This is a genomic window from Microcoleus sp. T2B6, from assembly GCF_036700475.1.
In the GTDB taxonomy this organism is placed as follows: Bacteria; Cyanobacteriota; Cyanobacteriia; order Cyanobacteriales; family Microcoleaceae; genus Microcoleus.
On sequence record NZ_JAUBOZ010000009.1, the window covers coordinates 1 to 57,671 of the forward strand.

Annotated in this window: 55 protein-coding genes (1 of these 55 running past the window's edge); 33 read left to right on the plus strand and 22 right to left on the minus strand. The window is 44.4% G+C overall.

Annotated elements, in window-relative coordinates; all coding sequences use genetic code 11:
* Nucleotides 1-205: 205 nt before the first annotated feature.
* The gene (locus QUA00_RS05980) at nucleotides 206-997 is read right to left on the minus strand and encodes a 2-phosphosulfolactate phosphatase family protein (RefSeq protein WP_333143719.1); all 792 of its coding nucleotides are present in this window, start codon (nucleotides 995-997) and stop codon (nucleotides 206-208) included.
* Nucleotides 994-1,131 carry a hypothetical protein gene (locus tag QUA00_RS05985; RefSeq protein WP_333409050.1) on the minus strand — a complete coding sequence of 46 codons (138 nt, stop codon included), beginning with the start codon at nucleotides 1,129-1,131 and terminating at the stop codon, nucleotides 994-996. Before QUA00_RS05985 ends, QUA00_RS05980 begins: the two co-directional genes overlap by 4 nt.
* A 4-nt stretch (nucleotides 1,132-1,135) precedes the next feature.
* On the opposite strand from QUA00_RS05985, the gene QUA00_RS05990 reads away from it, so the two are divergent.
* Nucleotides 1,136-2,029 carry an EI24 domain-containing protein gene (locus tag QUA00_RS05990; RefSeq protein WP_333143717.1) on the plus strand — a complete coding sequence of 298 codons (894 nt, stop codon included), beginning with the start codon at nucleotides 1,136-1,138 and terminating at the stop codon, nucleotides 2,027-2,029.
* Between the two features lie 3 nt (nucleotides 2,030-2,032).
* Here the strand turns inward: QUA00_RS05990 and QUA00_RS05995 are convergent, their stop codons facing one another.
* Nucleotides 2,033-2,287 carry a hypothetical protein gene (locus tag QUA00_RS05995; RefSeq protein ID WP_333143716.1) on the minus strand — a complete coding sequence of 85 codons (255 nt, stop codon included), beginning with the start codon at nucleotides 2,285-2,287 and terminating at the stop codon, nucleotides 2,033-2,035.
* Nucleotides 2,288-2,762: 475 nt separating this feature from the next.
* Between QUA00_RS05995 and QUA00_RS06000 the strand changes: the two genes are divergently transcribed.
* The 10 genes from QUA00_RS06000 (at nucleotide 2,763) to QUA00_RS06045 (ending at nucleotide 13,601) form a co-directional block, all read left to right on the plus strand.
* Entirely contained in the window at nucleotides 2,763-3,497 is a 735-nt protein-coding gene (locus tag QUA00_RS06000; protein ID WP_333409051.1) for a DUF7873 family protein, read from the plus strand.
* A gap of 818 nt (nucleotides 3,498-4,315) precedes the next feature.
* On the plus strand, nucleotides 4,316-5,326 hold the full coding sequence (locus QUA00_RS06005; protein ID WP_333409052.1) for a tyrosine-type recombinase/integrase: 1,011 nt from the start codon (nucleotides 4,316-4,318) through the stop codon (nucleotides 5,324-5,326).
* 401 nt (nucleotides 5,327-5,727) lie between these two features.
* Nucleotides 5,728-6,894, plus strand: coding sequence for a DUF3854 domain-containing protein (locus QUA00_RS06010; RefSeq protein ID WP_333409053.1), 1,167 nt, complete (start codon nucleotides 5,728-5,730; stop codon nucleotides 6,892-6,894).
* A gap of 75 nt (nucleotides 6,895-6,969) precedes the next feature.
* On the plus strand, nucleotides 6,970-8,253 hold the full coding sequence (locus QUA00_RS06015) for a DUF5906 domain-containing protein (RefSeq protein ID WP_333409136.1): 1,284 nt from the start codon (nucleotides 6,970-6,972) through the stop codon (nucleotides 8,251-8,253).
* Between the two features lie 17 nt (nucleotides 8,254-8,270).
* On the plus strand, nucleotides 8,271-9,053 hold the full coding sequence (locus QUA00_RS06020; RefSeq protein ID WP_333409055.1) for a hypothetical protein: 783 nt from the start codon (nucleotides 8,271-8,273) through the stop codon (nucleotides 9,051-9,053).
* Between the two features lie 102 nt (nucleotides 9,054-9,155).
* Nucleotides 9,156-9,692: a helix-turn-helix domain-containing protein gene (locus tag QUA00_RS06025; protein WP_333409056.1), complete on the plus strand. Its 537-nt coding sequence runs from the start codon at nucleotides 9,156-9,158 to the stop codon at nucleotides 9,690-9,692.
* Entirely contained in the window at nucleotides 9,641-10,243 is a 603-nt protein-coding gene (locus QUA00_RS06030) for a transposase (protein WP_333307875.1), read from the plus strand. Before QUA00_RS06025 ends, QUA00_RS06030 begins: the two co-directional genes overlap by 52 nt.
* A gap of 267 nt (nucleotides 10,244-10,510) precedes the next feature.
* Nucleotides 10,511-10,783 carry a hypothetical protein gene (locus QUA00_RS06035; protein ID WP_333146652.1) on the plus strand — a complete coding sequence of 91 codons (273 nt, stop codon included), beginning with the start codon at nucleotides 10,511-10,513 and terminating at the stop codon, nucleotides 10,781-10,783.
* Between the two features lie 375 nt (nucleotides 10,784-11,158).
* The gene (locus QUA00_RS06040; protein ID WP_333146654.1) at nucleotides 11,159-11,755 is read left to right on the plus strand and encodes a DUF3177 family protein; all 597 of its coding nucleotides are present in this window, start codon (nucleotides 11,159-11,161) and stop codon (nucleotides 11,753-11,755) included.
* A 391-nt stretch (nucleotides 11,756-12,146) separates the two neighbouring features.
* Entirely contained in the window at nucleotides 12,147-13,601 is a 1,455-nt protein-coding gene (locus QUA00_RS06045) for a hypothetical protein (RefSeq protein ID WP_333409058.1), read from the plus strand.
* 217 nt (nucleotides 13,602-13,818) lie between these two features.
* Here QUA00_RS06045 and QUA00_RS06050 read toward each other — a convergent pair whose 3' ends face one another.
* Nucleotides 13,819-13,998: a hypothetical protein gene (locus QUA00_RS06050; RefSeq protein ID WP_333409059.1), complete on the minus strand. Its 180-nt coding sequence runs from the start codon at nucleotides 13,996-13,998 to the stop codon at nucleotides 13,819-13,821.
* 149 nt (nucleotides 13,999-14,147) lie between these two features.
* On the opposite strand from QUA00_RS06050, the gene QUA00_RS06055 reads away from it, so the two are divergent.
* Together QUA00_RS06055 and QUA00_RS06060 are read left to right on the plus strand one after the other, a co-directional pair.
* Complete coding sequence (locus QUA00_RS06055) at nucleotides 14,148-14,429, plus strand: peptidoglycan-binding domain-containing protein (protein WP_333146660.1); 282 nt, start codon at nucleotides 14,148-14,150, stop codon at nucleotides 14,427-14,429.
* 217 nt (nucleotides 14,430-14,646) lie between these two features.
* The gene (locus tag QUA00_RS06060; RefSeq protein ID WP_333106594.1) at nucleotides 14,647-14,919 is read left to right on the plus strand and encodes a peptidoglycan-binding domain-containing protein; all 273 of its coding nucleotides are present in this window, start codon (nucleotides 14,647-14,649) and stop codon (nucleotides 14,917-14,919) included.
* A 48-nt stretch (nucleotides 14,920-14,967) separates the two neighbouring features.
* Here QUA00_RS06060 and QUA00_RS06065 read toward each other — a convergent pair whose 3' ends face one another.
* The 6 genes from QUA00_RS06065 to QUA00_RS06090 all read right to left on the minus strand — a co-directional run bounded on the left by QUA00_RS06065 (nucleotide 14,968) and on the right by QUA00_RS06090 (nucleotide 23,753).
* Entirely contained in the window at nucleotides 14,968-18,363 is a 3,396-nt protein-coding gene (locus QUA00_RS06065) for an ATP-binding protein (RefSeq protein ID WP_333146662.1), read from the minus strand.
* Nucleotides 18,364-18,648: 285 nt separating this feature from the next.
* Nucleotides 18,649-19,317, minus strand: coding sequence for an adenylate/guanylate cyclase domain-containing protein (locus tag QUA00_RS06070; RefSeq protein WP_333146665.1), 669 nt, complete (start codon nucleotides 19,315-19,317; stop codon nucleotides 18,649-18,651).
* Nucleotides 19,318-19,436: 119 nt separating this feature from the next.
* Entirely contained in the window at nucleotides 19,437-19,856 is a 420-nt protein-coding gene (locus QUA00_RS06075) for a response regulator (RefSeq protein ID WP_333409060.1), read from the minus strand.
* Between the two features lie 20 nt (nucleotides 19,857-19,876).
* The gene (locus QUA00_RS06080; protein ID WP_333409061.1) at nucleotides 19,877-20,221 is read right to left on the minus strand and encodes a hypothetical protein; all 345 of its coding nucleotides are present in this window, start codon (nucleotides 20,219-20,221) and stop codon (nucleotides 19,877-19,879) included.
* Nucleotides 20,222-20,784: 563 nt separating this feature from the next.
* The gene (locus QUA00_RS06085; RefSeq protein ID WP_333146671.1) at nucleotides 20,785-21,606 is read right to left on the minus strand and encodes an SDR family NAD(P)-dependent oxidoreductase; all 822 of its coding nucleotides are present in this window, start codon (nucleotides 21,604-21,606) and stop codon (nucleotides 20,785-20,787) included.
* A 713-nt stretch (nucleotides 21,607-22,319) separates the two neighbouring features.
* Nucleotides 22,320-23,753, minus strand: coding sequence for a carotenoid oxygenase family protein (locus QUA00_RS06090; RefSeq protein ID WP_333409062.1), 1,434 nt, complete (start codon nucleotides 23,751-23,753; stop codon nucleotides 22,320-22,322).
* A 73-nt stretch (nucleotides 23,754-23,826) separates the two neighbouring features.
* On the opposite strand from QUA00_RS06090, the gene QUA00_RS06095 reads away from it, so the two are divergent.
* The 8 genes from QUA00_RS06095 to QUA00_RS06130 all read left to right on the plus strand — a co-directional run bounded on the left by QUA00_RS06095 (nucleotide 23,827) and on the right by QUA00_RS06130 (nucleotide 33,103).
* Nucleotides 23,827-24,843, plus strand: a complete 1,017-nt coding sequence (locus QUA00_RS06095) for an LD-carboxypeptidase (protein ID WP_333409137.1) — start codon at nucleotides 23,827-23,829, stop codon at nucleotides 24,841-24,843.
* 303 nt (nucleotides 24,844-25,146) lie between these two features.
* Nucleotides 25,147-25,905, plus strand: a complete 759-nt coding sequence (locus QUA00_RS06100) for a class I SAM-dependent methyltransferase (protein ID WP_333409138.1) — start codon at nucleotides 25,147-25,149, stop codon at nucleotides 25,903-25,905.
* Nucleotides 25,906-26,126: 221 nt separating this feature from the next.
* Nucleotides 26,127-27,128, plus strand: a complete 1,002-nt coding sequence (locus tag QUA00_RS06105) for a cytochrome c oxidase subunit II (RefSeq protein ID WP_333146676.1) — start codon at nucleotides 26,127-26,129, stop codon at nucleotides 27,126-27,128.
* Between the two features lie 78 nt (nucleotides 27,129-27,206).
* Nucleotides 27,207-29,012 (plus strand): cytochrome c oxidase subunit I, encoded by a 1,806-nt coding sequence (ctaD, locus tag QUA00_RS06110; RefSeq protein ID WP_333146678.1) that lies wholly within the window; start codon nucleotides 27,207-27,209, stop codon nucleotides 29,010-29,012.
* Between the two features lie 143 nt (nucleotides 29,013-29,155).
* Nucleotides 29,156-29,779, plus strand: coding sequence for a heme-copper oxidase subunit III (locus QUA00_RS06115; protein WP_333146680.1), 624 nt, complete (start codon nucleotides 29,156-29,158; stop codon nucleotides 29,777-29,779).
* A 158-nt stretch (nucleotides 29,780-29,937) separates the two neighbouring features.
* On the plus strand, nucleotides 29,938-30,297 hold the full coding sequence (locus QUA00_RS06120; RefSeq protein WP_333409063.1) for an HNH endonuclease: 360 nt from the start codon (nucleotides 29,938-29,940) through the stop codon (nucleotides 30,295-30,297).
* 233 nt (nucleotides 30,298-30,530) lie between these two features.
* Nucleotides 30,531-31,808 carry a transposase gene (locus QUA00_RS06125; protein ID WP_333280916.1) on the plus strand — a complete coding sequence of 426 codons (1,278 nt, stop codon included), beginning with the start codon at nucleotides 30,531-30,533 and terminating at the stop codon, nucleotides 31,806-31,808.
* Nucleotides 31,809-31,870: 62 nt separating this feature from the next.
* Nucleotides 31,871-33,103: a hypothetical protein gene (locus QUA00_RS06130; RefSeq protein WP_333409065.1), complete on the plus strand. Its 1,233-nt coding sequence runs from the start codon at nucleotides 31,871-31,873 to the stop codon at nucleotides 33,101-33,103.
* A 14-nt stretch (nucleotides 33,104-33,117) separates the two neighbouring features.
* Here QUA00_RS06130 and QUA00_RS06135 read toward each other — a convergent pair whose 3' ends face one another.
* From QUA00_RS06135 to QUA00_RS06150, 4 genes are all read right to left on the minus strand, one after another.
* Nucleotides 33,118-33,417, minus strand: coding sequence for a (2Fe-2S) ferredoxin domain-containing protein (locus QUA00_RS06135; RefSeq protein ID WP_333280909.1), 300 nt, complete (start codon nucleotides 33,415-33,417; stop codon nucleotides 33,118-33,120).
* 260 nt (nucleotides 33,418-33,677) lie between these two features.
* A complete protein-coding gene (locus QUA00_RS06140; protein ID WP_333409067.1) occupies nucleotides 33,678-34,652 on the minus strand; it encodes a cysteine synthase A in 975 nt (324 codons plus the stop codon).
* 65 nt (nucleotides 34,653-34,717) lie between these two features.
* Nucleotides 34,718-35,302: a Uma2 family endonuclease gene (locus tag QUA00_RS06145; RefSeq protein ID WP_333409069.1), complete on the minus strand. Its 585-nt coding sequence runs from the start codon at nucleotides 35,300-35,302 to the stop codon at nucleotides 34,718-34,720.
* Nucleotides 35,303-35,602: 300 nt separating this feature from the next.
* Nucleotides 35,603-36,241, minus strand: coding sequence for a peroxiredoxin (locus QUA00_RS06150; protein ID WP_333033773.1), 639 nt, complete (start codon nucleotides 36,239-36,241; stop codon nucleotides 35,603-35,605).
* 160 nt (nucleotides 36,242-36,401) lie between these two features.
* Between QUA00_RS06150 and QUA00_RS06155 the strand changes: the two genes are divergently transcribed.
* From QUA00_RS06155 to QUA00_RS06180, 6 genes are all read left to right on the plus strand, one after another.
* Complete coding sequence (locus QUA00_RS06155) at nucleotides 36,402-36,677, plus strand: hypothetical protein (RefSeq protein WP_333409139.1); 276 nt, start codon at nucleotides 36,402-36,404, stop codon at nucleotides 36,675-36,677.
* Nucleotides 36,678-36,772: 95 nt separating this feature from the next.
* Nucleotides 36,773-37,135, plus strand: a complete 363-nt coding sequence (locus QUA00_RS06160) for a cupin domain-containing protein (protein WP_333409070.1) — start codon at nucleotides 36,773-36,775, stop codon at nucleotides 37,133-37,135.
* A 560-nt stretch (nucleotides 37,136-37,695) separates the two neighbouring features.
* Nucleotides 37,696-38,571 carry a ChaN family lipoprotein gene (locus QUA00_RS06165; RefSeq protein ID WP_333409072.1) on the plus strand — a complete coding sequence of 292 codons (876 nt, stop codon included), beginning with the start codon at nucleotides 37,696-37,698 and terminating at the stop codon, nucleotides 38,569-38,571.
* 52 nt (nucleotides 38,572-38,623) lie between these two features.
* Complete coding sequence (locus QUA00_RS06170; RefSeq protein ID WP_333409074.1) at nucleotides 38,624-39,877, plus strand: AAA family ATPase; 1,254 nt, start codon at nucleotides 38,624-38,626, stop codon at nucleotides 39,875-39,877.
* A complete protein-coding gene (locus tag QUA00_RS06175; RefSeq protein ID WP_333409076.1) occupies nucleotides 39,874-40,506 on the plus strand; it encodes a retron system putative HNH endonuclease in 633 nt (210 codons plus the stop codon). The genes QUA00_RS06170 and QUA00_RS06175 overlap by 4 nt, the downstream gene beginning before the upstream one ends.
* Before the next feature lie 473 nt (nucleotides 40,507-40,979).
* Nucleotides 40,980-41,561, plus strand: coding sequence for an NAD(P)H-dependent oxidoreductase (locus tag QUA00_RS06180; RefSeq protein WP_333409078.1), 582 nt, complete (start codon nucleotides 40,980-40,982; stop codon nucleotides 41,559-41,561).
* A gap of 77 nt (nucleotides 41,562-41,638) precedes the next feature.
* Here the strand turns inward: QUA00_RS06180 and QUA00_RS06185 are convergent, their stop codons facing one another.
* Nucleotides 41,639-42,262 (minus strand): hypothetical protein, encoded by a 624-nt coding sequence (locus QUA00_RS06185; RefSeq protein ID WP_333312704.1) that lies wholly within the window; start codon nucleotides 42,260-42,262, stop codon nucleotides 41,639-41,641.
* A gap of 90 nt (nucleotides 42,263-42,352) precedes the next feature.
* Between QUA00_RS06185 and QUA00_RS06190 the strand changes: the two genes are divergently transcribed.
* The gene (locus tag QUA00_RS06190) at nucleotides 42,353-42,823 is read left to right on the plus strand and encodes an excisionase family DNA-binding protein (protein ID WP_333102315.1); all 471 of its coding nucleotides are present in this window, start codon (nucleotides 42,353-42,355) and stop codon (nucleotides 42,821-42,823) included.
* A gap of 3 nt (nucleotides 42,824-42,826) precedes the next feature.
* Nucleotides 42,827-43,396, plus strand: coding sequence for a PIN domain-containing protein (locus tag QUA00_RS06195; RefSeq protein WP_333102314.1), 570 nt, complete (start codon nucleotides 42,827-42,829; stop codon nucleotides 43,394-43,396).
* 426 nt (nucleotides 43,397-43,822) lie between these two features.
* On the opposite strand, the gene QUA00_RS06200 is transcribed toward QUA00_RS06195, so the two are convergent.
* Together QUA00_RS06200 and QUA00_RS06205 are read right to left on the minus strand one after the other, a co-directional pair.
* A complete protein-coding gene (locus tag QUA00_RS06200) occupies nucleotides 43,823-44,656 on the minus strand; it encodes an inositol monophosphatase family protein (RefSeq protein WP_333409080.1) in 834 nt (277 codons plus the stop codon).
* A gap of 214 nt (nucleotides 44,657-44,870) precedes the next feature.
* Entirely contained in the window at nucleotides 44,871-46,304 is a 1,434-nt protein-coding gene (locus tag QUA00_RS06205) for a BCD family MFS transporter (RefSeq protein WP_333102312.1), read from the minus strand.
* 150 nt (nucleotides 46,305-46,454) lie between these two features.
* Between QUA00_RS06205 and QUA00_RS06210 the strand changes: the two genes are divergently transcribed.
* Together QUA00_RS06210 and QUA00_RS06215 are read left to right on the plus strand one after the other, a co-directional pair.
* A complete protein-coding gene (locus QUA00_RS06210) occupies nucleotides 46,455-47,399 on the plus strand; it encodes an aldo/keto reductase (RefSeq protein ID WP_333409140.1) in 945 nt (314 codons plus the stop codon).
* A gap of 322 nt (nucleotides 47,400-47,721) precedes the next feature.
* Complete coding sequence (locus QUA00_RS06215) at nucleotides 47,722-48,138, plus strand: isoprenylcysteine carboxylmethyltransferase family protein (protein WP_333409081.1); 417 nt, start codon at nucleotides 47,722-47,724, stop codon at nucleotides 48,136-48,138.
* A gap of 187 nt (nucleotides 48,139-48,325) precedes the next feature.
* On the opposite strand, the gene QUA00_RS06220 is transcribed toward QUA00_RS06215, so the two are convergent.
* The 5 genes from QUA00_RS06220 to QUA00_RS06240 form a co-directional block, all read right to left on the minus strand.
* Nucleotides 48,326-51,220 (minus strand): tetratricopeptide repeat protein, encoded by a 2,895-nt coding sequence (locus QUA00_RS06220; protein ID WP_333409083.1) that lies wholly within the window; start codon nucleotides 51,218-51,220, stop codon nucleotides 48,326-48,328.
* 76 nt (nucleotides 51,221-51,296) lie between these two features.
* A complete protein-coding gene (locus QUA00_RS06225) occupies nucleotides 51,297-51,488 on the minus strand; it encodes a hypothetical protein (RefSeq protein ID WP_333145738.1) in 192 nt (63 codons plus the stop codon).
* A gap of 87 nt (nucleotides 51,489-51,575) precedes the next feature.
* Nucleotides 51,576-52,565: a tetratricopeptide repeat protein gene (locus tag QUA00_RS06230; RefSeq protein ID WP_333409085.1), complete on the minus strand. Its 990-nt coding sequence runs from the start codon at nucleotides 52,563-52,565 to the stop codon at nucleotides 51,576-51,578.
* 133 nt (nucleotides 52,566-52,698) lie between these two features.
* A complete protein-coding gene (locus tag QUA00_RS06235; protein WP_333409087.1) occupies nucleotides 52,699-54,303 on the minus strand; it encodes a protein kinase domain-containing protein in 1,605 nt (534 codons plus the stop codon).
* 84 nt (nucleotides 54,304-54,387) lie between these two features.
* Complete coding sequence (locus QUA00_RS06240) at nucleotides 54,388-56,055, minus strand: NB-ARC domain-containing protein (protein ID WP_333145743.1); 1,668 nt, start codon at nucleotides 56,053-56,055, stop codon at nucleotides 54,388-54,390.
* Between the two features lie 225 nt (nucleotides 56,056-56,280).
* Here QUA00_RS06240 and QUA00_RS06245 point away from each other — a divergent pair, with 225 nt between their 5' ends.
* Nucleotides 56,281-56,871, plus strand: a complete 591-nt coding sequence (locus QUA00_RS06245; RefSeq protein WP_333145747.1) for a C39 family peptidase — start codon at nucleotides 56,281-56,283, stop codon at nucleotides 56,869-56,871.
* A 156-nt stretch (nucleotides 56,872-57,027) separates the two neighbouring features.
* Nucleotides 57,028-57,671, plus strand: partial view of a peptidoglycan-binding protein gene (locus QUA00_RS06250; protein WP_333409089.1) — the 5' portion only. The gene runs 235 nt beyond the window's last position; 644 of the gene's 879 nt are visible here — the first part of the coding sequence; it begins with the start codon at nucleotides 57,028-57,030; its stop codon lies beyond the right edge, outside the window.

A 57,671-nucleotide genomic window follows, 5' to 3' on the forward strand; every position in this document is an offset into this window, starting at 1 on the left:
ACCCCAGCCAAGGCGGGGCAACCGGGCGTGGGTTTTGCCCCTACAAGAATTACACGAATCATTTAGGATTGCTATAGTGAGGAATGCAAGTCCTCTGATTTTTATGAGGACTTGCATTCCAATACTGCCAACCAATTTTATTGTGGTTGTTCGAGTAGGGTGTGCTGGGCCGCGCACCTTACTAATACACCACTGGAATAAAAATTTAATTCGCCGTTTGTTCCGAAGATTGATCCCAGAAATTAGCTTGAGGAATTTTAAAATCCGACTTAACCAAAACTCCCGGTTCTCGCTGCACCGGCAGCACATCTAAAGTATCCGTTTGCGCGCAATATTTTAAATCTTCAATAACACCTAAACCGAGGAGGCGCTGGCCGTGGCTAGCCCTTTCCAACAATTCGTGCAACCGATCTTGCCAGTGCAAATAAAGAGCAATAGCCCCAAATACTTCATCGTTACCAGCAAAATCGCTCGCAGGAATACCGCTTTCTGCTAGGAGACTTTGGGCGATCGCACCAGCACAAACCGTATCTTCCAACGAATAACTCCCTTCCCAACCAGAACCCACAATCCAAATAGTTTCCGGCCGTTTATTTAACAAAAACTGCACCACAGATTTGCGGTTAATCAAAGCCGCCGTTAACACCGTTGCAGCAGCTTGCACTCGCTGCAGAGCCCGAGTACCGTTAGTTGTGCTGATAAAAATTCGCTTCCCAGTCACCTTTTCTGGCGTGCAGTCGAAGGGAGAATTCCCCATGTCAAATCCATCAACTTTGCCGCCGCCGCGCTCTCCCGCGCGAATCCGCTTATCTGCAGGCCATTTTTCGCTCTCGGCCATCAGCTTATCTAAGTCGCTGAAAACTTGGACAGCTTCCGCCCCATTATTGAGGGCTGTTGCCATTGTCGTAGTCGCCCGCAGCACATCAACTGCGATCGCGCAAGCCGGCATTTTGTCGGCTGGCGTAAGTTCCGGGGTATGGTAAATAAAAAGCTTCACTTTTGGGCTACCTGCGATAAATCCTCATCAGCAATAATAATAGAATTTGTACCCTGAGCGTAGTCGAAGGGCTTTCTTCCTTCTTCCTTCTTCCTTCTTCCTTCTTCCTGCTTCCTTCTTCCTTCTTCCTTCACCTATATGTCAAAACAGCTAAATTCAAACCCCGCCCACGCCGCCATTACCGCACCAATTCGACTCCTGGCAGGCTTCACCTATCCTTTGCGAGCTTTCACGCTGATTTTGCAAACTCCCAAGCTGTGGAGTTATGTATTAGTTCCCGTGGTGCTAAATTTTATAATTGGTATTGGTCTTTATTTAAGCTTGCTATTTCCCAGTTTGGCAGGGATAGACGTTTTAGTTGCCGATTTATCCGTCCGATTTAACGCTCTAATTGCGAGTTTTCCCGCTTGGCTGAGCTTTCTCGGTGTGTTAACAGTTGCTTTCGGCTGGCTGCTGCGCTTACTCCTAGTGTCAGGACTTTTGCTGATAATTGGATTTTTGTTAGTGCAGTTTGGCGTGATTTTAGGTTCGCCGTGGTACGGCAAACTTTCCGAACAATTGGAACTGCTGCGGAACGGTCAATTGCCCGCAGAAGCACCAATGAATCTGGCGAGTAGTTTTGGGGATATTCAAAGGGCGATCGCCTTTGAACTGCGAAAACTACAAATTTTGTTGAGCGTCGGTATACCCCTGCTGCTGCTAAATTTTATCCCTGGTGTCGGCTCTATTCTTAGCAGTTTGGGTGGCGTTGCTTTGGGCGCGACTATTGTCTGTTTGGACTTTTTAGATGCACCTTTGGAGAGGCGGAGGCGACCTTTTCAGGAGAAGTTGGAGATTATTTGGGCGAGTTTGCCGGCCAGCGGGAGTTTTGGTTTGGTTTGTTTGGGTTTGGTGAGCATTCCGCTGTTGAATCTGTTGGCGATTCCGCTGTGCGTGACGGCGGGAACTTTGTTTTTTTGCGATCGCATTTGGCCGGCCCGCTTTGCCCCAGAAGAAACTCATAGCGATCGAGAAACTAACATTACAACTTAAAAACTAGGGAGATGCTTCTTCCTTCGGCTGACTCTGGGAGTTAATACCCCAAAACGGGCTTAACAACAGCCAGCTAATGAAGAAAAAGGATGCTGTAAATAGCTGGACAATATCGATCGCCGACAAATATCCGTCAGATAATAGTGCAATAGTTCTATCTGTCAGCCCGAATATCCAAGAGAGAATCCCAAACAGCCAAATGCCTTTTTGGAGCATGGGCAAAAATGCTGAAACTTCGGAGTTTTGCTGCTTCTTCATTGATTTAGCCCTTGTTTGCGAAGAATCTGATTAACGGGGGCACCCCAAGGGCTTAAGGATTTTTGGTGTCTCCTCGGATTCCCTTTGTTATCTATATGTTAAGAAATGTTTCCCGATCTGACAACGCGCCCTGGGAGGGATTTCCGCATCTATCTCAAGAGGTAGCCCCAGCGCTAAAAAAGAGTGATATTTGCTACACTTTGGTAGCCACGCTAGAGATTTTGCCGAGTTTTTGAGGGGTAAATTGCTGAGTACGGTAGTGGCAGGCTCTCTTGGCACCGCGCCTAGAAAAGAAAGCTTGTAATTTATTTTGAAGTGTGTCATACTACATAACGAGCAAGTTTGGTTCAAGAACGATCGTGAGGTTTGTACTGAGGAGGGAAAGTTATCAAAGCCCTAAAAGCCACAGGACAAACAATTCGATTATCAGTATTAACCAGGCTTGATATGAGTTCAGCGTCAATAAAATCGAACAATGCCACGCTTAAATCAGATTATTGCGATCGAAAAAGGCATCAAAAGCCGCTCCGTCCAAGAACTAGCAGAAGCTCAAAAAGCGCTCCAGAAGCCCGCTGTGCTTTCTGGAATCTCCCGCACTTACCGTCCCAAAGACGAAGAAGGCGAACAACTGCCGCCAGAGTCCAAAAAAGTTGAAGTCAAAGCAGAAGAGATTATCCGCAAAACGACTGAAGTTTTGACCAAACTCTTCGACGTAACCGCAACCAAAGATTGGACAAATTGTAGCGCTCGTGCTGACGTAACTGTAGACGGAAACGTGCTTTTGAGCCAAGTTCCTGTCAGCTATTTGCTATTCATTGAAAAGCAGTTAGCAGATTTGCAAACATTCATCAAAAAACTTCCAGTCTTAGATGCTTCCGAGACGTGGAACTTTGATGCTTCGGCAGACTGTTGGGCAACTGAACCGGTGCAAACTCTCAAGACTTTTAAAACTCCGCGCAATCACGTTAAAGCTGAAGCTACCGAACACCACCCGGCGCAAGTCGATGTTTATTACGAAGATCTTACGATCGGCTATTGGCGGACTGTCAAGTTTTCTGGAGCTTTGCCTGCTGCGCGGCGGATCAATGAGTTGCTGCAAAGGGTGGAAATCTTGCAGCAAGCTGTTATGTTCGCCCGCGAAGAAGCTAACAATTCTGAAGTTGAGGAACAGAGAGTGGGAGAGCGAATTTTTCAGTTTATTTTCCGCTAAGTGCTTGCTTTTTTGATAGTTATGCTTTAAGATATAAACAGAGTACAAGTTCAAACTCAAACTTCAACTTAAACCGTACAAATGTGATAGTGCAGGTTCGACTCCTGTCCCTTCTACCCAAAATAGGGGGGTAGCCCAATTGGCAGAGGCAGCATTGCGTACAAATTCAACAGCAAGTTATCGGGAAATTGGCTTTAAAACCCCGTCCTTCTAGGACGGCTTGAATTCCTTAAACCCATTTCAAAAATTTAGGGAATTGCTGGTTTTTGTGGTTGACTATAAAAGTCAAGGTTAAACTCGCAACGCCCTCGTGAAACAGGGACTCAGACACACTTTTAGGCGTAAACCGGGGGACAAAGAGCGGCGAAAACTCGCCATACAGCTAGGGGCTTAATACAGCCTCATAACCAGAAAAACAAACAATTCACTTTTTGTTAGGTAGGGTAGGGCATACCCGAACTCGCTTGTCAATATCCTAGTACGCTTTTGGAGATAGACCCTAGGCGGGTGACTGCGAATCAGGCTCGTTAATGGGTAGGATTTCTACGGTTAAAAGGTCTGAGTATTGCCGCAAGGACGTAGCACTTAAAGGTCAGTCGCTGAATTAAGAATCCCCACACCTTTAGGTTGGGGAGTGTCAATACTCTAAACTCAGCATTCACCGCCGATCACAAAAACGAATGTCAGGAAAAAATAACATCATCGAGGTTGCTGGCTCATATCCAGCCCCCTCTACCAAACGCAGGGGGGTAGCTCAATCGGTAGAGCGCGATGCTATTAATCTTAAATCCTTGACTTAAATGTGATAGCGTGCGTAAATGGGCGGTAAATATAAACCCAGTAGTAAGGTCAGAACTGCTGGAACCTACACAAATACTTTAAAAGGACTGTTGTGGAATAACCATTGTCAATGTTTCGATAAAGTTCAAGATGGCATTTATTTGATGCCTATATCTGCTTTGTGTACGGAAATACTACTTACCCATCCTGTAAGTAAACGTACAAAAGATAAACTTTTAACGGCTCTCTCCGAGGCTTTCGATCGTTTACAGTCTCAAGGGAAAACAAAACTTACGGTCAATCCGTTTGCCAATGGCAGTAAAGGTGCAGAGAACAAAACTGAAAAGTATAAATCAACAGTTGACGTTGATGGTACTATCCGTCCGTGGTATGAGATACAGGATTTAGAATCTAACCCTAATGAACGTGATAGACGTGCTTTCACTAAGGAAGAGCGAGACATTATTATCAAGGCTTTTTATGAATCTGCTACTCCTAGTTTTTCTCATGCAGCCCCTCTAATTGAATTTTTGTTTTTAACTGGATGCCGTAGCGGGGAAGCTTTCGCGTTGACTTGGAATAACATCAAATTTGAAAGTAATCAAATTGTGATTTACAAGTCTTACGCTACCAGTATTAAAGGGGTTAAGGCTACCAAAAATAATGACGCTCGATTGTTTGTCATGTATCCAAAATTACGTGAACTGTTGTTGAGCCTAAAAACTAAAAATACTAAGATGAGGGATTTAGTTTTTAGGCAAATGAATGGCAACCCATATAATACAGATGGCTTAGGGCGTGTTTGGATGCACAACGCATCACCAAACAGTAGTCAACATTACTACCCTGGTGTTGTTACTCAATTGGTCAATTCGGGACTCATTAGCTGCTATTTGAGTCCCTACCATACAAGGCATACATTTATAACCTTGCAAGCTCGTGCGGGCGTTGATTTGACTTTGTTGGCAAGTATATGTAGCACGGGTGTCGATAAAATCCATCAACATTACTTAGAACACGATAAGTCGGCTACACCGTTAAACATCTAACCTACCGCCCCTACTGACCGCCCCCTAAAAAGGGCGGTTTTTTATTGGCGATCGCACGGAACGGAAAAAGGAAACCCTTGCTCGAACTATCTGCATAGTGTGACTGAGAGTAGGGGAGCTTGCCTCTGTATCTGCTTACATTTCTTGGCGTAGCCGCCTACAGTTGGCGGCTACTATTCAAAATAGAGATGAATAGGCAGTGAACCTAATATCAAATATTCACTTGTGTCACGTGAGTGACGGTAAGTAGTCCCGTTCTGTTGGCAACAAAACTTAACAGTTGCAGTATTGACACTTTAGCCTGAATACTGCGATCGTCAAAAGTAAGAGAAAGCAACACAGCCACCGGGTTGGCCCCGATGACTGCTGTTTTCTCAATTGTGTCACCAATTGAGAACTTTATGTCACAACAGTCCGCTTCGCGCGCCCCACGATCGACTTGTCTTAACTATTCGTGGGATAAGCCCCTTGCACTCCGTTGGTATCGAGATGCCGTGTTTGATGGTATCCGCCACACCGAGGCTTTTGCCTGCATTGATATCGGTACTGGCGTTAAGCCGTGGTTGCACTACTACCAGGCTCCCGTGCTATTACCGGAACAGGTAGATGCCCTTTATGGCGTTGAGCCAAAAACTACCGATCGCCTAATCCGCAACTTTGAACCACAACTGGTAGGGGATGGCTTGTTCAGTTGTCCCGAAACCTTCATTGAACACTCGGAACCCGTACTCGGTATCTGCTGGATCGGTAAACCCCACCTCAACTACCTGTTGCCCCCACGGGCCGTACTTAAGCTGGCCTGTTGGATGCCAGCAACTACCGAGGTGCTGCGGGTACTAACGTGCCTCGAAGCGATCGCAAAAAAGGCATATGAGCCACTACCGGAACCGGTGAGGATGACGCAACACTACAAGGTAGTCGAACGGCGAACCGCCCCAAAGGATAAATTGGTAATGGTACAAGAAGCGCAAGAGCTAGGGCTTTACGCTTACGCCAAACACTTTGGGGACTTGAAGTCGGGCATCACCTACAGTCGGTTGCTTACCCACTACGAACGGGGTGGACAGTTCCCTAAAGGTGAATATGATGCTTTCCTTGCCAAGCATCCAGAAATCGAAACGTACTGGACTGATTTAGAAGCCCTTAAAGCCCGATGCTTCACCATTAACGGCAAACCGTACCTCCTCATTACCGAGGGGTGCATAAAGGCAATAAAAGGCTGTATGTGGGATATCCCTACGGTAGCGGTAATGGGAGTTGACATAGCCCTAACACCAGCGGCAAAGGGTACACCCGACTTGATACCAGGGCTGAAACGATTAGCTGAAGCGGGTCTTAACTTTATCATCGCTTACGATTCCGATCCACCTGAGAAGGTGGAAACCGTAAAAAATGTCCGCCGTGCCGAAAAAACCCTCACTAAACACCTGAAAGCCTATGGCTGCGAGGTACTATCGGTTACAGGCAATTGGAACCACGAGGACGGCAAGGGGATGGATGATTTCATCAATAATCAAGGGATTGAGGCCTTCAGGGCGGTGTTGATGAAAGCTAGCAATGTAGTTTAATCGCTTGACACAAGTGACACCAGCTCGACAACTCGGAGTAAAAAAACACCGACACCGCGCGAGATTGCAGCACAACTGGCCGAAGAATATCGCCCCCAGTGGAAATACCACGAAGAACAGCAAACATGGCGGGGATGGACTGGCAAGTGTTGGGAAAAGATAAAACCAGGGCCGTTTAAAAGCCTGATTGTCACTACGTTGGACGCAAAGGGCGTAAACTACAGCGGGATTGAGTACGTTAATAACGTCATTGAGATGCTCAAGTGTTACCTGCGAGAGGTTTACTGGCAAACATGGGATAAGTCCCGATACATCAATTTCGAGAATTGCGTACTCGACGGCGATACCCTTGGAACCTTGCCACACTCACCCGGCATGGGGTTTACTTCCTATTTACCCTTTCCCTACCAGCCACTAACAGGCGATCTAAGTGACCCCTTGGAAGCACTACGGGTGAACTGCCCTAGTATCCACAAATTTTTCCGGACGGCGATGCAGGGTGACGCCAAGAAAATATTCAAGCTACTGGCAATCATCAATAGTTGTCTCCGGTTTAGCTTTCACGGATATCAGCAGTTTGTTCACTTTATCGGGGTTCCTGGTTCCGGCAAGGGTACTTGCGCTCGGTTAATAGAGAAGGTAGTAGGGAAGGATAATACCCAACCTTGCAGTCTTGACAGCCTAAAAGACGGCTCAACTATTGCCAGCATTATTGACAAGCAATTAGTAGTTTTTGGCGATGAACGTAAACCCGTGGGAGTTGATAGCATTCTCCGGCTAACTGGTGGGGATAGCGTCAACTACCGGGAAGTGTACCAGCCAGTGGCAAGCGCACACTTTTATGGACTACTCCTTATCTGTAGCAATGACCCTATCTTCATGGGAAATACCACCGGGCTAGAGCGGCGCTTGTGTCTGGTTAATTTTGAAAACGCCATTCCCAAACACTTGCGGCATTCAGAGATGGAAGCCAGCTTCGATCCGGAAATAGGGGCGCTAATCGCGATCGCACTTTCACTCCCCAGTAGTGAGGTAAAGCAGGCAATTCAGGGTATCGGTGATGCTGAGATTGCAGATTTCAAGGCTGCTGAATGGGATATGAAAGTACGGATGGATAGCTTGGCCGCGTTCTTCGAGATGGAGCTAATTGTTGAGGACGGCGCACAAACCCGTGCGGGCGATCTGTTTGACAGTTATAAAGATTTTTGTGAGGAAATTAAAAAACCTGCGATGAGCCTGACAACTTTTTCGCCGGGTCTAGAGAAACTTTGCACTGAACTGCACCTGCCAGTCGTTCGCGATCGGAGCGGTCGTCACGTTACTTTTGTCGGTTTAAGGTTGAGGGGTAAAAATGATTAAGCTGTTACGCATTTAAATTGGAAAATCTGGACAGGCTAGAAGCCCGTCCCACAAGAGTTTTATTGATTTTTGACACACAGTTTAAATGTAGAACAGCTTATCACCCTACTTACTCCCAACAACTAGCACCGCTTTGCAGGACTTCTGACAGCACTAGCAGCACTTCTGCAGGACTTGTTGCAGGACTTCCGCCCATACAGGATATAGATTTGCAGGACTTGCAGGACTTACCTCCAAACATTTTGGGAAATTGTGAAAACACCGAGAAAAAGCAAGGTGAACCGGAAAGTCAAAACCAGGACAACCAGGAAAAAGTAGAAGTAAAGAAAGTTACCCCTTTAAGTCCTGCAAGTCCTGCAAACCCTATACAAGACAAGGATTTAAGTCCTGCATCAAGTCCTGCATCAAGTCCTGCAAACCCCCCCCAAAGTCCTGCAACCGCACAAAGTAAATTTCGTGGCGAAAAACTAGCAGACCAGATGCGAGAGGCAATAGCTAAAGGCAGCCGGGAAGATGCAAAAGAAGTTATGGAGCGTGTCGCTGCGTCGGGGCTGCAAGTAAGGGGCTTTTTTGCTAAAGCTTTTACTAAGGAGGAAAGTCTCAATATCCGTCTCTTAAGGGATTTTGACCTGACTAAAGGCACATCGGTTCAATATGTCGGGGCTAAGTTTGCGGAACAGTATAAAGGGGTCGTGCTAACAGTTGAGGGAGCTAACGCCCAGAACGAACTTTGTTGCTCCCTCCCGGATAGTGGCGGATACACAACTTGGTTGAAGCCGGAGGACTTACGCAAGCTCTAGTACAGCTCGGCGTAAGTACACAGACTATATTTGTGGTAGAAGAACATAGTTAGCTGAGACCCGTTTAGGTGGGTGATCGAGGAGTCAGAGATGGCCTTATTAATGCCTAAAATATTAAATTTAAGCGATGGCGAGCGTCATCAACTTCAGAAGTTGATCGACAAACACAAAACGCCCCAACAGCTAGTGCTACGAGCCAAAATAATTCTCATGGCATCAGATGGTCAAAACCATCGTGAAATAGCCCGAAGCCTAGAGATTAACCGACAGATGGCTCGCTTATGGCGAAACCGATGGTTGGAAAGCGAGGGAAAAGACTTATCGATTTTGCAAAGATTGCAAGATCAAGAGCGTGTTGGCGCACCAGTAAAATTTACCATGGAACAAGTAACTGAGTTATTTGCACTTGCCTGTTCCTCACCGTCCGATTATGGACGACCAATAAGTCACTGGACAGCTAGAGAACTGGCGGAGGAAATCATGTTTCAAGGCATTATTGAAAGTATATCATTCCGCCATGTTGGCAGATTATTAGAAGAAGCAGAAATTAAACCACACGCCTCGCGCTACTGGTTAACCCCCCCCCTGTGGATGAAGAATTTGATGCAAAAGTTAAAGATATTACAGGCTTATATCTGACTGCGATTGAACGCAGTCAAAATGGAGAACACACTATATCGGTTGATGAGATGACAGGAATTCAAGCCATTGAGCGTCTCGAAAAAGACTTACCAATGCGACCAGCAAAAGTTGCAAGAAGAGAGTTTGAATATATTCGTCATGGCACGCAGACCTTGATAGCGAATTTCAATATTGCGAATGGTAAGATTATCGAGCCAACTTGCGGAGATTCGAGAAAAGAATCCGATTTTGTACTGAATATTCGTCACATCATTGAAACTGACCCCGATGCCCAAAAATGGCATCTGATTATGGATTGTCTGAATACTCACCAATCTGAATCATTGGTGCGTTTGGTCGCCGAAAAAGAAGGCTTAGATATCGACCTCGGTATTAAGGGAAAAAGCGGCATACTTCAATCCATGAAATCTCGTGCTGTTTTTTTAAGTGACCCAACACATCAAATTGTTTTCCACTACACGCCAAAACATTCTTCGTGGCTTAATCAAATAGAGATTTGGTTCAGCATTTTAGTGCGGAAATTACTCAAGCATAGCAAGTTTCATTAGTCAGTACGATCTGAAAAATCGCATCCTCAATTTTATTAACTACTTTAATCAAACAATGGCAAAGCCTTTTAAGTGGACATATAAGGGTAAAGTCTTGGCGGTATAATAGTCTGTGTATTTACGCCGAGCTGTACTAGTAGTTTTTGGTTTTGGCTCCCTAAAGTCTAACTTTCTCCCTCTAGTCACTTGTGTCACGTGACTAAATACTTGACAGAACTAAAGCATTCGTGTCAACCTGTTAATAGTAAATCACCTGACACAAGTGAAATGACTAAAAACATTAATGACGCTAGCCTAGCCAACCTCAAGCACTATGAGGGTAAATGGGAACACGGGAAAACCCGCACTATCCGAGTACCGATCGCCCTAGCAGATCGGGTGCTGACTATAGCTCGACAGCTAGATAATGGAGAATCATTTTACACAAGTGATTTACCTGATGCTGCTGTCTTACTCAACCAATTGAAAGCTAAGCGCAAAAAGTCTAAATGCGACCTAGCGGACGTAGAAGCGATTTTGGATATGCTGGGTGACTTCTAGCATGAAGACTGCCTTAACCAAGCGAACGACTGGCACGGGGAGTGCGATCGCATCACTCACGCTATGTGTATGTTGTGATTGTAGGTTTTTGGGTTCTGACCGGGACGGGATAGCATTCTAAAGCAGTAGCCGCCAACTGTAGGCGGCTACTTTAGGAAATACACACAAAAGCACTACCTCACCCGTGTATCCTAAGCCGATCGCAAATATCGCTAAGGGGTAGGCTAGAAGATTGATAGAAGAGCTTGCTTGTAAGTGACTATCGGATAAGGGACACTGGGACAGGTGAACAGCCAAAAATGAGGCCCAAAAAGCCCCTAAAATGGCTGTTTTGCAAGAGTGTTGATAGAAATCAGGTACTTAAAGGCTGAAAGTATGGAAAAAACGTTATTAACCTTAGTCTGGATGGATTACCGGTTGTCTGTGTTATTAACAATTTCGATCCCGCTGGTAGTGCTGATTTGGGCTGTTGTGGCAAAAGCTGAGCCGATCGTCCGTTTGTCAATTATTTATTGGCGGGTGGCGAGTTTGCTGGCAATTACACTTTACCTGATGATGGCTGCGCTGCCTGTGAGCTTTGTGTCGTCGGTGATTGCCAGGGCCTTAATTCCTGCTAGTCTGTGGTTTTGGGAGGATTTAAACGAAGAAATTGCCGATCGACCGCAGTCGCCCCTGAAACTGGCTTTTACAGCTTGGCGGTGGGCGATTACTGTTTACAGCGGTTTGGGCGCTCTAGCTCAACTTTTCTTCTTAAGCTGTGCCTTTAAATCTCAAATTCAGATAATTGATGAACCTTTTTGCCGCGTTTGGTTAGATCCACCTTGGCTGTACAAACAAATGTTTCACCCTACGGCAAACCCTCAATTTTTGGGATTGTTGGGTATGATCGGTTTAGCAATTTATGTACTTTACTTGTCATATTTTGTGCTAATTAGACTAGGAAAACAGGGGAGGTCAGCTACCGGAAATTAAGTTTATTTGAAGTTAGTATTTCCCTCCTAAATTGCAGCTAAAGTATTTCACAAAAAGCTCATAAATCCCAAATAAAAACAGCCGGGGCGCATCTAGGACAATCAAACTACAGCATATTCCAGGTTTGTGAAGTACACCTCAGAAACCGGGTTTCTTTACAGTTCTAGCCTTTAAACTGATTCTGTTCAAGAAACCCGGTTTCTCTGTACTACACATATATGGAATATGCTGTAACAGCAGGTTGGCTGACGTGACCAGCCCAAAAACGGATACAAGCCGTGGACTCCAGTCGTGGATATCTAAAAATTTTAGACGAAGGTTCCAGCTTCCAGATTCATCTGTGGAGTAAATCTAAAGTCTAAAATTTAAAATCTAAAATCGACTGACAGCAATGTTATTGGGAAAGACTGTGATGGATAGCAAACAAGCCTACTTACAGTGCTTAGAAAGGCTGATTTGGGCGATCGATCGCCTGGAAGCAAAAGTCGAACCAAGTGAACTCGCTCGGATTGCCGAACTGATTGTTCAGCCGATGATGGGGCCCTGGCGGTTTTTTCACACTCCCGAACATATTTTTGATGTGGGGGGAGATGAAGACGCGATCGAGGTTTTGGCAGCTTTATTTCACGATACCGTCTACGTGCAAGTCGATCGCAGCATTAACTTTAACGTCAGCTACTACATCACTCCTGTTGCAAAAGAGGTTAACAAACAACTACAAATTCGAGATCGATCTGAACTGCCGGCGGATGCTATTTTCGAGATGGTAATGCTGGTATTCAATTTTGTACCGGGCGAAGTCCTCAATCCTTTCTCCGGACAAAACGAATTTCTCAGCGCTGTGGTAGCAGTAAAAGCTCTAGAACCCTTTCTCAAACGCGAGCAATTGCTTCAAATTGCAGGCTGCATTGAAGCAACAATTCCTTTTCGCGTCGCCGATTCTGGAGTAACGGTAAGCCAGCGCCTTTATGAGCGATTGCAAGCAATAAATAGCCTGTTTAACCTTAGTTTGACTGACGATGAAATGCGGGAAACGGTCAAAAAAGCTGTGCGAATCTCTAACCGGGATGTGATGAGTTTTGCTCACCATAGTTCAGCCCATTTTTTGGCAAATACCTGGAATTTACTGCCGGAAACCAATCACAATCTCATCTCCTGCGGTTTTTACACGGTTCGCGACTACCGAGTTGCTTTGGTGAAGATGGAAGGTTTTCTCAATTATCTCAAGCCAGAGATGATTTTCCGGCAGTTTGAAGGATATCCAGACGATCGCACCTATCAGCGCTGGGAAACTACTGCTAAGTACAATCTCGAAATTGCGAAGCTTTATTTGGGGTGCAAACTGGCTGCCCTAGCCCTGCTAGAAGCTCTTTCTTCGGATGTGGGGATTGAGGTTTCTCTGGCGATGATGACGGGAGGAATTCCGGATCGAGATCCTAACTGCGTGCGCCTGGAAAGCTTTTTTCCCGAAATAGAGAAACCTTATAAACCTAAAATTAGTTTAGAAGCGGAAGTATTGAATTTATTAGAAAATGGGCGGGCTAAAAGCACTTCTAATACGGATTTGGAGAGTTCGCCCCTGACAACGTTTGTGGTAAAAATTGTTGGCTTTGACGAAATGCGCTATCAGTGCGATCGAGCTAAGGAATTTTTTCGAGAAAATCTCAACGCAGACGACTTTATTTCCGACTTTAACCCGATAGTTACAGAAATTGTCATAGATTCAATTCTCAAGTTGTTTGACAGCCGGAAATCTACTATCTACCGATACTACGATATCACTTCTAAGTTAAAGTCGCAACCCCAGACCGATTTTCCCGATCGCCCTTTTCGCTCACATGGTTAACGAGCTTTAAATACAGTATTTTTGCCTCCTCTAGATAAAAAACTATTACTCACCTTATACAAGAGTGCAGCGATTACACCGTGACAGGATTGATTGCCTAGCCACCCTACGTCAATCTGGCTATCCATCCCGACACCAACAGCCCTACAGATATGGTGTGGGGCTTCCGGCCAAGATGCTAAAAGTTGATAAAAAATGGAAATTCGCTGGGAGCATCTCATATTTGTAAAAATACTTCTTCTGGCTCCTTCCTTCTTCTGGCTCCTTCCTTCTTCTTCTTTCCTTCTTCCTCCTGCCTCCTGCCTCCTGCCTCAAAGCTCCAATTTCTAGCGGAGGGCTGCAAAGGTGAGATGCTCCCAATTCGCTGCTGTTTGCCTTTGACAATTACTCTGTACAAAACGGATTTGATAGCTGGCTGTCACTCATCTGAGCTACCCCAGATAAGCGTCACTATAAAAAGCGACTGTTAAAGCACTTCCCCCCACAGCTACAACTGGGGAATAGCAAGTTCAAACGACTTGCCAACCACTAATCCCCAATCAAACCATGCAAACCACAAATTCAATTTACGCTCAATTGCCTCTTTGCTCTTCACTGCCCACACTGAAACGAAATAATAGCACCACTGCCAATCAAAACGTGCGCTATCTCCAACAATCCTTAGTTAAAAAGGGATATTCCGTCGCAACTGATGGATTCTTCGGCCCAAAAACCGAACAAGCAGTCATCAAATTTCAAAAGGAAAATAAGATTGCTGTTGATGGCATTGTCGGCCCTCAAACTTGGAGTCTATTAGGCGCTTGTTATACAGATGAACCCGGATGTTAAATCCAAGTTAACTAATCCTAGGCGCACGGCTAGCAAGAAACTGGGTTTTTTCACAACAATACTTCGTTTCAGCCCCCAGAAACGCTAAAAAAACTGGTGGTTGAGCGAAGCCAAAACCCCGTTTCTGCCCGTCAAAAGTGCATCCAGGACTATTAACATCATTTCCGCACTTCTCTGCTTTCAAACAACTTGCAAACAACCAATGGAGACTCAAACTATGCAAACCACAAACGCAATTCACATGGAATTACCTTCCTGCCGTTATTTTCCCCTACTCAAACGCAACGATGGCGTCACCCAAAATGAGGACGTTCGCTACCTCCAGCGGCTCTTGAACGCCAGCGGATTTTCCGTAACTACTGATGGAGGATTCGGCCCGAAAACCCAACAAGCAGTAATCAATTTTCAAAAGCAACAACAACTCGTTGCTGATGGCATTGTCGGCCCTAAAACTTGGAATAAATTAGGCGTTTGTACAACTATATTTTAAAGTTTGTACAACCATATTTTAAAAATAGTAGGGCGTGCATTGTGCGCCCTATTTCTCCGTCGAAGTTTCCACCCCACACCACCCATCCGGGGCGCCGTACATTCGATACTTGCGAGAGCGTTGGAAATACAGCATTGCTACCCGATCGTCCGGATTGATTTGTAAAATATTCTGAAATACTTTTTGGGCGGCCACAAATTTTTGCTCGTAGTAAAAATTGAGAGCTTCTTGAAAAACCTCCGCAGTTTGCTGCTTGAGTACAATGCTCTGCTCTGTTTCTGTATCGTAAATTTCAAACACTGACACAGCATTTGTCTTTCCTTTCACCGTTACTCGATCGACAAATCGGTACTTATATTTTTCAGGATCGTCTAGGCGATCGATAATTGCACCGCTAACTAGAATGCCCGCGCCGTAAACCTTAGTCAATCCTTCCAAACGAGACGCGAGATTCACCGCATCAGCAATCACCGTACTTTCCATCCGTTCTCGCTCGCCAATTGTACCCAACATCAAATTGCCCGCGTGCAAACCGACGCCGATCGCGATCTGAAACAAGCCATTTTTTTGTCGCTGCTGGTTATAGATATTTACTTCTTTCTGCATATCAATTGCTGCTCGCACACCATCTTCAGGAGATGTAGGAAACAGTGCCATGACCGCATCTCCAATGTATTTGTCAATAAACCCGTTATTTTTCCTGATTGCAGGGCTAACCCTTCCCAAATAAGTATTAATAAATGCAAAATTTTCATCCGGTGTCATCTTTTCCGAAAGCGCCGTAAACGAGCGAATATCAGCAAACAGCACTGTCATATCTCTTTCCTGATGTTCCCCTAATTTTACTTCAATAATACTCGGCTTTTCCAGCAAGTTTAGAAAATCGTGCGGCACAAACCTACCGTAGGCTGCATTCAGTTTTGCTAGGCGAATTTGCGTGTTAATTCTCGCCAACAATTCCTTTTTGATAAAAGGTTTAGTTACATAATCATTTGCTTCTAAGTTAAAAGCTTCTACCAAGTCGGTAGTTAGATTTTTTGCCGTCAGCATCAGAATCGGCATTTCTAAAGGCGAGTATTTTTTGCGAACTTCTCGACACACTTCATAACCGGTCATCTGCGGCATCATTACATCGAGTAAAATTAAGTCGGGCTTAAATCCTGATTCAATCAGATTTAAAGCTTCTAAGCCGTTGCTCGCTTGAGTAATCTCGTAGTTTTCTACAGAAAGACTGTTGATGATGACATGAATATTAATCGGCTCATCATCAACTACCAAAATTTTTAATTTTTCACTTTCTAGCAAGTCGCTATTGTCTGATAGAGGAGAATTTATTATAGAGGATTGGCGGGCTAGTTCAGGAGTGATTAAAATGCGATAACCCTCGATTAAATGCGGCTGTGTGCTGCTAAATTCCGGCTGACTCTCAGATACGGGCAAAGTAAAGGTGAATTGGGAACCGACACCTACAGTTGAAGATACCGAAATTTTACCTCCGTGCAATTCCACTAATTGCTTGGCAACCGTTAACCCTAAACCCGTGCCACCATATTCTCTACCAGTGGAACCGTCAGCTTGTTCAAAGGATTCAAAAATTCGCTCTAATTTATCTTCGGGGATGCCAATACCCGTGTCAGATACACTAATGGCTAATTGTGAGTTAGACGGTGATTGTGCGTTGCCCGTTACCAATTCTGCTGAAATTTCAACTCTGCCGCTTTCGGTAAATTTAATCGCATTGCCGATTAAGTTATAAAGTATTTGCTGCAAGCGATTCTCGTCGGCTGCTATTGGCGGCAATTCCGGAGCTACTGAGTTAATCAACTGCAAGTGTTTTTTGCCTACTAATGGCTGAGACAAAGTGAGAATTACAGAGACTATTTCTCGAATACCGACGGACTTAATTTGCAGTTCAATCGTTTTGTGTTTGAGCTGAGAAAAGTCCAGAAGATCGTTAATTAAAGAAGACAATCTTTTGCCAGAGGATGAAATCAAAGCTAAGTTAAAATTTGTTGGTTCTGGTAGTTGTCCTGTAGCACCGTCTATTAAAGATTCTGCAATCCCAATAATGCCGTTGAGGGGAGTGCGGAGTTCGTGGGAAGTATTGGCTAAAAATTCGTCTTTTAGTTTGTCGAGTCGCTGCAATTCGGTATTTTTAGTTTCTAAGGCAGTAAAAGATGCTTGCAGTTGTGCTGCCATGCTGTTAAAAGCAGCGGCAAGTACGCCCAACTCGTCGGAGCGATCGAGCTTTACAGTTTGGTCAAATTGTCCTTCTGATAAAGCTATTGCTGCATTTTTTAATTTTATAAGAGGTTTGATAATCCAGCGAGAAGTGAGAATTCCTAACACAGTTGCCATGCCCAAAGCTGCCAGACATAGTAACACTGTAGTTCGGTTGCCCGCATTAATTTGTTCCATAAAGTCGGCTTCCGGAACGACGACGACAATCAGCAAATCTAAACCCTTGTCGTCTTGGAAGGGCAGGACTTTTAAAAATTTATGCTGACCGTTTATCTCAACATTTAGTTGCTGTGCTTTTGTAATCTTGTTCAAGTTTTGAAAGTGAGTTTCTAAATATTTTGCTGTAGTTTGCGTTACTGCATCGCTGCTTTCTGTAACTTTAAACAGTTCTTTTTGACCGTTTTGGGTGCGGAAAGGTTTTTCGGGTGTGGAAGTTGCCAGCAGCGTGCCGTTTCTTTCGATAATAAAAGTTTGACCAGATTTACCTATTTTGAGGCTGTTTAAAAATTGACCGATACTGTCGAGACGCAAAGCAGCAATTAATACTCCTTCTAGCTGTTTCTGGCTGTTGTAAACTGGTTGCAGCGCGCTGAGGAGCAAGGTGGGTTCTAGGAAGGATATATAAACTGAACTCCAAGTTGGTTTGGCTTCGAGAGCCGCATAGGTGTAGGAAGGGTGCTGTCGGATGTCGAAGTTTTTGACGGTGGCTGCTAATGTCGCGCGATCGCCCCTATCATTAGTATTGTAAGAATAAAAATCAAAACCTGTAGATGGGCCCGATGCGTTAATCAATAAAGTGCCGTTAGACATCTTTTCGCCAGTGCGATATTCTCCATCTGAATTAGCGATGGATGTAAAATTGATATAAGGATATAATTGCACTTGTCGCCACAGATACTTTTCCCAAGCTGACAAGTCTTTCATGTTCACAAAACCCAGTTTCACTGCATCCAGCTTGCTTTGATTGATTTGGTGCGGAGTTTGCAGATAAGTTCTCAAATTTTGCTCAATGCGATTGCTCACCTCGCCCATCAACTGATCCGCCAGGTCATTAACTGCTCTTTGACTATTTTTAAATGATAAATACCCCACAATTCCTACCGCTGCAAATACTTGCAAGACAAAGGGAACTATGAGTACAGTTTGCAGCGTTGCTTTTCTTGAAAGTTTTGCCACTAAGCGCTTGAGAGAAAGAGTGGACATAACATTAGTTTAGGTTGAACAACCAGTTAATACTTGGAGCCAAGGCTTACCGCTGGTAAGTATTATAAACCATTTTGTACTTAAACACAACTTACGCCCGGAAGACCTGGTATTGTTTCTACAATCCTCAATCTTATACCAAATTATTAAAAGTCAAAGAGAACCCTAGGGACACGGCATTTCCGTGTCCTACTCCCGGCGGCGGACAAGGCATTGCCCTGTCCCTACCGATGTTCACATACAATATATCTGTATCACTACTTTCCATAATAGAGGTTACTTGTACTACTTTTCATCCAAAGCTTCTATCCCCGACCATCCTCCAGGCACTCCATACATTCCCTTCTTTAGAGAGCGCTGGCAGTAAATTGCTGCCAACTTATCTTGAGGATTTATGGCGCAAATCTTACTGAATAATTTTTGCGCTTCAGTAAAATTTTGCTCGAAATAAAGCTCCAGACCTTTTTGGAACTCAGCAGCACTTGCCTGTTTTAGTTGAATGCTTTGTTCTGTTTCTGCATCATAAATTTCAAACACCGATACGGCAGATTTTTTCCCTTTTACTGTGACTCGCTCGACAAATCGGCACATATATTTTTCTCGATCGCCCAAACGCTCTAAAATGGAGTCACTAACTAGAATGCCCGCCCCGTAAACCTTAGTCAATCCTTCCAAACGAGACGCGAGATTCACCGCATAAGCAATCCTTGTACTTTCCATCCGTTCCTCCTCCCCAATCGTACCCAACATTAAACTACCCACGTGCAAACCGATGCCGCTAGTAATCGGTGGGTAATTGCTCCGTTGTCGCTCCTGGTTGTAAATAATAACTTGTTTTTGCATTTCCACCGCCGCGCGAACAGCATCATCTGCCGACTCAGGAAATAGTGCCATAATCGCATCGCCAATATATTTATCGATAAAACCTTGGTGAGCGCGAATTACAGGACTCACTCGGCGGACGTAGCTGTTGATAAAACTAAAGTTTTCTTAGGGAGTCATCGCTTCTGAGATAGTCGTAAAAGAGCGAATTTCAGAAAATAAAACTGTCATTTCTTTCTGAATTTGATCGCCTAGTCGGACATCAACAATACTTTCGTGTCCCAAAAATCGCAGAAAGTCGTGGGGGACAAATTTACCGTAAGCTGCATTGATTTTTGCCAGACTGATGTGAGTTTGATTCTGGCTAGCAATTCATTTTTGACAAACGGTTTAGTTAAAAAATCATTAGCCCCTGCATTGAAACCTTGCACTAAGTCAGCTACTTGAATTTTGGCGGTTAGCATCACAATTTGCCCTTCGATACCCGTGCATTTATCCCGGATTTTCTCGCCAACTTCGTAACCAGTCATCCGTGGCCTCATGAGATATAGCAAAATTAGAGCCGGCTTGTAGCCTCTGTCTAGAATGGCTAAAGCTTCTCTACCGCTGCTAGCGTGGGCGAGCGCATATTTTTCGAGAAGTAAATTGTTAGCCAATACCTGAATATTCACTATAAATCTAATTTTTGTTTTCAGATAACATCTTCAATCCAAATGCGATAGGGAAGCAGTCCCAACCGAAAGAAAATTTCAGCAATCCGCTGCTGTTCTTCAACGGCCCTGTCCTGAATTGGCAGCAAATCGTAGCGGCGGCTTTTTGTTAACATGATAGCTGTGGTTATTTTCATTCCCGTTCGAGCGCTGATAAATTTCGCTGCTGGCTCGGGATTCTTAGTTATCCAAGTAGCCATCTGTCGCGTTTCTCCCATCACTATTTTAACAATATTGGGAAAGTCGCTAGCAAAAGAGCGACTTGCCAAATAGAAGTTTCTATCATTCATCAGCCCGTTGCTGTTAGTCAAGAAATGAACAGGCATAGTTTCCTGTAACTGAGCTAGAATTAGATAGTCCGACAGGGAATTAATTCCACGGGGCTTATAGCTAAAGTCCTCGCTATGAGGACTAATGAGTTTAAAAATTCGGCGTTGCTGTTGCTAAATACAGGTAGGAATTTAGATTTCCCAATTGCTATAAGACAACTATGGTGAGTTTTTTAACATCAAGCAAAAAGTTGATTCCTACCGTGAATCAGCAACGTCAAAAATTCTTTTTCCCAGTCCTCATAGCGAGGACTTTCGCTATGAGACAGGGATTTCAATCCCTGCCGGATTGGCGGACTAACGGGTGGGCGGCGTGAATCAGCAACGTCAAAAATTCTTCTTCTCAGTCCTCTTTGAGAGGACTTTCGCTATGAGACAGGGATTTCAATCCCTGGCGGACTACCGGGTGGGCGGGCGGACTACCGGGTGGGCGGGCTGACAGCTTAAGTTGACACCAATAAGCCGAAGATCCCGGAACGGGCTCTCCGGCCCGTTCCACAACACATCCAATTTTTTGTGGGGAGTAGGGGTTGGGCCGGAGAGCCCGCCCATAAAAGGGTTTATCGCCCGCTAGCTAAAGCCTCCCGCAATTTGCGGCCCCGCGATTTATCCCGAAGTTCTGGAGTCGCCATCCGCAACACAAAATCCAGCAACCAAGGCGCAATTCGGTGACACCAAACTGCTAGATGACTTTGCCATCCTACCAAGATTTCCGGCGCATCTTTCTGCAATCCCGCGACAAGTGCTAGGGCCACTTTTTCGGGAGTTGTGGGCACTACCCACCGGAATTGTTCCAAGTCTCGCACCATGTCGGTATCTGTTAGGGATGGCAGCAAAGCTGTGACTCGAACATTGTACTGAGTTAACTCGCTACGCAAAGCTTGGGTGAATCCCAAAATGGCAAATTTGGTAGCAGAATAAGTCGCCATTGTGGGAGCGGCAATTTTGCCCATTAAGCTAGAAACATTGACGATTGTTCCCTCTTTTTGAGTCGCCATTCGCCGAGCTATCAAGCGGGTAATTGTGTAGGTTCCGAGCAAATTTAAGGCGATTTCTTCCTCGATTAATGGCAGCGGGGAACGCAAGAAAGATGCTTGGTGGGCGACGCCTGCACAGTTGACTAGCAGGTGAATCGGGCCGCAATCTCGCCAAGCTTGGGCGATCGCAATATTCACCGCAACTGACTGAGTTAAATCCAAAGCTAACGGCACTACTTCTGTGCCAAAAACATCGATTTCCTCTGCCAGTTCAATTAATTGCTTGCGGTTGCGCGCCACAATCAACAAGCGTTTGACTCCTTGTCTCGCTAATGCCAGGGCGATCGATCGCCCAATTCCGCGCGAAGCTCCTGTAACAAGAGCTGTTTTTCCTTGAAGTTGCATAGATTAAACCTTTTGGTAGATGCTCACCGCGGCACGGAGTTATGAGTTGTGAGTTGTGAATTATTAGTTATGAGTTGAATGTTTTGGCGCTAACAACTCATAATTCATAATTTTTGAAAAGGCTATCTTGTTCCGATAGACCTCATTTATTTGTGGGGTTAACTCAAAACTAAAAACTGTTGAATCGCTAACGTGCGCGTGAGTTGAACTAAACTTTGGGTTCGCCAGAAATCAGTCAATTATCTGGTCATTTAACCTCATTCAAGCAGACAAACCTGAGATGGGCAAACCTAGTCGAGAATCATGTCAAAGCGGGCTTTATTACCGCTTTTTCTTCAGTCTGCAGAGGCGGACTTTGCCTGTGTAGCCGCGAATTTATTCGCCGGGTATTGGTTTCCTTCAGTCTGCAGAGGCGGACTTTGCCTGTGTAGCTGCGAATAAACTGGCCGGGAATATTCGCCCGGATGGGTTATTCGCCAGGGCTTAATTACCCCTCTTTTTTTAGTCCGCAGAGGCAGACGATATCCTGTGCCGGCGCGACTTACAATCGCCGGGGATTCGTGCGAATTGGCACAGGATAATTGAGCAATGCAGATTATCAATTCCACACCTCCTAGATATGAGAATTTCCTATCTACACACACCTTAACAACTTGACAGAGAAGCGGCAACAATTTTTAATAAATCTTCCGCAACACTTCTTTACAATTTTCTCAGACTGCCGCTTTCCAAGTGCCGTGAAAGCCCAAAGGTATGACACCAGGCAATTCTAGCTTGCAAATAGGTTCGCGGGAAAGTCCGTCGCTGTCAAATATCCAGACTTCGCTGCTGTCAGAATTGCCGTCATAAATAACTGTTACTATCCAACCTTTCTCCGACGAAATATCTGGAACGTAGATGGGCTCGGCGGGATAGCGATTTTCGCCACAGTCGGCAATTGTGAGATTGCGGGTTTGCGTGTCCAAACGGGCGATCGCACCGAAACGTTCCGGTACAATATCAACGTCAGGCCGATACATTGCCAGATAAATATATCGTGCGTCTTGCCCTATTTCGGCAGCAGGTACGATCGGAAACTCACAAGGTTTATCCAACAATTCTTCTATTCCTGTCACTTTCGCCGTCAGAGGATTGAGATGCACTCGGCAAAGAGTACCCTCCGCATCGGTGCTAGTTTCACCAGTCGGTACTTCTTTCAGTCGCTGATTAGTTTGAAAGTCAGCGAAGCGCACAAAATCTACCGCCACCGAACCATCTTCCTTCACAAAACCATTAGCAAAATGCCACTGGAACCAAGGTTCTGTTTCGCCGCGACTAACTAAAGAGAGAGTTTCAGAGTCAAAAACTAATATCTGAGTACCTAACTCCGGTTTCCACTGAAAGGACTCGCTATAACTGCTAATTCCCGTTAACAATGGCAAAAAATTGACTTGCACCGGCGGGATGAAAAATATCAGATACTTTCCCGCAAAAACAAAATCGTGGAGCGCGTAAATTCCATCTAAAGCAACTGTTGATTGTTGCACGACTTGGCCAGTAAAATCGCTTTTATACAGATTCAACTTTGTAGTCGCACCGTTGGTAACTCCAAAGTTGAAAATATTGCCAGTAATCGGGTCGCGCTTGCAGTGAGCAGAATAAACAAATTTACTATCTAAACTGCCTAAATCGTCCGTTCCCTGAGTTTCCAGGGTTTGCAAATCGAGGCGGTGAGGCGGGCCACCTTCCCACAATGCCAAAAGGCGATCGGGCAAAGCTAAAACAGAAGTATTGGCAGCATTTTTAACAGTTTTAGTCCACCGCAACCACACAGGGCCCGGTGCTGTCATGCCATAATTACTGTAGAGAAATTTATCAGCTTTTTCTTCAGCTAGATATCCCGCTGTTTTCACGTAGCGATAAACAGCCGTAGCACCGACATCGGTAAAATGTACTGCCAAAATTGCACCGTCGCCGTCAAACCAATGTCCGGCAGGAACACCGCCGCGTTCCAAACGTGCGGGCCCGTTGCGGTAAAGAGTGCCGCGCAATCCTTCGGGAATTTTACCGCTTTTAACCGATAGCTGAGTCAGCGGAAACTCTGCAGCCGGACGCGCTAAAGATTTAGCCCAAGATTTTTTAGCGGAGATTTTAGTGTCTGTTTTCATTTGAAACTGGCAATTTTAAACTGATATGACAGAAATTTTCCTATACAATTATAGCAAAAATTACCTAACAGCTATGACTCTCCGCCGCCGTGCTCTGCTCAGAACTTTTGGGCTGACTGCTATTGGTACTCAGCTTTTGCCGCTCGCCCAAACTAGCCTATCTCCCCAAAGTGCGATCGCTAATCCGCGCCGCCTGCAAGTCGGCGATACTGTAGCCTTAATCAATCCTGCCGCTTTCAACTACGAAAAAGAAGTGCAGCCATTTTTTAAAGTTCTCGATAACCTGGGTTTAAAAGTTAAATTGGGAGAGCATTTTTACGATCGCTACGGGTATTTAGCAGGCAAGGATGCCGATCGCGCCGCCGATGTCAACGCAGCCTTTGCCGATGACTCAGTGCAAGCTATTTTTACCGGGATGGGCGGCTGGGGCTGTGCTCGGATATTGCCGATCCTGGATTACAATATTATCCGCAACAATCCCAAAATTATTATGGGATTCAGCGATATTACTGCGCTGTTATTGGCGATTTATGCTAAAACTAATATAGTTACTTTTCACGGCCCTTTAGGTGTGTCAACTTGGAGTCCATTCACAGTAAATTACGTCAAAAAAGTTTTGTTTGACGGAGGTTCTGTGATGATGCAAAACTCCCACACCGTGCAAGTTCAAACAATCGGGCGCGGAACAGCTAGGGGAAAACTAATCGGTGGAAATTTATCAGTAATAGCAGCAATGGTGGGTTCTGCATATTTACCGCAGTGGGAAAACAGTATTTTGTTTGTCGAGGAAGTTGGCGAAGAAGTTTATCGCATCGATAGAATGTTGACGCAGCTTAAATTAGCGGGTATTCTTGATAAAATATCAGGTTTTATTTTCGGACAGTGTACCAAGTGCGAAGCTGAAAAACCCCAAGAGTCCCTAACCTTACCTCAAGTCTTGTCCGACCACATTCGCCCTTTGAAGATTCCCGCGTGGTACGGTTCTATGGTGGGACACATCCGGGAGCAGTTCACTTTGCCGATCGGTCAAGAAGTCGAAATCGACGCTGACTCTGGTACAATTAAATTGTTAGAATCCGCTGTCAATTAAATCTTGAACTGTTCTGGATATTCGCTCGGCTCTTCCTCTGGTTCTGCATTACCGGGCTCTGACCATTAATGACAACTTAAGACTAAAAACCGTTGTATCTCTCGTTCACAGCCGAGTCTAGATCCCCCTAAATCCCCCTTAAGAAGGGGGACTTTGATCCATTTCCGGTTCCCCCCTTGTTAAGGGGGGTTAGGGGGGATCTGGGCCTAATCATCAACCAGCAGACCGGTATTACGTTTAACGTTAAATCGTCACCAACGGGCCGATGCCGATCATGAAAAAATTAAATATACAATTAGGACGATCGTGAAAAACCGACAATTCATTAAACCGCTAGCAGCAATTATCTTAGCAATAATTTGCCTGTTGCCGCTCAATGCCTGTGCAGCAGCAAGTAAAACCGCCAACAGCGACTCCATTTATCAGCAGCGAACTGTCCACAATCCCGACGGAATCGGCAAATTTTACATGGGTCGAGAAATTGCCCAAGTCATGGGATATCAAGGCGCTAGTTGGCTAGAAAGACCGTCTCGCGGCATGGAAGAAAAATCAGCTCGATTAGTCAATAATCTCGATTTAAAACCAACCGATATTGTCGCCGACATTGGAGCGGGAACGGGATATTTTAGCTTTCGCATCGCTCCCTTAGTTCCAGAAGGAAAGGTTTTAGCAGTTGACGTGCAGCCGGAAATGATTAATTTTATTAAATTGAATAAACAAGAAAAAAATATCGCTAACGTTGAGCCAGTTTTGGGCAGTATCGACAATCCGAATTTACCGGAAAACAGCGTGGATTTAGTTTTGATGGTCGATGCTTATCACGAATTTGCATATCCCAGAGAAATGATGCAAGGAATTGTGAAAGCACTCAAACCGGGAGGCCGCACGGTATCGATCGAGTATCGGGGCGAAAACCCGCTGATTCCCATTAAAGGTTTGCACAAAATGACGCAGAAGCAGGTGAAAAAAGAAATGGCCGCCGTGGGTTTAGTATGGAAAGAGACAAAAGATATCTTGCCCCAGCAGCATTTGATGGTGTTTGAGAAAAAATCTCAAATTTAGCCGGGAAACAGAGCGATTGTTTACCATTTTTACTCATTTTTGTCAAGGTACAAAAGACGTATTTTTGAGGCGCGCGGGCGAGCGGTCAAAAATTCTAAGCCTTAAGTAACCCTTAAGAGAGACATTTTACTAAAAATACCATTTACAATTAAAAATTGATAACCCAGAGGCGCTTCCTTCATTTTTCAAGCGAAGAAGTGTCGCTATTAAGAAGTACCAGCGTGAACATTCCAAGTTCCATCCTCACCATGCTCGCCGGCATCGGAGTGACTCTGATCAGTCTCTGGTACGGGCAGAATCACGGTTTGATGCCGATCGCCGCCTCTGACGAAGCATCCGACATAGACGCACTTTTCAATACAATGATGACCATTTCCACTGGACTATTTATCATGGTGCAGGGAATTCTCATCTTTGCTGCAATTAAATATCGCCGCCGTCAAGGAGACAACACAGACGGGCCGCCTTGGCATGACAACTTTCCCTTAGAAATTCTTTGGACAGCCGTGCCGGCGGTGATTATTTTAGGAATCGGAGTCTACAGTTTTGAGATTTACAACTCAATGGGAGGCCTCGATCCGATGGGGAATCATGACCACGGCACCATGCAAGCGCACTCTAAAATGCGGGGAAGTGCGATCGCAGCCACACTCTCAGATACACCCCAAAACGCCCCTCAAATTCCGTCTCAAAAACTCGTTGCTTTAGGGGTAGGCGCTTCCCCAGAAAATGAAGACAAACCAGCAGACTTAGTTGTCAATGTCACTGGTTTGCAGTACGCCTGGATTTTTAGCTATCCAGAAAGCGGCGTTAGTTCTGGCGAACTGCATATGCCAGTCAACCGCGACGTACAGCTAAATATCTCAGCCCAAGACGTGCTGCACGCATTTTGGCTGCCGGAATTTCGCCTCAAACAAGATGCAATTCCCGGGCGGCCGAGCGAACTGAGATTTACACCAACTAAAACCGGCGAATACCGGGTTGTTTGTGCTGAATTGTGCGGCGCTTATCACGGAGCGATGAAAGCTGTAGCAGTCGTTCACACGCCCGAAGAATTCGACGGTTGGCTGCAAAGCCAGCAAGTTGCTAGCAGTCAAAACTTAGAGCAAGCAGTTGCAGTCAATCCAGGGGAATTGTCAGACGGTGAATTTTTGGCTCCCTACGTCAGGGAAATAAAAATTAATTCCGAAACCCTCGAACAACTTCACCCAACTCATCACTAAAAATAGTCATTAGTTCCTGGCACTGGGTCTTCGATCCTGAGCTAATAACTAATGACTAATAACTAATGACTAATAACTATGACACAAGCACAGTTCCAAGAAAGTGCAAACACTGAGGCTCGCGGAACAGCGCCCGCCGATAGACATTGGCGCGACTACTTCACTTTTAATACCGACCACAAAGTCATCGGTATTCAATACCTGGTAACAACATTTATTTTCTATCTAATCGGCGGCGTGATGGCAACTTTGGTGCGAACAGAACTCGCCACCCCCGACTCCGATTTTGTCACCCCCGAACTCTACAACAGTTTATTTACTGTTCACGCGACGGTGATGATCTTCCTGTGGATCGTACCCGCCGGAGCCGGGTTTGCTAACTTTTTGATCCCCTTAATGATCGGGGCCAAAGACATGGCATTTCCCCGCCTGAATGCCGTTGCCTTTTGGATGATTCCCGTAGGTGGCGTCTTGCTATTGAGCAGTTTTTTTGTAGGAGCTCCGCAGGCGGGTTGGACTTCCTATCCGCCTTTGAGTTTAGTTACTGCTCAAGCCGGGGAAGAAATTTGGATTCTCAGCGTTTTGATTCTGGGAACTTCTTCGATTTTGGGGGCGCTGAATTTTGCCGTTACCATCTTTACCATGCGGGTTCCGAGCATGGGTCTCAATGATATGCCCTTGTTTTGCTGGGCGATGATTGCGACTTCAGCGCTGAGTTTGATTGCTACTCCAGTCTTAGCCGCAGCTTTGATTTTGCTGTCGTTTGACTTGTTAGCGGGGACGGCATTTTTTAACCCGACCGGCAACGGCGATCCGATCGTCTACCAGCATTTATTCTGGTTTTATTCGCACCCCGCAGTTTACATTATGATTCTGCCCTTTTTCGGGGTGATTTCAGAAGTTTTGCCGGTGCATTCCCGCAAGCCAATTTTTGGTTATTTGGCGATCGCCTATTCCAGTCTCGCGATCAGCTTTTTGGGCTTGATCGTGTGGGCGCACCATATGTTTACCAGCGGTACTCCCGGCTGGCTGCGGATGTTTTTTATGATCACGACTATGATCATCGCCGTACCAACAGGGATTAAAATATTTAGCTGGTTGGCAACTATTTGGGGAGGCAAACTCCGGCTTGTCAGCGCGATGCTATTTGGGATGGGTTTTATCTCAACATTTGTCCTCGGCGGCATCACCGGGATCATGGTAGCTTCCGTACCTTTCGACATTCACGTTCACGACACTTACTTTGTCGTCGCTCACCTACACTACGTGCTGTTTGGCGGCTCAGTGTTTGGCATTTACGCTGCTTTTTACCACTGGTTCCCCAAAATGACGGGGCGGATGATTAATGAATTTTGGGGTAGAGTTCACTTTGTTTTAACCTATGTTGGCTTTACTGTAACTTTCCTGCCGATGCACGCTTTGGGGATGCAAGGAATGCCTCGGCGGGTGGCAATGTACGACCCGAAATTTACCACAATTAATGTCATTTGTACTGTCGGTTCTTATATGCTGGCAGTGTCTACAATCCCGTTTATCATTAATGTGATTTGGAGCTGGATGTACGGCCCCAAAGCAGGTGACAATCCTTGGCAAGCTTTGAGTTTGGAATGGATGACGACTTCGCCGCCCCCGATCGAAAATTTTGAAGGAGTGCCGGTATTGGCAACAGGGCCTTACGATTACGGCATGGAAAAAATTCAGAATACAGGGGAACGTCTCAGACTTAAGTTGAGGGAAAATGCCACCCGCAACGCCCAGAAAACAGGTATTCCTATTGCGGAGGCTCAAGCTTCAACTTTCTTTGGCGGTACTGCAACTTTGGTCGCTCCTGAATCAGAGATAAATGTTGATTCTCCTGCTGATGAAAGTCAAGATGGCGAATAGTTATTAGTCATCAGGCATTAGTCATTGGGCATTGTTGACGGTTGACTGTTGACTGTTGACTGTTAACTAATGACTGATGACTAATGCCAACTGACAACTGACAACTGACAACTGACAACTGACTTCTTCATTACCAATTTCTTATGCAAATTCCAGCGATCGATCCGACAAAAACAGCCCTAAATTACCACCACGAGGGCGAAGTAGAAGCACACGGCGTCGAGCATCCCGACCACCGGATGTTAGGGGTAATTGTGTTCCTGTGCGCTGAAGGCATGATATTTTTCGGTATGTTTGCCGCGTATTTGATTTATCGGGCGATGGCCCCCGTGTGGCCTCCTGAAGGTACGCCCGCGCGAGAGTTATTGCTGCCGGGAATCAATACGGTGATTTTGATTGCTAGCAGTTTTGTGATTCACAATGCTGATAGTGCAATCAAAAAGAATGATGCCACCGGAATGCGGAATTGGTTGCTCGTAACTATTGCTATGGGCACAGTTTTCTTGGCAGGTCAGGTTTACGAATACACTCATTTAGAGTTTGGCTTGACGACGAATTTGTATGCCAGTTGCTTTTACGTTTTGACTGCTTTTCACGGCTTGCACGTTACGTTTGGAGTGCTGCTGATGGCGGGGGTTGTGTGGCGATCGCGCGCGCAAGGCCATTATTCTAGCGAGCACCACTTTGGAATCGAAGCGACTGAGATTTACTGGCACTTTGTCGATGTGATTTGGATTGTTTTGTTTTTGCTGCTGTATATTTTGTGACGCCTAGGTTCTGCTTGGAGGCCCCCTTTTTTAGGGGGTTTTTTTTGTGCAGAAGTAGGCTCGACCTTCATTCACATGAATCAAAGCGGATCGCGCTATAGCGGTTCTCAAGCGTGGTGAGGTATGCCCTATGCCCTATGCCCTATGCCCTATGCCCCATGCCCCATGTTACTGAGAAAGGCTATAAACTAAAAGTAGCAATTCTCCTATCCAGCAGCATTGAGAAAATTATGCAGTGCGAATTGTGCGATCGACAAATGGAAGCATTAACCGCCCATCACCTCATCCCCAAACAAAACACCAAGCGGAAAAACGAAGATCCCAGCCCGACAATCGACATTTGCTCCGCCTGTCACCGCCAAATTCACTCTCTCTTTGACAACAAACACCTCGCCCAAGAGCTCAACACCCTGGAAAAGCTCAAAAATAACCCTGAACTCCAGAAATTTGTCTCTTGGATTAAGAAACAAAAAACCGACAAACGCATTCAAGTACGCGGCAAAAAAGCTCGATCGTAGGGCCATAAATTAGGTATATACTCCTGGACGCAGTTACTGTCTGAGGTCCGGTTTCTTCATTAATTTTTCATTCCCTAACCCAAAATTTAACATATAAACCCGGTTTGTTTGCGTAAATCCTACTATCATAAAACTTCATTAAGATTGTAAGCATCAATAAACAATGGTAGTACCATATAGTCAAGAAAGTAAAATAAAAACTTGTTGCGCTAGTTAAAAAATGGAGAGTCTGGATGCAACTAGCAGAGAGGCACATCATTAAATCTACGGAACACCGTTTCGCCCAGATTGATGAATTAGCTTTTAAATCCAAGAATCTCTACAATGCTGCTAACTACGTCATTCGTCAGAGTTTTGTCTATGGATGGGGTTACATTAATTACAACGAGATGAACCGTTTAATGAAGTCTCATCAAGCCTACAAGGTTTTGCCAGCCAAGGTAAGTCAACAAATCTTGATGATATTGGACAAGAACTGGAAATCGTTTTTTGAAGCTGTCAAAGCTTACAAAGTTGATTCCTCTAAATTTACTGGTCGCCCGAAACTACCGAAGTACAAAGATAAAGTCAAGGGTCGAAATATTCTTGTCTATACGATTCAGGCGATTAGTAGCAAGGAATTGAAGAAAGGAGTTATTAAGCTTTCGGGTACAGAAATCTCAATAAAAACCCAAATAAAACCCGATCGAATTTGCCAAGTTAGGCTGGTTCCCAAATGTGATTCCTATGTAATTGAGGTAATTTATAATGAACCGGAGTCCACCGTCGAACAGATTCAAACAGAAGCAGTAGCTAGTATCGATTTGGGACTAAATAATTTAGTGGCGTTAACTTCAAATCAGTCGAGTTTTACCCCTCTCCTGATTAACGGGCGACCATTGAAATCGATCAATCAGTTCTACAACAAGCGTAAGGCAAAACTACAATCTCAATTGAAAGGAAGTAGCAAGACATCATCCCGTATTCAACGCCTAACTCGTTGTCGCAATCAAAAAGTAGATAATTACTTGCACTCCTCCAGCAGGCTTATAATTAATCTTCTCGTCGCACGAAAGATTGGGACGCTAATAATTGGAAAAAACCTACAATGGAAGAGCGAGATTAGCTTAGGGAAGCAAACCAATCAGAACTTCGTAAGTGTTCCTCATTCCCGATTAATTGAAATGTTGGAATACAAAGCTGAATTGGTTGGGATAAGGGTGATTGTGCAAGAAGAATCCTATACTTCTAAATCGAACTTTCTAGCTTTAGACCCAATCCCTGTTTATGGGAAGACTGGCGCTAATGATGTCGAATTTAGTGGCAAGCGAATTAAGAGAGGATTGTACAAAACATCGGTCGGTCAATTAATCAATGCGGATATTAACGGATCTTACAATATTTTGAGAAAAGCAATCCCAAATGCGTTTAGCAATGGGATAGGGAGCTGCGTAGTTCAGCCAAGGCGGGTCAATCCGCTCGAAGTGAAAGTGAAAGGGGAGGGACTTAATGCCTCCCATGTCATGTCATAAATGACTATACTTTTACCAGCTATAGTGATTTACTTATTCGTAACAAGCTGCCAACAATTATCATGAACCTCACCTCCCTCGAACTCGCAAAAGACCGAGCGCGCATCTACAAAAACTACCTCCAAATGCAAATAGATGCCCAAGCTAACATAAACAAACTAGCTTTTTTAGACCGGGGCATTGAAAAATCCCCTTACCAACAACACATTAAAAACTATCCCGATTATCTCAAACAGAAACCCGACGGCTTAAAAGTAATTAGCTCTATTCCCGGCCCCAATAATCCCCTCAAACCTACTCCGTTTCCCAGCCTGGGAGAACTACCTCAAATTAACTCTCAAGCTTTAAGTTTCCTCCACGAAGATATCAAACAAGCCTGCGTTTGCATTGGTACTTTTGTAGACGGCAAAATTCAGGCACAGTGGCTGGGAAAAAACGCACTTACCAAAGCTGAGCAGTGGAGTGCCACTAAAATTATCCCACTCCTTAATATCGTCAGTCAAGTAAATAGCAAATATCCCGACTGCGACATTGACAACTGCGTTGTTAGAGATGGCAACGGGCTAAGACACGATTTTTACTTTTACGATGTAGCAAAAGACATGATTAGCTATGCCTCAAATATAGGTAGTTCAAACTCCTTAGCCGCGATGTTCAAACGCTTCGATACTCGCATAGGATTAGAGCAATGGCTGAAGAGCGCTACTGGCAATAATGACCTAATTTTTCGCGGCGATTACGGCGAAAATCCTTATCACAACAACCCAAAAATCTTCGATCTCACCAAAAAACAAGTGCTGCTAAGTGCGGCATTAAACAGTACCAAACAAAGTAATACCGTATCTGCTTATGATTTGACCAGGCTAATTTCCATGTTAGGATGGCACTTCCACATCGAACAGCGATCGCGCATGAAAGCATCTCAGTGGAACAGCTTAGAAAGCATTGTCAGAGCAATGGGACATGACAGCGCTCGATATGTGGACGTAGCAATTAAAACTTTGGGGATGGATAGCCTTATCACTTCTCCAGTAATTATCTCAAAATTGGGTTACGGACTCAGCTCGATCAGGGGAACCCTAGAAACAGTTTATGTGGCTTTAGTGCGGTTTGTTGACGAGCGGCCGAAAGCGGCGGGAAAGCCGGCAAAACTCAGAACTTTAGCCATGAGTTTGCGGGCAGAAAAACCTGTAGGCGGTTCCACTAGTGTCGATCGCCTAGCGATCGAACTCGACGCCAGATTTTGCGCCGAAGTCACGGAAATTCTCCGCCGGTTGTTTGCGGAAGAATTTTAAACGAGGGCGATCGACTACTTAGAAAGTCGGTGAAACTTGCGATAAAGCATCCTCTCCACCGGCTTTCCTCCCCGCAAATGTTGCTCAGTTATGGCCGCAACTTCTTCAGGGCAAACACCATTGTACCAAACCTCTTCTGGCAGCACCAATACCATCGGCCCGTTGCCGCACTGTCCCAAACAACTGCTAGCAACCACTTCAACTTCTGAGGGCGACAATTGCTGAAAAGCTGCCAGTACCTTTGCTGAATTTTGCTTGCGACAAGTGCGGTTCTGGCAAACGAGAACTTGTCTAGAAGATTGGATAATTTTCATATTTTTTAGTTGACAGTCGGCTGAATATATGCTACCTTTTTATCATGGGAATAGGTGTAGCCATATATGCCCAGATTGTAGGAAAGTCGTTAAAAACTTTGGACGGGCTAGAAGCCCATCCCACAACTCATTAAACTTGAATTGCATTCAATCGCTTTGAATTCCTCAAATTATTGTGGGGAGTAGGGGTTGGGCGTCCCGCCCGCCCGAAAAATACAATTTAGATGCGGGACAGCTTAAGACTTCAGCGCACCCTACGGTTAATCTGGTGACAAACCTTTGGAAGCCAACCATTGTCTATCGAACAAACGCGACTGATACCGAGCCCCGCCGTCGCAGAGTACCGTAACAATCGTATGTCCAGGCCCCATTTGCTTCGCTAAAGCCACAGCCGCCCCCACATTAATCCCCACAGAACCGCCCATAAACAGCCCTTCTTTCCTCAGCAGTTGGTAAATCACCCGGACAGCTTCAGTATCGTGAATTTGGATGGCGTCATCTACCGGGGCATTCTCCATATTTGCAGTGACGCGAGTGGTGCCAATTCCCTCAGTAATCGAACTACCTTCAGTCTTAATTTCCCCAGTTTTGAAATAACTGTAAAGCCCGCTGCCCATCGGGTCTGCCAAGACAATTCTAACAGCAGGATTTTTTTCTTTCAAAAACATTCCTACGCCAGCAAAAGTGCCGCCGGTACCGGTAGCTGTTACCCAAGCCTCAATTTTACCGTTTGTTTGTTCCCAAATTTCCGGGCCAGTTGTCTCGTAATGAGCTCGGCGATTGGCTAAATTGTCAAACTGATTTGCCCAGACTGCATTCTCCATTTCGGAAGCCAATCTTCCCGACAATTTGACATAATTATTTGGGTCTTTGTAAGGAACAGCGGGAACAGTCCGAACTTCAGCGCCCAAGGTTTTCAAAGCATCGATTTTTTCTTGAGATTGGTTATCGGGAATCACAATCATACATTTGTAACCTTTAGCGTTGCAAATGTGGGCCAAACCGATGCCAGTATTGCCCGCAGTGCCTTCAACAACGGTGCCGCCCGGTTTCAGCAAGCCTTTTTCTTCTGCATCTTTGATGATGTATAAAGCAGCCCTATCTTTAACGGAACCGCCGGGATTGAGAAACTCTGCTTTACCGAGAATTTCGCAGCCAGTTTCATCGCTGAAGCTGTTTAACCGAATTAGTGGCGTGTTGCCGATTGTGCCTACAAAGCCGTTTTTGATATCCATATTTTTTGCGTGTTTGCATCCTATTATTAATTTTTACAAGAAGTTGATATTTATTGCTAGGAGTTTTACCAAATCTTGCTCATATTGAGTACGAATCCCGGCAAAACGGGGTCGCCGCTAACGGTAGCCGGATTCTCCAAACATTCCTCTGGCAAACCAGGACGGTAAATATAAACTCTGCGATTTTTGCGGTCAATCAACCAGCCTAACTGCACTCCGGGTTCTCTCATATATTCTTGCATTTTTTCTTGCAAGGGCTTGAGATTGTCAGAAGCAGACCTCAGTTCTACTACAAAATCAGGGCAAATCGGGGCAAATTTTTGCTTTTGTTCGGGTGACAAAGCATTCCATCTTTCCAATTTTATCCAAGCAGCATCCGGCGACTTTTGGGCACCTGTGGACAGAGTAAATCCTGTACTCGAAGTAAACGCTAAACCAGTACCATTTTGTTCTGCCCAAACCCACAGCGGTCCAAATATATTACCTTCTCGGTTTCCCGTCTCCGAACCAGTAGGGGGCATAATTAGCAATTCTCCCGATTTGTTGCGTTCAATGCGTAACTCACTATTGATTTGACAAAACTCGAAAAACTCGTCGTCTGTCATTTGCAATTTGGGCGGTATTCGCAATACAATTGTTGATGACAGCATTTGACCTTTCCTCCTATCTAAAGTGTTTACACAAAATTGCACAATTTCTTTGTTTGTAGTTAGCACTTGAGTGCTCAAAAATCAGGATTAAGGACTCAAGTCCTAGCTACAAGCTGGTGTGGGATCAATTCCGGTTGTATCGGAATGATTAAACCACAGAGGGCACAGAGAACACAGAGAAAGAGAAGAGAGAGATAATAATTCCGATGTCAACGGATTTGATATTACGTGCGAATTATAGAGGTAAGGTGTGCAGTGCACACCTTACCTAATTAGGTTCTGTGTCCAGGAATGCTAAACCTATTTATTCGGCTGAGGAGTCATCCGCAAATAAGGCTTAATCGGCGTATAACCTTTAGGAAATTTCTCTGCCAATTCTGCGGGGTCGGTAATCGAAGGTACGATGACGCAATCGTCGCCGTCTTTCCAATCAACCGGAGTCGCAACGCTGTATTTGTCCGTAAGTTGCAAGGAATCAATTACTCGCAAAATTTCATTAAAATTCCGACCAGTGCTCGCCGGATAAGTAATGCTCAAACGCAATTTCTTTTCCGGGTCAATCACAAAAACTGTGCGGATTGTTAAGTTGTTTAGCGAGTTGGGATGGATCATGTCGTAAATGTCGGAGACTTTACGATCGCCATCTGCTAAAATCGGATAATTGAGGGTAACATTTTGAGTTTCCTCAATATCTTTAATCCAGCCCATGTGAGAATCCACATCATCGACGCTGAGGGCAATGGTTTTGACGCCCCGCTTTTCAAATTCAGACTTTAGACGGGCCACTGCACCGAGTTCTGTGGTGCAAACTGGAGTATAGTCTTTCGGGTGAGAAAATAACACGACCCAGCTATCGCCAGCCCAGTCGTAGAAATTGATTTCGCCTTCAGACGAAGCTTGGGTAAAGTTCGGAACTGTGTCGCCTAATCGCAGAGTCATAACGGATTTCCTCTAATTTTATTTAAGGACTGTTCCTTATCATCCCATAATTGCCCGGTTTCTCGATCGAGCTGTAAAGGATTCTAAACTTTTTGGTCGATCGATCGGCAATTCCACTACTGTAATGTATGTGTGGCTTATACCGCTAAATTTTCTTGCTATGCTTTACTTTTTGCTTAAGGCAATACAGCCTATTTTAGTCCCGCTGTGTTTTGTGTCCGCCTGGGGCATAGTTTTTTTGCTGTGTTTGAGTGTCGGGCGTACTGTCACCGACTTGATGCGCCGAGCTCAGCGGATGCACCAAATCCCTTGTGCTAACTGCGTATTTTTCACGGGCGACTACCACCTCAAGTGTCCCGTTCAGCCTACTATAGCTTTATCTGAAGATGCGATCGACTGTCCTGATTATCGAGGGCATTCGGGAATTTACGGTTAAAAAATCCGGCCGCTACTTTACATATTTCTTAACATCTCTGGCTCTTTCAATTAAACTTAAGTTGTGGTAAAGAGATTTTCAGGAGAGGGGAAAGAATGCTAATTCAAAAGCTAAATGCCTGCGATGAGTTTATTGCTGGCGACGGTACTCAACTGCGAGAATTGCTGCATCCAGACAAACAAGCTGTAGATTTGGGTTACAGTTTAGCCCACGCCACTTTGCCACCGGGACAAACTTCTGCGCTGCACTCCCTAACAACTTCTGAAGTTTACTACATCCTCAGCGGTCTTGGGGAGATGCACATCGACGACGAAAATCAATTCGTGGAAGCCGGAGATGCAGTTTACATTCCGCCAAACGCCAAGCAGTTTATTTACAACTGTGGCACAGAGCCGCTAATATTTATTTGTATCGTCGATCCCGCGTGGCGAAAGGAAGACGAAACAATTTTCGACTAATTTTCTAGTGTTTCTCCTTTTATGCTCGTTACCCGGCTCTGCCCGGTAACGCATATCTAGAGGCTCTGCCTCTACTGAAAAAAACATCACAAACCGAAAATTTCTTTTAATAACAACTTTAACAACAACAGCACCCAGCCATATGTACCGAGTGATTTCCTCTTTTTTCAACTTCGATGTGGAGTTGCAATAATCCTCGGATTCATTTGCATTGCTCCCGTCTAATTAGTTGAGGAAGTATCAGCTTTGTTGGTGGGTGCTGCTATTGGTTTTTGATGAGACAGATGTGAGATTAGACAGCGTTTTACTCCTTAGATTCTATTGTGAACTTCGCTGCGGTATCTAGATGTTGTATCTGTCAGAGAAGCTTTTTGTTCGCTTCATATTATTAATTTAGCACCTTCTTCTAGAAGTGCAAGTACCTGCAACTAAACTTTACATTTTTAGAAGTAACTGCAGATAATTATGAAGTTAAATTAAGCATTGAGCTTTCTAGCTGCTCAGCTAAAATACTAGAGTCCGGCTGTGCCTGCTGCTGCGAGAAACGGCATAATATCTGTATGAAAACAACCAAACTCATCAAACTGTGCGCCTTATCGCTGAGTATCTTTCTACTGTGCAGCAGTGCAGCGGCTGCTCCAACCACGGCGAACCCTCAACCTGGGCAGACTTACACTAACCAAGAGATTCTGCAACAGTTGGTGAAGGCAAAAGTCGTGTATCTGGGAGAAACCCACGATAGCGCGGAAGACCACCAAGCTCAACTGGCGATTATCCGAGAAATGCAGCGGCAAAATCGGAAAATTGCGATCGCGATGGAAATGTTTCAGCGTCCCTTTCAAAGTGCGATCGACAACTACTTAGCAGGTAAACTGACTGAGGAGCAATTAGTCGAGCAAACAGAGTACGATCGCAGATGGCGTTTTCCCTGGGAATCTTACGCCCCCATTTTGCGGTTTGCCAAAGAAAATCAACTACCCGTCCTCGCCTTAAATACACCATCCGAAGTAACGAGAAAAGTTGCCCGTCAAGGTTTAGAAAGCCTCACTGCGGAGGAAAAAAAGCACATTCCGCCAATATCCGAAATTCGCACTGACAACGCCGAATATCGGCAACTGCTGCTAGAAGTTTTCCAGCAACACCAAAAGGCAGGACAGGGAAATAGTACGGCTTTTGAAAGATTCTTGCAAGCCCAAGTTTTGTGGGACGAAACTATGGCGGAAAAAATAGCTGAATTTGTCCAAGCAAACCCCGACTATCAAGTTGTGGTGTTGGCGGGAAAAGGGCACATTATTTACGGTTACGGCATTCCCAGTCGCGTCGAGAGGCGTTTGGGAGTCGGGAAGGTAAAAATGCGATCGGTTTTATTCAATTCCACTGAAAATCTTCCTTTGTCGGCAGATAGACCCATTGCTGACTTTGTTTGGCAGCATTGATTTGATATGATCTCAAAAATATAACCCACTAAGCCAGAGCGAGAACCAAATCGTGAAAGTCAAGCGTCTAAAAATGAACTCATTCCGAGGCATCAGCGATTTGACCCTGGAGTTTGATACAGATGAGCCGACCGTGTTCATCGGTATCAACGGTGTGGGAAAATCCAGCATACTTGAGTGTTTGGCTATTCTTCTCTCCTGGCTGACAAAGCGAATTCAAACTCCCAATAGTAATGGACGTTCTTTCAACGAAGATGATATCAAAAAAGGATGCAAAGAAACTCACAACGAAATTACAATTTCAATCAATGACTGGCCGGAAGTGGTATGGTCTTTAACCAAGGTCAGTAAAGGGCGAAGCAAGGATACTAGCAGCAACCTTGGGGAATTAAAAAGAGTTGTCGATCGCATACACAGTGAGTTAGAGGCTAATTCTTACGCAGCATTGCCTCTGGCTGTTTACTACCCAACTAACCGTGCCGTACTTGATATTCCTTTGAAGATTAGGACGAAACATTCGTTTGAGCAGATAACTGCTTATGACGAGGTTCTCACGGGAGGGCAAATCGATTTTAGGCGCTTTTTTGAATGGTTTAGAGATCGGGAAGATTTAGAAAACGAAGTACGACTAAATGATTCCGATCAGTATCGCGATCGCGAACTAAAAGCAGTCAGATATGCGATCGCTAACTTACTAGACGGCTTTTCAAATTTACGGGTTAGGCGATCGCCTTTGCGAATGACGGCAGACAAACAAGGCGATGAACTGATCGTCAATCAACTATCCGATGGTGAAAAATGCTTGTTAGCACTAGCAGGAGATTTAGCAAGGCGTTTGGCGATCGCAAATCCGAATCCAGATTGCAATCCGCTTGAGGGTTCCGGCGTTGTTTTGATTGACGAGATTGAGCTACACTTGCACCCAAAATGGCAACGGGCGATTATTCCGAATCTGAAAAAAACATTCCCAAATTGCCAGTTTATAATTACGACTCATTCGCCACAGGTAATCAGCGATCTCAAATGGGTTCATCTTTTGAGGTCAACATCTGAAGGAATTGCGATCGATCGAGTACCCTCCTTTGGGAAAGATAGCAATCGGATTCTAGAAACGCTTATGGGAACTCCAGAACGTCCGCAGCAAATTAGAGAATCTTTACGTGAATTGTTTCGCTTGATAGACAAGGGCGAACTCGGAAATGCACGGCAATTGCGCCAAGAATTAGCACACCGAATGGTAGAAGAAGATCCTGAATTTGTGAGAGCAGATTGGCTAATTCAACGCAAGGAAATTCTCACTAAATGAAATATATTCAAAAGGGGAAAGAACCTCAAAAATTTTCCGACTGGAAGGCTATACAGAAGTCTCTCGGTGTCAACTATGATTACAAATATCTTTCCAACCCTGAGAAAAAAGCGGTACACATTTCTTTGCTAAGTGAACAAGGCTATATTTGCTGCTACTGCTGTATGAGAGTTGAGCAAAGCAATAGCCATATTGAACATCTAGCCCCCCAGAGCAAGACTGATTCCGAATTATCTCTTGATTACACAAATATGCTAAGCTCTTGTGGCAGATATCCAAATTGGCCAGAGTATTGTGGCAATAAGAAGAAGAATCTTGCGATCGGGGTTTCGCCACTACAAGCCAACTGTGAAGAATTTTTTGATTACTCTAGCACTGGTGAGATACTGCCAACTGCAAATAATTTAGCTCATCAAAAAGATGCTCAAACAACCATTAAAGTTTGGGGACTCAATCATTTTGACTTAACAGAGGGACGAAAGCAAGCATTTGAAGCACTGGAAGGAATAACACAGGAAGAGGCAGAATTATTAGCTCAAGTTTGTCAACAAATGAATGGGGAAGGGCGATACCAGCCTTTTTGTACTGCTGTTTTGTGTTTTCTAAAAAATTATTTTGGTGTTTCTTAAGTTGAATGTTGCCCAAAGATTGCGCGATCGACGATCGGACTTAATATAAACTTGACCCCACCGCATCACCCGATCGCAGATTGCAGAAACTCGATGCACCAAGGCACACTTTACATATCGGTCATCCGTCGGTTATATTTACTACAAACCGCGCGCCCGGTGTGGGAGACTCCTCAGTCAATCGATTTTAGATTTTAGATTTTAGATTTTAGATTGAAGCATTGGCCCCACGGATAAATACGTTCGGCAAGTTTCATCGGATACAGGTTTTTTATTTCACCGGTCCTGAGTCTGCGAAGGAATGAATCACGTGGCGGGTATCCTGGATGCTTTCAGTCACGTCGGCCCGGTTTTTTATTGGTGACTATTTATTTAACTAATATATGTTAAGGCAAGAGACAGCGATCGCCTTCCTTTGCTAAAATATAGCTTGGAAATGTCAAGATTATCTTGTCAAAATATCAGGAAATACCGTGAACAATAGACCAAAAATACTTGCATTTGCCGGGAGTACCCGCGAAGCATCCTACAACAAACTGCTGGTGAAAGTTGCGGCGGCTGGGGCTACGGCGGCGGGCGCAGAAGTTACTTATGTAGATTTGCGCGATTTGCCGCTGCCGCTATTTGACGAAGATTTGGAAGCAAAAGAGGGAGTGCCAGAAAATGCCCGCAAATTGAAGGAATTGATGGTAGCGCATGACGGGTTTTTGATAGCTTCCCCTGAGTATAACAGTTCAGTTACGCCTGTGTTGAAAAATGCGATCGATTGGGTATCGCGCCCAGCACCGGGTGAACCGGGATTGGTGGCATTTACTGGCAAAGTAGCGGTAATTATGAGTGCTTCCCCAGGCGGAATGGGGGGTTTGCGAGGATTGGTTCATTTGCGATCGATCCTGGGGAATATTAACGTATTGGTGCTCCCGGATCAGAAAGCAATTCCCCAAGCTTTTGAAGCATTTAATACTGACGGTACGATGAAAGATCCCAAACAGCAGGACGCTGTTGAGAATCTAGGTGCTAAGTTGTCTAATGTGCTGTCGAAATTAATCGCATGAGGCAATAAATTCATTTTGCAGTAGGGATACAGCAATGTTGTGTCCCTATCCTAGTATCTGTTATTTCGCTGGCTGCATCAAGTGCGATTCATAGAATAAAAGCCTTGAAACGGCATTGTTAAAATGCCCAATATCCGACTAATTTCATTAACAAAAAAGTCTCGCTTGTCAATAAAAATTGTGCTGTTACTCAATTTAAGAAACTTCCAATCAGTACCCGTAGTAACAGCCCCATAAATGCTTTCAATTTGCTCTCCGCTGCGCTGATTAAATAATTGGGCGGCTACCATTTCTGCAATACACTGGCCTAAACCGGATTTAATACTTTCATTCTTAGCCTCTGTGAGAGTAATTACGGGGGCACGAATTTCATAGGAATCCTTCGATGCAGTGAGAATATAATCGCAATACCCGTTTAAGCCCGCTTCTACATCTACATTGAATTCAGAACCAGAGAAAAAACCAACTTGAAAATTAAATTGCCGCCTGACTTCCAATAATATTGGAGCAATAATTAATTCAGCGCGAGCCTTTTCTGTATTAATTGCAGTAGCTAAAGACAGGTTTTCAGTTAAAGTAGTTTGCAAATAGGAACTTGGCTGTACCTCTGGGATATCACTAAACAAATCTAAAGGTTCTTCTACGGTTAAATTAAAAGATTCTCTAACTTTCGCTAAAGTTGTAAAGTCGCTGTATGCCACAGGTTAACATCCTTGCTCGATTTTGGCGATCGCATTCTCAAATTGCTACAATTATAATTGATTGCCTGTTATTCTCACCCCCAAATTAACATGACATTCACCGGAGATCCCGACTCAGCACCTGCTTTGCCGACAGCAGCAGAAGCAGCCGTTGCCAAAACCAGCAGCCGCGCTTTAGAATCGCACTTGCAAAATCATCCGTCTGGCGAATCCCTCAAATTGATATTAAACGAAAAAGAGGGAAAGACAATTGACATACCTGCAGCAGCATTGCCACTGCTGTTAGCGATTTTACAACAGACAAGCAGCGGCAATACTGTCAAGCTGATTCCAATTACTGAGGAACTCGATATCTGGCAGGTTGAGGCCATACTGAATGTCTCCCGCGAGTATGTGTGGCAGTTATTAGATTCGGGCGAAATTCCTTACAAAATGGTACGCACCTGTCGCCGGATACGTTATGAAGATGTAATGAAATATAAAAAGCAGGATTATGACAAAAGAAGTAAATTGCTTGACGAACTTGTCGCAGAATCAGAAGCACTCGGTTTGTACGACTAACTCATGGAAATTGTAAAAGTTGTCTGCGATGCTAATGTTTTGTATTCAGCCGCACTCCGCGATTTTCTGATGGAATTAGCCGTGGGTGATGTGTTTGAGCCGAGGTGGACAGAAGAGATTCACGGCGAGTGGATAAGAAACGTGCTTCTGAACAATCCAAATCTCACATTAGAACGGCTTGCCAGAACCAAAAATCTGATGAATGCAAGCATTAAAAATTGTGTGGTGACTGGCTACGAGCCAATTATACCAGATTTGGAACTTCCAGATCCGGGCGATCGGCACGTTCTAGCAGCAGCAATTCATTCTCGCGCGGATTTTATCGTTACTTTCAATCTCAGGGATTTTCCTACTGAGAATCTCAAACAATATAATATTGAACCGCTGCACCCAGATGACTTTATCCTACGCTTTCTCAACTTAAAGTTTGAAGGTGTATGCAAAGCAGCCGAGAAACAAAGAATCAGGCTCAAAAATCCGCCAAAAACGCCTGACGAGTATTTACAAACGCTGGTAGAATTGGGACTGCCGCTGTCAGCACATCGGATGCGAGAATTGTGCTATCGAGATTAGTTCGATCGCAAACCGCATAATTTTCTGAGTTTTTTCCCAGGTTTTTTATTGTATCTTCCCACAGGCTAACTCTTCGACCTAGCCAATATACCGCTCATCTACTTTTTCCAAGACCGCAGTAAACGTATTTTCCATTATGCCTCTACTTGAAAACGGGTATAATTTTATTTCCGAGAGATAATAGCTCGTGAAAACATTACCACAAATTGTACCGAAACCGCATCACCCGATCGACGTAAAATAAAACCACCCGATCGCAGATTGCCAGAAATAGACAAGAGTAGGCATACTTGAACTATCGGTCATCGGTCGGTATATTTCTTCCAAACAGCACGGCAGGCGTGGGAGACTCCTCCGTTACGCCTGCCCTGCAGTTTTATTTAATAATTGTTCGATTTCCTACGGCATAGCTTCGCTTCACCTAAATTACCCCATTTTTTTCTTCTTCCAAGCCTCGACAAACGGCAAAAACACCGACACCAACTCCTGCCGATTCATCACCAAAGTCGGATAAGAAACTCTCCCGTAATTCTTCCCCACTTCCAGCGGAAAAATCCCCTGGGACTCCAGCGGCAACCAAACTGCACCAGCAGCCTTCACAATTACCCAACTCCCCGCAATATCCCAAATTTTCGGAGTCGCTTCCACCCCTCCCATAGCCACACCCGAAGCCACCGTCAAAAAATTGTAACTAGCCATGCCCAACATCCGAATTTTACTCGGAAGATGAGGCCCGATTCCCACACTCCGCGAACACAAATTAAAAATATGATTCCCGCTCATCTTATCAGCAGTGGGACAAATCGGCCGATTGTTCAAAAACGCACCTTGAGGCATATTTGCCAATACATTGTCGCCCGCCAAATCCCCTGCATAAAAACCGTGAAAAGATTGATTCACCGGCGGCAAATGCACGCAGCCAAAAACCGGAGTTCCGCGATACAATAAGCCCAAAGAAATCCCCCAAATCGGAATTCCCCTAGCAAAATTAGTTGTAGCATCCAAAGGATCGACAACCCAACACCATTCATTATCTGGGAAAACGTGTTCTCCTTCCTCACTCAAAATCCCGTGACTGGGAAAAGCAGATGAGATCGCACTTCTAATCTCCGCATCCGCCCAATTATCAGACTGCGTAACCAAACTCCCATCATCCTTCTCATCTGCTTGTGCAGAACCGAAATCTTTCAAAAACTGCTCGCCGACTGTCTTGACAGTAGTCTGAGAAAAACTTAAAATAGAATCCCAAAAATCTTTCATTTGTATTTTGTTTGTACGATAAGACGGCGGTTGAAACCAGGTCTACAAAAACTAAGACGGCGGTTGAAACCGCGTCTACAAAAACTAAGACGGCGGTTGAAACCGCGTCTACAAAAACGAAGTCCGCCTCCGCGGACTGAAGATAACTTTCTTCAACCCGCGGAGGCGGGTTTTGTCTGTATAGACGCGGTTTCAACCGCCCGGTCTTCTTCTCTCAGTCTAATTCATTTTCAAGAATAGTGGCGATCGCACTTTTAGCATTATCCTGAAACTCCCCAACATCCACCCTACCCAACAGCCAAACAGCCAGAATCATACCCACCGCCGGCACAGCAAAAACCAACCCATAAGCCAACATCGGCACCCCAAACAAACTTCTGCCCAAATCCAAAATAGCACCGCCACTAATCGTCGCCACACCCCGCGCCATCGCCTGCGACAAACCCCAAGCGCCAATAAAAGTCCCAGCAGTTTCTGCAGCAGTCAAATCCAACATCAAACTCAGCGCACCCGTCGTCGTAATACCCGAAGCAAAACCAAAAAACATTAAAGCCGACTTAAACACAATTGGATTTCCTGTGAATCCCGATGCAATAATTAAACCCAAACAAGCAGCAACCGACAAACAGCCCAACCTAATCGTATTTTGCTTGCCAATGCGCGGCACAATTAAAAAACCAGTGGCGCTCAAACCGATCAGAGTACCAGTACCATAAATAGCATTTAAGCGAGTAGTTTCCGAAATCGGCATCTTAAAAATTTCGCCGCCGTAAGGTTCCAAAACCGCATCCTGCATAAACAAACAAATTGTCATAATCAGCAGGAAAGTAAAAAACAAACCGGTTTGGCGGCTAGCAGTCAAAATCCGCAGCGCACTTCCCAGAGTAATTTTATCTTCTCGATTCACTGCGGACGATCGCACCCCGTACCGCGAATACTTTTTCTCAACGCCAAAAGTTGCAATCCCCACCAACAGCAAAACCAGCGCCGGCACCTTCACAAACAAACCGTTAATCGAAGCCTGCAACACTTCCCGTGGCACATCCCCATCAATTTGCTTCAGCAAACCGCTGCTAACAATCGCCCCGATAATAATACCAACCATCAGCATCGACCACACCACACCAATCAACTTCGATCGATCCTCCTCATCGGAAACATCCACCAACAAAGCCGCAAAAGGAGTCGAACTCGAACAAATAGCAATACCGTAAAGTGCAAAAATCAAACCCAACAAACCCACCCAACCGTAAGTAGGAGTCGTCCACCCCACAGCCTCCAAACTGCTACCCAAGCGCCACATCACCTGCACCGCTAAAAAAGCAGAAATCACAAACAAAACCCCGCCCATCCACACATAACCCGTGCGGTGATGGCCAAACAAAGGCTTAGCATCAGACATTTGCCCGAACCACACCCTAGCCGGGGCGACAAACTGGTGCATAGCCAGCGTACCAGCCACCACAGTAGCCGGAATCGCCAACTCTTTAATCATGACGCGATTGAGCACCCCCAGGGTCAAAATCGACATCATGCCCAATCCCATCTGAAACAAACCCAACCGGAACATAGTCAGCAGGGTAACTCTCTTGATAGCAGGAGTCGCGGAATCTGTTAATCTTGAATCTGGTAAACGGTCGATCGACATAACTACTCAAATAAACACATCATTTGCACTTATAGTAACTGAGATATCGCAACCCGCCGCCTTTCCTCCCCCGGCTAGAAGCTCGATCGGGATTATTCGTATAAATTCATATAAAAATAAAGAGAATCAATAACTGTGGATTTACCAACCGTGACAACCATTACCCTAGGACAAAACGGCCCAGCCGTCATTCCCCTGTGCGTCGGAACTTGGGCTTGGGGCGACAAACTATTTTGGAACTACGGCAGCAACTACGGCGCCGCCGAAGTCGAAGCAGCATTCAAAACATCCCTAGACAGCGGAGTCAACTTCTTCGACACAGCCGAAGTCTACGGTAACGGCTTGTCAGAAGAATTGCTGGGGCAGTTTATCAAAAAAACCAGCCAACCCGTGCAAATAGCCACCAAATTCGGCCCCGTACCTTGGCGGATTACAGGAAAATCAGTTTCCGAAGCCTTAAGTGCCAGCTTAAAACGCTTGCAAGTAGAACAAATCGCCCTCTACCAAGTGCATTGGCCATTCACTTTTTTACTCAGTCAAGAAACCCTGATGAACGCCTTAGCCGATGAAGTAAAACAAGGCAGAATTCAAGCAGTAGGAGTCAGCAACTATTCAGTAGAACAGATGCGCCAAGCCCACAAAATACTAGCAGCAAGAGGCGTTCCCCTAGCAACAAATCAAGTCCGGTACTCCTTGCTGTCGCGGCAAGTAGAAAAACAAGGAATTGTGAGTGCAGCCCGCGAATTGGGAGTAACAATTTTAGCGTACAGCCCCTTAGCCCAAGGATTGCTCACCGACAAATACACAGCCCAAGAACCACCTACAGGAGCCCGCAAAATGGACTCCCGCTTCAGCAAAAGTGGCCTCGAAAAAATCGAATTAGTCATGTCCACCCTGCGGAAAATGGGCCGAAAGCGCGATCGAACGCCCGCCCAAGTTGCCCTAAACTGGTTGATATGCCAAAACGGAGTTATCCCCATTCCCGGCGCCAAAACCGCCAAACAAGCCCAAGAAAATGCAGGCGCGTTAGGCTGGAATTTGAGCCAAGAAGAAGTCAATCAATTAGAATTAATGACACGTCCCTGGCGAGAATAAATTTGTTAATTGTTGACAGTTGACTGTTCGCTGTTCGCTGTTCGCCGTAGGTTAGCTGGTTCCCCGGCTATGCCTGGGAACCCATGTCCAGAGGCTCTGCCTCACTTATGGACGAAAATTAGGCCTCGCTTCCGAAAATAAAATTGGAGGCATAGCCGACGGTTAGGCATTACCAAGCCGAGCCTAATAACGAGTAGAAACAACAGTTCATTTCCTTCTTCTTTCTTCCCTCTTCCCTCTTCCCTCTTCCTTCTTCCTTCCACCCCTCTTCCTTGTATCCGTTACATCCGTTACAAAATCCGTTGCCGAACTTCGTCTTACTATGAAAATCTTAACTGACTGGGGCTTCACGCGCGAAGGCTGGCGCAACAACAGCCGTGGCGAATATTTAGTTTTGCTTCAAGGAGCATTGCTCACAGGATTTGTAATCTTACCAGTTTATCAACTGCCAGGATTAAAAATTCAATCAACCCACTTACTTTATATTATCTGGTTTATGGCCTGTATTCTAGGCTTAACCGGATTAATTTTCATCATCAAAGGATTGATAGACTTAGGAAAAAACCTCACACCTTTACCATATCCCAGAGAAGACGGAGAATTAGTCCAAACAGGCATTTACGGAAGAGTGCGGCATCCATTATACAGCGGCTTAATTTTAGCAGCCCTCGGCTGGACACTTTTTCAAATGAGCATATCCCACTTAATAGCCAGCGCACTATTAATAATACTTTTCTAGATCAAAGCCAACCGAGAAGAAACCTGGTTAACCCAAAAATATCCAGACTATTCAGAGTACCGCCAAAAAGTCAAAAAACTAATTCCCGGAATCTATTAACAGTTCGATCTAAAAACCTCGCTGTCAACAGTCAACAGTCAACAGTCAACAGTCAACAGTTAACAGTCAACTGTCAACTGTCAACTATCTAAAGACCATTACCAATTAGAATAAACGGTGCCCAGTAGTATGGATGATGCAAACGACTGGCCACTGACCGTTTCAAACCGCTGCGAGTTTGAGCTAAAATTGATAAATTGGCCGATGGACCCAACACTGAATCATCACCTGTAATTAAGGCTATTTGCGCTTTTTGCAAAGCTTCTGCCTTCTTATTTCCCGACAGCAACGCCGTATAAAAAGCAACCATCAAAGCTTGAGTGCCGCCATCATCTACTTTCCATAAAGAAGCGATCGCAGCTTTTGCTCCTGTTTCCTGTATCTGGTAGCCAAAACCTAAAATTTCTTCTCCATTACCTAGTTTACCACCTATCCCCGTCTGGCAAGCACTCAATACTACCAAGTCTACATTTAGTAGGTTTAAAGTTTGAATATCGGGCAGGGTAATTAGACCCCCATCACCCAGCAAAATAAACGAATCTTCGGGTTTTCCCGTAACAAACATAGCATGAGTTGCCAAATGAATAATGTTATAATCTGGCAAGCGGGGAATCATTGTGGCACGATTGAATTCCCGATCGATTAATTTGGTAGTTCCTGGCATCATCGCAGCTAAATTTTCCACTTCTAGCCCCGCAAATGGCAAACCCGAAAAACCAAATGGAGTAGACCCCCGTTTAATATTATAACGACCCGCAGCAAAAGCACCAGCTAAAATGCGAGGTTTAGCTGCAGTTTCTACATTGAATTTTGTCAGGCTCATAGCAGTAATATTATTAATGACAAACCGCTGCCCCAACCATTGTTTGCCGTCGTATAAAGCTGCTAGGGGAATGTAGCGTAACTGTCCATCAGGAGCATAAATAATGCTTTTAGCTTGTGCTTCAGTCAGATCGTGTTCGAGGGGTTTGATTAACCAATTATAAAGTTTCTTAGCAGGAATTGTGGCATCGGATTTCGGATCTTCCAAAGCCATGCGGAATTCCACAATTGCTTGATTTACCTCTTGCTTTTTAACTGTTACAGTACGTCGAAATGGGGGAGCATCAGCAGTTGTTATTACCAATTCTAAACGGTCTTCTAAAATTAAAGGCTGAATCAATACTGCCTTTTTTTCTAACCGCTGCAATACGTCTCCCCGCATCATATTAAGTTGAGCTAGATTCACAGTTTGTACTCTAGGGCTGAGTTGTTGGAGAATGGCAACAATTTCAGGAGAATTAATAAATTCGTTGAATGTGCCGCGCATTTCCTGCTGCATTTGCCTGAGATTGGCAATTTCTTGTTGCTGCTCAGATGTGCGATTAGCTGGAGTAATTTTTTCTAATTCAGCCAGCTTTCTGCCTAGTTGAATCTCTCTATTTAAAATTTCATTGTGTCTGTTTCGGATTTGCTGTTCTTGAGGAGTTAAGGGAATACCTTGTGCTGTTTGTTCGTTTCCCCGAACGGAACGGAGATAATCTTCTATTTCTTGAATTTTGAGTAAATCGAGGACTTGTTGTGCTTCTAAAACTCGGTCTTGTTGCAGTAATATATCTGCGAGGCGGCGGTAGGTATCGGCGACCGTTGTTGTATAAGATCGCTGTTTTTCGGCGGGTAGGGAGCGTAATTGGATGCGAATTGATTCGGTAACGTTGACAGATTCTTTATAGAAAATTATGGCTAATTCTGGTTGATTTTGTTTGAAAATTACGTCAGCAATGTTACTGAGAGTAATTCTTTCTCCAGGGCGATCGCCTACTTCTTTACGGATTGCTAAAGATTCCTGATATAATTGCAAAGCCTGGGAATATTGACCAATTCTTTGATGAACTGTACCTAAACTATCCAAAGTATCACCTAGATCCTTACGATTGCCAAGATTTTGGAAAATTGACAATGATTGTTTGAGGACATCTATGGCTTGAGAATACTGACCTAACTGCTGGTAAACTACGCCTAAATTGTTAAGAGTATTTCCAACTCCTGTAATGTAGCCTATCTCCTTACTAATAATTAAAGCTTGCTGATAAAAGTTTAATGCTTGGGCATACTGACTCATTTTAACATAAACTAAACCAATGTTATGAAGAGTTGTTGCCATGCCTCCTTTATTATTTGTTGCTTGATAAGTAGCTAAAGCTTGTTGATATAAGTTTAGTGCTTGCGAGTATTGACCCAGTTCGCTATAGGTTGAACCCGTCCGATCGAGAATATGAGCTTTATAAGTAGGATTATTTAAAATTTCAAATATCGCTAACGCTTGCTGATAAAACTCTAAAGCACGAACATACTGCCCCAAATTTCCGTAAATTATTCCCAGATTGGTTAAGGCACGTCCTTCACCAGCTCGATCTCTCTCTTCTCTACTAATAGTAAGAGCTTTTTGATAGAACTCTAAAGCACGATAATAATCCCCCATTTCTTGATAAACAGCACCAAGATGATTGAGAGTGTTACCAACTCCTGTTAGATCGTTAAACTCCTGACGAATAGCAAGAGCTTGCTGCAAAACTTCTAGGGCTGGTTGGTATTCGCCTAATAATCGATATACGTCTCCAAGATTGTGGAGAGTAGCTGCTTCCCCAGTACGATTGCCTAAATTTCGACGCACTTCTAATGCTTTTTGATAAAACTCTACTGCTTGATGATACTGATTGAGATAGTGGTAAACAACGCCTATTTTGTGAAGAACTTCCCCCTCACCTGGGCGATCGCCGATTTTTCTCCTAATCTCCAAAACTTGTTGGTAGGTTTCCAGTGCTTTTTGTAGGTCGCCGCTATTTAATTGCTCGTTCCCCTGTTGAAACAGTCTATCTGCTTCAGTTTTAGTATTTTGGGCATTTTGTGCTTGTTCTGGCACTTCCAGCGCTAAAGCATTCGATCTTTGTAACAGGGGGGAGCCGAGCAAAAGCAGGTAGCAAAAAATAAAAGTTGATATCAAAGATAATTCCCTCACTTTTAGCTAACCCCAAACAAGTTTACCTCAATAGGTCATTTGCCTTAAGAACAAGAAATTCCTAACCTGTACGATCGACTATATTACCTGGAGTGGGTGGTCTGACACTAGGAGGCTCTGTGATTGGTCGTGTGTCCGGAGTGCTATCTGCTACATGAGAAATTAAAATAGTTTCTCCAGCACCAGGCCTCAACCCGTTTGGTACAGAAACTAATTCCTCAGCTACCTGACTGGCAGATTTTTCATTACTCATTTTCGTTCTTGCCTCTCACCTCATGATTTCCAATTTCATACTCCCTCTAAAAACTGTTCTCCGGAAAAAATCAAAATTTTCTCTAAATTAACTCCCCAATCCTCCGGCAAAGCGTTGCGGTTTTGCCAAACTTGCCTTGAGTTTGGCAATCTGCGTTTCAATTTCCTTGACTCTTGGCGTATTTCCTAAAGCTTTGTGACTGTTTATGGCTTGCGTCAACCAGCGAAGTGCTTCTTGCTTTTCCCCGATCGCCCCGTACAACTCCCCCAAAGCCTCCTCTAACTGCGCTTGCTCCCCGATGTCTTTGGCTGCACTAGCTAATTCCTGTGCTTTTAGATAATTGCTCTCTGCCAGCAATGTCACCCCTTCTTGCCAGTATAAATCGCCTAGCTTGCGATATGCAATAGCTTCTTGAAAACCCGTTGCTACCAATGCTTCCAATGTCTCGATCGCCTCAGATTTCAAATCCGAACCGATGTAAAAATAAGCACGTTGCAAAGCTTTGGTTTTCTCGGCAATTTTTTGACTGTTAATTTGCTCGATCGCCCCTTTCACCAGTTGCTTTTCCTTCGTTGGTAGCATTCGGAAGCTTCGATCGGGCAGTTTTTCCTCGTCAGATGTCCTACCGTTTTCTGCTTTTACCACCAGTAAATACACAAATCCCGGTTCCAGTTGTGGTGTTCCCGGATACACTACCTCATTTCCATTAACTTTTGTTTCCCAAATTGCCCGATCGCCCTTCACTAAACTCACAGTATAATTATTAACACCGGGAACTTTATTCCAACGCAACTTCGGTCGATCGTTCAGCAATAAAGTGCGTCGGGGACTGATAATATAAGGAATTAAGACATCAAGAGGCCCGCGAGGATCGGCAGTATAATCCTCACAGTCGATCGCTAGCATTTCCCGTCGATCGATACCTGAAACTTGAGGATGCAATCCATTAATTATCGGATCAACTCTTGACGCTGTGACGATCGGGATTAAAGGCGTCAGCCCAAAAATAGCAAAGTAAGTAAATGTTTTGCCTTTGAGATTGATTGGTGTCAGCTTGGATGGATGATTATTTTTCATGACCTAAATTATTTTTCATTGTTCGCGATAGCGAAGCGATCGCATAAACTTTGGAAATCTTCATTAGTCCTCTTTTAGAGGACTTGTGCTTTGAGGCAGGGGTTTAAACCCCTGCCGGACTATCGGGGATACGCTATAACTTTAAATTTTGAAAATTTTTGCTAAATTCTTGCCGTATCCATCTCTGTTCTTCAGAAGACTCCGACTGCAAATTATTATAGCATTTTTCCCAATTAGATATAGATGCTTGTTTATTGCCTTGACGTTCTAAAAGAACAGCTTGCAAACAGTAAGCAACAGATCGCTCGCTAGCAATATTAATCGCTTTCGTCAGGTTATTGTTAGCCTCTTCATATCGCCCTAACTCCAACTGCGCCCAACCTAAATTTTTGTGTATAGTGTACGTTGTCTTAATATCTGTGGCAAGTGGTAAAGCTTTTTCTAACAGCGGTAGAGCTTTCGCATATTGTTTATCTAAAATTTCGAGCCGCGCCAAATTATTTAAAGCTTTATTAATACCTGCATTGACAGCAATTTGATAGGCAGCGCGAGCCCGATCGTACTCTTGTTTGTCTTCATGAAGGACGCCTAAATTATAGTTAGTCTGACCATCATTGGGTTTAAAAAAGAGAGCTGTTTTATAAGAGATTTCCGCAGTCTCTAAACGTTTATTCTTGTAACTTAAAAAACCTTCTTTCTTAAGAAAATATACTATTTGGGGTGAGAAAGTCCACCAACCACCTACCAAAAAAAAGCTAGCTAGAGCTAGTTTACCTACCCAGTTAAAACTTAGCTTATCTGCGTTCGCATTCGTTTTACGTCGCTCGATCGAGTAATTAATTTCTGGCAAGGGTTTCGCCAAGCTTTCCAAGTGCGATCGCGAGTTTACCCCTGCCAAAATTTGCAATATTTCCTGGCAAGTTTGCGGTCGCTTTCCGGGAAAAATCGCCATCATTTGGTCAAGCAAATTTGCCAGATGCGGTGAAACTTGCGTTGCTTTATCTCGCCATATTAATTCACCATTGTCAGGATTTTTAGGTAAATCGATCGGCACTTTTCCTGTCAGTAAATAAACAAAAGTACGTCCTAAAGCAAAGAAATCAGATTGCGGTACTGCATGACCCTCTGCTTGTTCGCTTGGCGTATAGCCAGCAGAAATAATCGCAGTTCCCGTATAATTTTCTTTTTGTTGCCGCAAGTAAGTTTCTGTTACTTCTCGCACCGCACCAAAATCAACTAATACCAATTTCCCATCCGGCTTTAACATGATATTGGACGGTTTAATATCTCGGTGAAAATACTGCTGCTCGTGCAGTAAATTGAGAATTTGTGTGAGTTGTGTCAACCAGTCGATCGCAGTTTCTGTATTTATTGGTTGATTCGCTCTTGCTAACATCCACTCTTGTAAATTTTGCCCCGGTATTTTCTCCATTACCAAACATGGTAACGGTTTGCTACTACCTTCAGGCCAATTAAAATATCCGTCTTTTTCTACATGAGGAATGCCAGGATGCCTTTGGCTCATTAAGAACTCTGCTTCTCGCTGAAATAAAATGGTGGCTTTTTGCTTAATATCTGGGTTATTAAAGTTATCTAAATTCAAAACTTTTAATACTTTGATAATGCCACCATCGTCTACTTCAAAAATCTCGCCAAAGCCACCGCCACCAATGCGATCGATAACTCGATAGCGATTTTGCAATATGAATCCTGGATGAATTAAGTTATTTGGAATCATAGAACCTCTTAAGAACCTGTAGGGGCGGGTTCGCCAACTGATTTAAAGCTTGCACATCGGTTACATAAACCCGCCCTCCCCACTCTATATTTCAGTTTCTCCTAGCAGTTTGAGAAGATTTTTCTCTGCATATTGAAGCTTTGGGGAAGGACACTCGCGCAATTTTGACAAAAGTTCTTTTAGCTGCATTTGATAATTATTTATTCGAGTTAAATCTAAGCGTTCTCGAACTTTGGTTAAGATCGGGTGTAGCTGAGTAATTTTAGTGTCCTTGAGTTCTGGCGATCGCTCGAAAGCATGACTTCCGATTAAACCTATTTGTTCGATGGATGGCGCTTGCATTGCTTCTCGAACATTTTGACATATTTGTTCGACAAGTTTCTGAGTAACATATTTCATCATCACAGGTTCGAGAGTGAATTTGGATTCAGCACTAGAAGGGGAAAGCTCTTTTTCGATTAAGGAACGTCTTACCAAGGATTCTAATACTGTTAGTAATTCGGAACTAGAAACGGCTGCTGATAATTTTGCTTTCAATTGGCTCAAGGAAATCGGCTGCTGTTCAATGGCCAGCCAGTACATCACAGCTTTTCCTACATCTGATAACCGCTGAAAATGTTCGTTAAGTAAATTGGCAAATATATCGCCAATAACTAAGGAACTCTGACCCATAAATTGACTAATATTTCCATTAAACAACTCTTGAATTGTGGTAGCAGTAATTTTCAGTGCAGCAGGATGACCTCGGTATATTTGTATCAGTTCATCTAAGCCGTTTTCTGAGTCAGAAAAACCTTTGGCAGCCAAAAGCATTTTTGCCTCTGTTTGTTTTAAGCCTTTAACTTGTAATGCACGTACAGGTAAGGTTTCGCCTGCTAAAGATGCAACCTCTACAGGCTTTTCTCGCGATAGGAGTAATAAGCAGCTTTTATGCCGTTCTTCTCCTATTCGCCGCAGTAGTTGACCGTAGCTTTCATAACCGTCTCGGTAGTAGCCAGCGATGTCTCCACTTCGCAAAATCATTTCCCAATCATCTAGGATCAGCAAACAACGGCGATCGCGCAAATTCTTGAGCAGGGAAGAAATTTGCTCGTCTACAGTAGTTGGCAGTTGCGTTTCTGGGGAACTGCTGGCAAATGAATTCAACTCACTCAAAATTGTGAGTAAGGGAGGTGCATGACGGAGACTGCGCCAAATTAGATATTCAAATTCACCCTGAAGTTGTTCTCCCAGTTTAGCAGTCAAAGCCGTTTTACCAATACCTCCCATACCCAACAGCGCCACCAAGCGACAGCGATCGCGGAGTACCCATTGACTGAGGGTATTTAATTCTGCGGCGCGGCCGAAAAAATTTGAGACTTCCGGCGCTTCACCCCAATCTTGGCATAAAGGAGTGCTTGTAACTCCTGAAACATCGCCAAAATCCTCGATGTTGACCAATTGTTCCGCTATTTCTGGTGCAATTGGCTGTGCGGCTATCTCTGACTGGAAGTGCGATCGCCTTTCCAATGCCGTTTGAAAGTTTCTTTTACTGACTCTTTCCCCTAAAGCTTCCGAAAGCAGCTTCCATAACTTGGGGCCAACATCTTGCATCAGGTATTCGGCAGCATATCCGTAAGCCTCTGCAATCTTATGATACTCCTGCCCTTGCCAAGCTCCCCTCAGAATTATTACTTCTATATCTTTTAAGTGTCTGTTTGTTTTGGCAAATACGGCCGTATCTGCGAGTTTCAGCCCTTCTTCAAAATTCATAACGTTAAAAATTTTTCATTGGATCTTGAGTATAACCTGAAGTTTACTGAGGTTTACTTATTTAAACTGAGGTTGCCTCAGTTTTTTTGTTTTTGGATTGAATTTTAACAACTTAGGTTATCTATATCGACCGTACAATAACAACTCGCTACTGTATAAATATCAGCTCAAACAAATGGTCTGAGGCTAAATCAATCCTTTACAACACTTACCTTGAGGTAAATTATGGCTGTCAATCATAACGTTCCGTATTTCAGTCAATATGATAACGGAATTGAACCCTGGCGCACTTGCGGTGCTACAAGTTCGGCAATGTGTCTGAAATACTTTCAAGTTGCAGATTTAGGCCCCTTTGCACAGTACGAAGATGATGTTAAAAAACGTTTCGACAGGCTGGGAATCGATCACGGTTCTCCCGATGGCATCAAAAGATTGTTAGAGGGTTTGGGGTTGAGAGATGATTTGACATTGAAAGGGAGTCTTTCAGACATCACTCGCTCTCTCGATTCTGGCGAGATATGTATATTGCACGGTTATTGGACTGTTCCGGGTCACATTCTAGTTATTCGCGGTTATAACGACAAGGGTGACTTTTTTGTGAACGATCCAGCCGGAGAGTGGTTCTACGCAGGCTATCGGAAAAATTCCCCATCTTCACCAGATAACAAGGGCGAAAACAAGTTATACAGTCGTAAATTGATATCCTCCGCTGGCAATGCTTTTAGTTTGCGTGAAGCTTTATCTTTTTATGACAATTGGGACAGTAGCAAAATTGACTCTACTGCAACAATGTGGCTGCATCGAATTTCTAAATAACTCTCAAAATTTACTGGTTGGCGATTGATATCGCCTCGGATGAATCGCCCATAAAAAAGGTTTGTAGTGAGGACTTTAGTCCGCATTTTTCCCAAATCTGTAAGAAAGGACGCTCAGTCCTTACTACAAACATCATTACTACTTGGAGCTGTGAATATGAAGATTGAAAAAGTTGAGTTACAAATTAATGACGGGATTATTGATACCCCTCACCTGATTGATGAAGTCGAAATCCTGCAAAGGCGCTTGAAAGATTGGGGATTATTACCAAAAGATGCCAAAATTGACGGGCTTTTTGGGTCTGTCACTAAGGCCGCAGTGGAGCAATTTCAACGGATGCGCCCTGCCGATCGCAGCCAATTTGTCCCAGGCGGACTAAAGGTAACAGGTAAAGTCGATCGCAATACCTGGGCTGAGTTGCTGAAGGTGAAGCCAGAAGAAATCGCAATAGTTACTCGCAAACCCAAGATTTGGGATATGCCAGGTGGCTTCTCCAGCGTTGATAATATTTTAGATATTGCTCAATGCATATCCGAAATTCGCCCCTTTGCCAAGAAAAATTTGCCTCTTATCCTCAATCAATGTCTCGATAATGGTGTCATCGATCGCGGGCAAATTGCCTATGTTTTTGCAACAGCCGAACATGAATCCCATTTTGGACGTTTGATGATGGAATTAGCTGATGGGTGGGATTATGAAGGCCACGAAGATTTAGGGAACACTGAATCCGGTGATGGGCCTCGCTTCAAAGGCAGAGGTTTCGTCCAAATTACAGGGCGTCACAACTATCAAATCTGGAG

What these genes read in the sequence shown, in the direction of transcription:
- QUA00_RS06130 (WP_333409065.1), top strand. Translation starts at nt 31,871, where the DNA reads ATGAACCTCACCTCCCTCGAACTCGCAAAAGACCGAGCGCGCATCTAC.
- QUA00_RS06120 (WP_333409063.1), top strand. Translation starts at nt 29,938, where the DNA reads ATGCCCCATGTTACTGAGAAAGGCTATAAACTAAAAGTAGCAATTCTC.
- QUA00_RS06025 (WP_333409056.1), top strand. Translation starts at nt 9,156, where the DNA reads ATGCCTAAAATATTAAATTTAAGCGATGGCGAGCGTCATCAACTTCAG.
- QUA00_RS05995 (WP_333143716.1), bottom strand. Translation starts at nt 2,287, where the DNA reads ATGAAGAAGCAGCAAAACTCCGAAGTTTCAGCATTTTTGCCCATGCTC.
- QUA00_RS06195 (WP_333102314.1), top strand. Translation starts at nt 42,827, where the DNA reads ATGGAAATTGTAAAAGTTGTCTGCGATGCTAATGTTTTGTATTCAGCC.
- QUA00_RS06040 (WP_333146654.1), top strand. Translation starts at nt 11,159, where the DNA reads ATGGAAAAAACGTTATTAACCTTAGTCTGGATGGATTACCGGTTGTCT.
- QUA00_RS06155 (WP_333409139.1), top strand. Translation starts at nt 36,402, where the DNA reads ATGCTTTACTTTTTGCTTAAGGCAATACAGCCTATTTTAGTCCCGCTG.
- QUA00_RS06055 (WP_333146660.1), top strand. Translation starts at nt 14,148, where the DNA reads ATGCAAACCACAAATTCAATTTACGCTCAATTGCCTCTTTGCTCTTCA.
- QUA00_RS06200 (WP_333409080.1), bottom strand. Translation starts at nt 44,656, where the DNA reads ATGAAAGATTTTTGGGATTCTATTTTAAGTTTTTCTCAGACTACTGTC.
- QUA00_RS06125 (WP_333280916.1), top strand. Translation starts at nt 30,531, where the DNA reads ATGCAACTAGCAGAGAGGCACATCATTAAATCTACGGAACACCGTTTC.
- QUA00_RS06065 (WP_333146662.1), bottom strand. Translation starts at nt 18,363, where the DNA reads ATGTCCACTCTTTCTCTCAAGCGCTTAGTGGCAAAACTTTCAAGAAAA.
- QUA00_RS06235 (WP_333409087.1), bottom strand. Translation starts at nt 54,303, where the DNA reads ATGATTCCAAATAACTTAATTCATCCAGGATTCATATTGCAAAATCGC.
- QUA00_RS06135 (WP_333280909.1), bottom strand. Translation starts at nt 33,417, where the DNA reads ATGAAAATTATCCAATCTTCTAGACAAGTTCTCGTTTGCCAGAACCGC.
- QUA00_RS06205 (WP_333102312.1), bottom strand. Translation starts at nt 46,304, where the DNA reads ATGTCGATCGACCGTTTACCAGATTCAAGATTAACAGATTCCGCGACT.
- QUA00_RS06035 (WP_333146652.1), top strand. Translation starts at nt 10,511, where the DNA reads ATGACTAAAAACATTAATGACGCTAGCCTAGCCAACCTCAAGCACTAT.
- QUA00_RS06080 (WP_333409061.1), bottom strand. Translation starts at nt 20,221, where the DNA reads ATGCCTGTTCATTTCTTGACTAACAGCAACGGGCTGATGAATGATAGA.
- QUA00_RS06190 (WP_333102315.1), top strand. Translation starts at nt 42,353, where the DNA reads ATGACATTCACCGGAGATCCCGACTCAGCACCTGCTTTGCCGACAGCA.
- QUA00_RS06230 (WP_333409085.1), bottom strand. Translation starts at nt 52,565, where the DNA reads ATGAAAAATAATCATCCATCCAAGCTGACACCAATCAATCTCAAAGGC.
- QUA00_RS06150 (WP_333033773.1), bottom strand. Translation starts at nt 36,241, where the DNA reads ATGACTCTGCGATTAGGCGACACAGTTCCGAACTTTACCCAAGCTTCG.
- QUA00_RS06165 (WP_333409072.1), top strand. Translation starts at nt 37,696, where the DNA reads ATGAAAACAACCAAACTCATCAAACTGTGCGCCTTATCGCTGAGTATC.
- QUA00_RS05990 (WP_333143717.1), top strand. Translation starts at nt 1,136, where the DNA reads ATGTCAAAACAGCTAAATTCAAACCCCGCCCACGCCGCCATTACCGCA.
- QUA00_RS06160 (WP_333409070.1), top strand. Translation starts at nt 36,773, where the DNA reads ATGCTAATTCAAAAGCTAAATGCCTGCGATGAGTTTATTGCTGGCGAC.
- QUA00_RS06115 (WP_333146680.1), top strand. Translation starts at nt 29,156, where the DNA reads ATGCAAATTCCAGCGATCGATCCGACAAAAACAGCCCTAAATTACCAC.
- QUA00_RS06215 (WP_333409081.1), top strand. Translation starts at nt 47,722, where the DNA reads ATGAAAATCTTAACTGACTGGGGCTTCACGCGCGAAGGCTGGCGCAAC.
- QUA00_RS06005 (WP_333409052.1), top strand. Translation starts at nt 4,316, where the DNA reads ATGGGCGGTAAATATAAACCCAGTAGTAAGGTCAGAACTGCTGGAACC.
- QUA00_RS06225 (WP_333145738.1), bottom strand. Translation starts at nt 51,488, where the DNA reads ATGAGTAATGAAAAATCTGCCAGTCAGGTAGCTGAGGAATTAGTTTCT.
- ctaD (WP_333146678.1), top strand. Translation starts at nt 27,207, where the DNA reads ATGACACAAGCACAGTTCCAAGAAAGTGCAAACACTGAGGCTCGCGGA.
- QUA00_RS06010 (WP_333409053.1), top strand. Translation starts at nt 5,728, where the DNA reads ATGTCACAACAGTCCGCTTCGCGCGCCCCACGATCGACTTGTCTTAAC.
- QUA00_RS06060 (WP_333106594.1), top strand. Translation starts at nt 14,647, where the DNA reads ATGCAAACCACAAACGCAATTCACATGGAATTACCTTCCTGCCGTTAT.
- QUA00_RS06000 (WP_333409051.1), top strand. Translation starts at nt 2,763, where the DNA reads ATGCCACGCTTAAATCAGATTATTGCGATCGAAAAAGGCATCAAAAGC.
- QUA00_RS06245 (WP_333145747.1), top strand. Translation starts at nt 56,281, where the DNA reads ATGGCTGTCAATCATAACGTTCCGTATTTCAGTCAATATGATAACGGA.
- QUA00_RS06140 (WP_333409067.1), bottom strand. Translation starts at nt 34,652, where the DNA reads ATGGATATCAAAAACGGCTTTGTAGGCACAATCGGCAACACGCCACTA.
- QUA00_RS06240 (WP_333145743.1), bottom strand. Translation starts at nt 56,055, where the DNA reads ATGAATTTTGAAGAAGGGCTGAAACTCGCAGATACGGCCGTATTTGCC.
- QUA00_RS06045 (WP_333409058.1), top strand. Translation starts at nt 12,147, where the DNA reads ATGTTATTGGGAAAGACTGTGATGGATAGCAAACAAGCCTACTTACAG.
- QUA00_RS06095 (WP_333409137.1), top strand. Translation starts at nt 23,827, where the DNA reads ATGACTCTCCGCCGCCGTGCTCTGCTCAGAACTTTTGGGCTGACTGCT.
- QUA00_RS06175 (WP_333409076.1), top strand. Translation starts at nt 39,874, where the DNA reads ATGAAATATATTCAAAAGGGGAAAGAACCTCAAAAATTTTCCGACTGG.
- QUA00_RS06090 (WP_333409062.1), bottom strand. Translation starts at nt 23,753, where the DNA reads ATGAAAACAGACACTAAAATCTCCGCTAAAAAATCTTGGGCTAAATCT.
- QUA00_RS06085 (WP_333146671.1), bottom strand. Translation starts at nt 21,606, where the DNA reads ATGCAACTTCAAGGAAAAACAGCTCTTGTTACAGGAGCTTCGCGCGGA.
- QUA00_RS06145 (WP_333409069.1), bottom strand. Translation starts at nt 35,302, where the DNA reads ATGCTGTCATCAACAATTGTATTGCGAATACCGCCCAAATTGCAAATG.